52 protein-coding genes (2 of these 52 only partly in view) are annotated in these 57671 nt (G+C 44.2%); 31 read left to right on the top strand and 21 right to left on the bottom strand.

Features of this window, described 5'->3' with window-relative positions; translation table 11 throughout:
- From MHI15_RS15745 to MHI15_RS15725, 5 genes are all read left to right on the top strand, one after another.
- Positions 1-129, top strand: partial view of a hypothetical protein gene (locus MHI15_RS15745; protein ID WP_076193484.1) — the final stretch only. Its footprint begins 1155 nt before the window's first position; the window shows 129 of its 1284 coding nt (coding positions 1156-1284); its start codon lies off the left edge, out of view; it ends in the stop codon at positions 127-129.
- A 166-nt stretch (positions 130-295) separates the two neighbouring features.
- The gene (locus MHI15_RS15740) at positions 296-625 is read left to right on the top strand and encodes a PadR family transcriptional regulator (protein ID WP_036675798.1); all 330 of its coding nucleotides are present in this window, start codon (positions 296-298) and stop codon (positions 623-625) included.
- 14 nt (positions 626-639) lie between these two features.
- Positions 640-1506 (top strand): pentapeptide repeat-containing protein, encoded by an 867-nt coding sequence (locus MHI15_RS15735; RefSeq protein WP_076125280.1) that lies wholly within the window; start codon positions 640-642, stop codon positions 1504-1506.
- 76 nt (positions 1507-1582) lie between these two features.
- The gene (locus MHI15_RS15730) at positions 1583-2341 is read left to right on the top strand and encodes an ABC transporter ATP-binding protein (protein WP_036675796.1); all 759 of its coding nucleotides are present in this window, start codon (positions 1583-1585) and stop codon (positions 2339-2341) included.
- Positions 2342-3112 (top strand): ABC transporter permease, encoded by a 771-nt coding sequence (locus MHI15_RS15725; protein WP_341164588.1) that lies wholly within the window; start codon positions 2342-2344, stop codon positions 3110-3112.
- Between the two features lie 66 nt (positions 3113-3178).
- Here the strand turns inward: MHI15_RS15725 and MHI15_RS15720 are convergent, their stop codons facing one another.
- Positions 3179-5110 carry an ATP-dependent DNA helicase gene (locus MHI15_RS15720; RefSeq protein ID WP_341164587.1) on the bottom strand — a complete coding sequence of 644 codons (1932 nt, stop codon included), beginning with the start codon at positions 5108-5110 and terminating at the stop codon, positions 3179-3181.
- A 291-nt stretch (positions 5111-5401) separates the two neighbouring features.
- Between MHI15_RS15720 and MHI15_RS15715 the strand changes: the two genes are divergently transcribed.
- The 8 genes from MHI15_RS15715 to MHI15_RS15680 all read left to right on the top strand — a co-directional run bounded on the left by MHI15_RS15715 (position 5402) and on the right by MHI15_RS15680 (position 12747).
- Positions 5402-6583, top strand: a complete 1182-nt coding sequence (locus MHI15_RS15715) for a sensor histidine kinase (RefSeq protein WP_076125275.1) — start codon at positions 5402-5404, stop codon at positions 6581-6583.
- Between the two features lie 182 nt (positions 6584-6765).
- Entirely contained in the window at positions 6766-7212 is a 447-nt protein-coding gene (locus MHI15_RS15710; RefSeq protein WP_076185335.1) for a V4R domain-containing protein, read from the top strand.
- 148 nt (positions 7213-7360) lie between these two features.
- The gene (locus MHI15_RS15705) at positions 7361-8620 is read left to right on the top strand and encodes an MFS transporter (RefSeq protein WP_076098890.1); all 1260 of its coding nucleotides are present in this window, start codon (positions 7361-7363) and stop codon (positions 8618-8620) included.
- On the top strand, positions 8617-9921 hold the full coding sequence (locus MHI15_RS15700; RefSeq protein WP_076308010.1) for an alkaline phosphatase family protein: 1305 nt from the start codon (positions 8617-8619) through the stop codon (positions 9919-9921). The genes MHI15_RS15705 and MHI15_RS15700 overlap by 4 nt, the downstream gene beginning before the upstream one ends.
- A gap of 28 nt (positions 9922-9949) precedes the next feature.
- Positions 9950-10822: a YitT family protein gene (locus tag MHI15_RS15695; protein WP_339172283.1), complete on the top strand. Its 873-nt coding sequence runs from the start codon at positions 9950-9952 to the stop codon at positions 10820-10822.
- Between the two features lie 168 nt (positions 10823-10990).
- Positions 10991-12079 carry a nucleotidyltransferase domain-containing protein gene (locus MHI15_RS15690; protein WP_248547736.1) on the top strand — a complete coding sequence of 363 codons (1089 nt, stop codon included), beginning with the start codon at positions 10991-10993 and terminating at the stop codon, positions 12077-12079.
- A gap of 130 nt (positions 12080-12209) precedes the next feature.
- Positions 12210-12536, top strand: a complete 327-nt coding sequence (locus MHI15_RS15685) for a DUF6442 family protein (protein WP_076125270.1) — start codon at positions 12210-12212, stop codon at positions 12534-12536.
- Position 12537: 1 nt separating this feature from the next.
- On the top strand, positions 12538-12747 hold the full coding sequence (locus MHI15_RS15680; protein ID WP_076125269.1) for a helix-turn-helix transcriptional regulator: 210 nt from the start codon (positions 12538-12540) through the stop codon (positions 12745-12747).
- A gap of 104 nt (positions 12748-12851) precedes the next feature.
- Here MHI15_RS15680 and MHI15_RS15675 read toward each other — a convergent pair whose 3' ends face one another.
- Positions 12852-15524, bottom strand: coding sequence for a cation-translocating P-type ATPase (locus MHI15_RS15675; protein ID WP_341164586.1), 2673 nt, complete (start codon positions 15522-15524; stop codon positions 12852-12854).
- A gap of 344 nt (positions 15525-15868) precedes the next feature.
- Entirely contained in the window at positions 15869-17275 is a 1407-nt protein-coding gene (locus MHI15_RS15670; protein WP_248547734.1) for an MFS transporter, read from the bottom strand.
- 111 nt (positions 17276-17386) lie between these two features.
- On the opposite strand from MHI15_RS15670, the gene MHI15_RS15665 reads away from it, so the two are divergent.
- From MHI15_RS15665 to MHI15_RS15640, 6 genes are all read left to right on the top strand, one after another.
- Positions 17387-18274, top strand: a complete 888-nt coding sequence (locus tag MHI15_RS15665; protein ID WP_341164585.1) for a LysR family transcriptional regulator — start codon at positions 17387-17389, stop codon at positions 18272-18274.
- A gap of 406 nt (positions 18275-18680) precedes the next feature.
- Entirely contained in the window at positions 18681-23255 is a 4575-nt protein-coding gene (locus MHI15_RS15660; RefSeq protein ID WP_341164584.1) for an endo-1,4-beta-xylanase, read from the top strand.
- A gap of 245 nt (positions 23256-23500) precedes the next feature.
- Complete coding sequence (locus tag MHI15_RS15655) at positions 23501-24058, top strand: RNA polymerase sigma factor (protein WP_076193465.1); 558 nt, start codon at positions 23501-23503, stop codon at positions 24056-24058.
- Entirely contained in the window at positions 24040-25173 is a 1134-nt protein-coding gene (locus MHI15_RS15650) for a DUF4367 domain-containing protein (protein ID WP_341164583.1), read from the top strand. The genes MHI15_RS15655 and MHI15_RS15650 overlap by 19 nt, the downstream gene beginning before the upstream one ends.
- Before the next feature lie 81 nt (positions 25174-25254).
- On the top strand, positions 25255-26127 hold the full coding sequence (locus MHI15_RS15645) for a hypothetical protein (protein ID WP_076193460.1): 873 nt from the start codon (positions 25255-25257) through the stop codon (positions 26125-26127).
- Between the two features lie 287 nt (positions 26128-26414).
- Positions 26415-27401 (top strand): stalk domain-containing protein, encoded by a 987-nt coding sequence (locus MHI15_RS15640; RefSeq protein WP_341164582.1) that lies wholly within the window; start codon positions 26415-26417, stop codon positions 27399-27401.
- Between the two features lie 93 nt (positions 27402-27494).
- Here MHI15_RS15640 and MHI15_RS15635 read toward each other — a convergent pair whose 3' ends face one another.
- Positions 27495-28937, bottom strand: coding sequence for a DHA2 family efflux MFS transporter permease subunit (locus MHI15_RS15635; protein WP_254847740.1), 1443 nt, complete (start codon positions 28935-28937; stop codon positions 27495-27497).
- 294 nt (positions 28938-29231) lie between these two features.
- Here MHI15_RS15635 and MHI15_RS15630 point away from each other — a divergent pair, with 294 nt between their 5' ends.
- Positions 29232-29813, top strand: coding sequence for a TetR/AcrR family transcriptional regulator (locus tag MHI15_RS15630; protein WP_076125257.1), 582 nt, complete (start codon positions 29232-29234; stop codon positions 29811-29813).
- Positions 29814-29910: 97 nt separating this feature from the next.
- On the opposite strand, the gene MHI15_RS15625 is transcribed toward MHI15_RS15630, so the two are convergent.
- Genes MHI15_RS15625 through MHI15_RS15615 form a run of 3 tightly spaced genes read right to left on the bottom strand, consistent with a single transcriptional unit; the run spans position 29911 to position 32935 of the window.
- Positions 29911-31182 (bottom strand): ABC transporter substrate-binding protein, encoded by a 1272-nt coding sequence (locus tag MHI15_RS15625; RefSeq protein ID WP_341164581.1) that lies wholly within the window; start codon positions 31180-31182, stop codon positions 29911-29913.
- Between the two features lie 32 nt (positions 31183-31214).
- Positions 31215-32054: a carbohydrate ABC transporter permease gene (locus tag MHI15_RS15620; RefSeq protein WP_076141188.1), complete on the bottom strand. Its 840-nt coding sequence runs from the start codon at positions 32052-32054 to the stop codon at positions 31215-31217.
- Positions 32054-32935, bottom strand: a complete 882-nt coding sequence (locus MHI15_RS15615; protein ID WP_341164580.1) for a carbohydrate ABC transporter permease — start codon at positions 32933-32935, stop codon at positions 32054-32056. The genes MHI15_RS15620 and MHI15_RS15615 overlap by 1 nt, the downstream gene beginning before the upstream one ends.
- Before the next feature lie 125 nt (positions 32936-33060).
- Between MHI15_RS15615 and MHI15_RS15610 the strand changes: the two genes are divergently transcribed.
- The 3 genes from MHI15_RS15610 to MHI15_RS15600 are packed head-to-tail and all read left to right on the top strand — an operon-like array spanning position 33061 to position 34628.
- Positions 33061-33396: a hypothetical protein gene (locus tag MHI15_RS15610; protein ID WP_248547728.1), complete on the top strand. Its 336-nt coding sequence runs from the start codon at positions 33061-33063 to the stop codon at positions 33394-33396.
- Positions 33397-33453: 57 nt separating this feature from the next.
- Positions 33454-33930 (top strand): VOC family protein, encoded by a 477-nt coding sequence (locus MHI15_RS15605; protein ID WP_340395200.1) that lies wholly within the window; start codon positions 33454-33456, stop codon positions 33928-33930.
- Positions 33930-34628, top strand: coding sequence for an SDR family oxidoreductase (locus MHI15_RS15600; protein WP_339247259.1), 699 nt, complete (start codon positions 33930-33932; stop codon positions 34626-34628). Before MHI15_RS15605 ends, MHI15_RS15600 begins: the two co-directional genes overlap by 1 nt.
- Before the next feature lie 84 nt (positions 34629-34712).
- On the opposite strand, the gene MHI15_RS15595 is transcribed toward MHI15_RS15600, so the two are convergent.
- From MHI15_RS15595 to MHI15_RS15580, 4 genes are all read right to left on the bottom strand, one after another.
- Positions 34713-35720, bottom strand: a complete 1008-nt coding sequence (locus tag MHI15_RS15595) for a FecCD family ABC transporter permease (protein ID WP_076125241.1) — start codon at positions 35718-35720, stop codon at positions 34713-34715.
- Positions 35717-36724 (bottom strand): FecCD family ABC transporter permease, encoded by a 1008-nt coding sequence (locus MHI15_RS15590; protein ID WP_341164579.1) that lies wholly within the window; start codon positions 36722-36724, stop codon positions 35717-35719. The genes MHI15_RS15595 and MHI15_RS15590 overlap by 4 nt, the downstream gene beginning before the upstream one ends.
- 5 nt (positions 36725-36729) lie before the next feature.
- The gene (locus tag MHI15_RS15585) at positions 36730-37677 is read right to left on the bottom strand and encodes an iron-hydroxamate ABC transporter substrate-binding protein (protein WP_341164578.1); all 948 of its coding nucleotides are present in this window, start codon (positions 37675-37677) and stop codon (positions 36730-36732) included.
- 170 nt (positions 37678-37847) lie between these two features.
- Positions 37848-39500 carry an AraC family transcriptional regulator gene (locus MHI15_RS15580; protein ID WP_341164577.1) on the bottom strand — a complete coding sequence of 551 codons (1653 nt, stop codon included), beginning with the start codon at positions 39498-39500 and terminating at the stop codon, positions 37848-37850.
- 223 nt (positions 39501-39723) lie between these two features.
- Between MHI15_RS15580 and MHI15_RS15575 the strand changes: the two genes are divergently transcribed.
- Positions 39724-40557 (top strand): metallophosphoesterase family protein, encoded by an 834-nt coding sequence (locus MHI15_RS15575; protein ID WP_076220365.1) that lies wholly within the window; start codon positions 39724-39726, stop codon positions 40555-40557.
- A 180-nt stretch (positions 40558-40737) separates the two neighbouring features.
- A complete protein-coding gene (locus MHI15_RS15570; RefSeq protein ID WP_076193439.1) occupies positions 40738-41805 on the top strand; it encodes a serine hydrolase domain-containing protein in 1068 nt (355 codons plus the stop codon).
- A gap of 52 nt (positions 41806-41857) precedes the next feature.
- Here the strand turns inward: MHI15_RS15570 and MHI15_RS15565 are convergent, their stop codons facing one another.
- Positions 41858-43135 (bottom strand): helix-turn-helix transcriptional regulator, encoded by a 1278-nt coding sequence (locus MHI15_RS15565; RefSeq protein ID WP_076185321.1) that lies wholly within the window; start codon positions 43133-43135, stop codon positions 41858-41860.
- Positions 43136-43245: 110 nt separating this feature from the next.
- Here MHI15_RS15565 and MHI15_RS15560 point away from each other — a divergent pair, with 110 nt between their 5' ends.
- On the top strand, positions 43246-45510 hold the full coding sequence (locus tag MHI15_RS15560) for a glycoside hydrolase family 3 C-terminal domain-containing protein (protein WP_341164576.1): 2265 nt from the start codon (positions 43246-43248) through the stop codon (positions 45508-45510).
- Between the two features lie 106 nt (positions 45511-45616).
- Here the strand turns inward: MHI15_RS15560 and MHI15_RS15555 are convergent, their stop codons facing one another.
- Together MHI15_RS15555 and MHI15_RS15550 are read right to left on the bottom strand one after the other, a co-directional pair.
- Entirely contained in the window at positions 45617-46825 is a 1209-nt protein-coding gene (locus MHI15_RS15555) for an MFS transporter (protein ID WP_341164575.1), read from the bottom strand.
- A 119-nt stretch (positions 46826-46944) separates the two neighbouring features.
- Positions 46945-48120, bottom strand: a complete 1176-nt coding sequence (locus tag MHI15_RS15550) for a serine hydrolase domain-containing protein (RefSeq protein ID WP_341164574.1) — start codon at positions 48118-48120, stop codon at positions 46945-46947.
- Positions 48121-48292: 172 nt separating this feature from the next.
- Between MHI15_RS15550 and MHI15_RS15545 the strand changes: the two genes are divergently transcribed.
- Positions 48293-48751 carry an Lrp/AsnC family transcriptional regulator gene (locus MHI15_RS15545; protein ID WP_076185318.1) on the top strand — a complete coding sequence of 153 codons (459 nt, stop codon included), beginning with the start codon at positions 48293-48295 and terminating at the stop codon, positions 48749-48751.
- Positions 48752-48875: 124 nt separating this feature from the next.
- On the opposite strand, the gene MHI15_RS15540 is transcribed toward MHI15_RS15545, so the two are convergent.
- The 7 genes from MHI15_RS15540 to MHI15_RS15510 form a co-directional block, all read right to left on the bottom strand.
- Positions 48876-49070: a helix-turn-helix domain-containing protein gene (locus MHI15_RS15540; RefSeq protein ID WP_076193432.1), complete on the bottom strand. Its 195-nt coding sequence runs from the start codon at positions 49068-49070 to the stop codon at positions 48876-48878.
- Positions 49071-49297: 227 nt separating this feature from the next.
- Positions 49298-50224: a sensor histidine kinase gene (locus MHI15_RS15535; RefSeq protein ID WP_339172342.1), complete on the bottom strand. Its 927-nt coding sequence runs from the start codon at positions 50222-50224 to the stop codon at positions 49298-49300.
- Positions 50225-50244: 20 nt separating this feature from the next.
- On the bottom strand, positions 50245-51006 hold the full coding sequence (locus MHI15_RS15530) for an ABC transporter permease (RefSeq protein WP_076141190.1): 762 nt from the start codon (positions 51004-51006) through the stop codon (positions 50245-50247).
- Positions 50999-51922 carry an ABC transporter ATP-binding protein gene (locus MHI15_RS15525; RefSeq protein WP_076301939.1) on the bottom strand — a complete coding sequence of 308 codons (924 nt, stop codon included), beginning with the start codon at positions 51920-51922 and terminating at the stop codon, positions 50999-51001. The genes MHI15_RS15530 and MHI15_RS15525 overlap by 8 nt, the downstream gene beginning before the upstream one ends.
- A gap of 82 nt (positions 51923-52004) precedes the next feature.
- Complete coding sequence (locus tag MHI15_RS15520) at positions 52005-52697, bottom strand: response regulator transcription factor (protein ID WP_076125214.1); 693 nt, start codon at positions 52695-52697, stop codon at positions 52005-52007.
- Positions 52698-52906: 209 nt separating this feature from the next.
- Entirely contained in the window at positions 52907-55471 is a 2565-nt protein-coding gene (locus tag MHI15_RS15515) for an FAD-dependent oxidoreductase (protein ID WP_341164573.1), read from the bottom strand.
- Positions 55472-55477: 6 nt separating this feature from the next.
- Positions 55478-55762 (bottom strand): ArsR/SmtB family transcription factor, encoded by a 285-nt coding sequence (locus MHI15_RS15510; RefSeq protein ID WP_036675735.1) that lies wholly within the window; start codon positions 55760-55762, stop codon positions 55478-55480.
- 101 nt (positions 55763-55863) lie between these two features.
- Here MHI15_RS15510 and MHI15_RS15505 point away from each other — a divergent pair, with 101 nt between their 5' ends.
- From MHI15_RS15505 to MHI15_RS15490, 4 genes are all read left to right on the top strand, one after another.
- Positions 55864-56184, top strand: coding sequence for a rhodanese-like domain-containing protein (locus MHI15_RS15505; RefSeq protein WP_076125210.1), 321 nt, complete (start codon positions 55864-55866; stop codon positions 56182-56184).
- Between the two features lie 4 nt (positions 56185-56188).
- Positions 56189-56608 (top strand): rhodanese-like domain-containing protein, encoded by a 420-nt coding sequence (locus MHI15_RS15500; RefSeq protein ID WP_076185312.1) that lies wholly within the window; start codon positions 56189-56191, stop codon positions 56606-56608.
- A gap of 6 nt (positions 56609-56614) precedes the next feature.
- On the top strand, positions 56615-56752 hold the full coding sequence (locus tag MHI15_RS15495) for a hypothetical protein (RefSeq protein WP_341164572.1): 138 nt from the start codon (positions 56615-56617) through the stop codon (positions 56750-56752).
- Positions 56753-57566: 814 nt separating this feature from the next.
- Positions 57567-57671, top strand: the beginning of a protein-coding gene (locus MHI15_RS15490) for a hypothetical protein (protein ID WP_076282300.1). It continues 573 nt past the right edge of the window; 105 of the gene's 678 nt are visible here — the first part of the coding sequence; its start codon is at positions 57567-57569; its stop codon lies off the right edge, out of view.

Genomic DNA, 57671 nt, shown 5'->3' with positions numbered 1-57671 from the left:
TGCTGTTCGACGACGATGAAGTTTATTGCCCAAATGGACATGGAACAGGCCGAGGACAGCGAGGGGATTTATTATGCATTTTTGTGTGAGGGTTGCCGGCAGGTAGCTGTGAATTACCAGCAGACCTAATTCAACTTATTTCTGATTAGCGTAGATTGGAACTTCAGACTTAAAAGAGAAAAATGCTGCCTTAGACAACTAAGGACGGCATTTTTTTATTTTGTATAAACATGATGATCAAAGTACCTTGACTGTCACAGTAGTATGATATACAATGCGATTATGAGGTGATGAAATGAGTGAGAACAAAATCACATCCGATCTGCTACGAGGACATACCGATACGATGGTATTACGGCTCTTGTCCGAAGCCGATCGTTATGGATATGAAATCGTCAAATTGATTGCTGAGCGTTCCGGAGGCGAGTATGAATTAAAAGAAGCTACGATGTACTCCAGCGTCCGGCGGCTTGAGGCAGACGGTGACATTGAATGGTATTGGGGGGATGAGTCTCAGGGGGGACGACGGAAGTATTTTCGGATTACCGAGAAGGGGAAAGCTGTTTACGCCAATAACAAGACTAATTGGGAGTACGCAAAGCGTGTGCTTGAAAACTTATTATAAGGAGACTTGATAATATGAATGAGAAATTAAACATGTATTTAAATGGCGTATTCGCACCCTATGACGGGATAAAAAGCGTTGCTGAATTAAAGAGTGACCTCCTTTCCGATTTGCAGGAGCGGTTCAGTGAACTCAAGGCTGAAGGCAAGGATGATGAAACGGCGTTTAAGATGACGATAGACAGCATCGGCGACATTGAACAGACGGTGCAGGAGGTTGCCAATCTCTCCCGTTCACTTGAGCGGCAGGTGGTGACGAGCTTTAGGGCGAGCAACTTATCGAAGAGTGATTTTGCAGGCGTTACCGCCCATAAAGGGGATTTTAAAGTGAGCGCGTTGCGGGGTTCCGATTTTACAGGCGCTGACTTGACTGGCAGTTCTTTCGCGGGCAGTGACGTAGGCGAGGCCAAGTTCGACAGCGCTAATCTGACCGACTGCAATCTGTCCGGCATTGAACTGGCAAATGCGAGCTTTCACAAATCTATTCTTGTTCGCACCAACTTTAGCTCATCAGGACTTACAGGGGCGAAATTTATCAGCGCAAGACTGACCGACGTCAAGCTGTGTACGACTGATCTCACGAAAACAATCTTTGAGAACTGTATCTTTGACGGTGTGGAATTTAAAACCTCTGATCTGCGGGGATTATGTTTTGACGGCCAGACCTTTATCGGGGTCAAGTTTGAAAAGTCGGCGCTGAACGATATTTCGTTTAGAGGTGCGACGTTAAAAAATGTGTCATTCCTCTCCGGGTTTTCATTATCCAAGAAGTTTTATCGTGCAATCAAAACGATCAACTTTGATGGTGCAATGATGGATAAGTTGACCTTTGCTGCGCTCAAAGGCATGGAAGCTGATTTGACAAAGGTTACAGTTCTATAAGCCTGAGCTTCCGAAGTGAGTTTTGCGGGGGGAATTCCATGAAGATATGCTAACAAAACCTTGAGGAGGGAATGCAATGAACAAGTCCATTAAAGTGGTTGGGTTAGAAAAGTCCTACAGACAGCTTCAAGTTTTAAAGGGGGTGGATTTTGAAGTGGAGCAGGGCAGCGTTTTTGCTCTGCTGGGCTCCAATGGTGCAGGCAAGACCACCATTGTCAAAATCCTCACCACTTTGCTGAATCAAGATGGCGGGACTGCTGCAGTGAACGGATTTGATGTCGCCACAAAGCCTGATTATGTACGCCAGTCCATCAGCCTGACGGGTCAATTTGCTGCCGTGGATGAGATTCTGACCGGCCGGGAAAATCTGATCATGATTGCGAGGCTCCGCCATGAGAAGCATCCGCGTCAAGTTGCGGACGATCTGCTGGAACGCTTCACTTTGACCGATGCCGCGGATCGCAAGGTATCCACTTATTCAGGCGGGATGCGCCGGAGATTAGATCTCGCGATGAGTCTTGTTGGAAAGCCGCAGATTATTTTCCTCGACGAACCAACCACTGGACTTGATCCTGAGGCAAGGATTGATGTATGGAAGATGGTTAAGGAGCTTGCCGACGGCGGTACGACTGTCTTTTTGACGACGCAGTATTTGGAAGAGGCAGAGCAGCTTGCTGATCAAATCGCCATTCTACATGAAGGTAAAATTATTGCGAGCGGTACACTCGAAGAACTAAAAAAGCGTTTTCCGCCGGCAAAAGTTGAGTACATTGAAAAGCAGCCGACGCTGGAGGAAATATTCCTCGCAATCATCGGCAAAAAGGAGGGAAAGTAAATGGAAATGATTAAGAAGCACTTTTTCAGTGACATGAGTGTAATGCTCGGACGCTCTATGCGCCATATTCTCCGCAGTATGGATACCATCATCACGGTAACTATCATGCCAATTGCATTTATGCTGTTGTTTGTTTACGTGTTCGGTGGGGCCATCCAGGCGGGTACGGATAACTATGTGAATTATTTATTACCCGGGATCATACTGATCGCTATTGCAAGTGGTGTAACTTATACGGCTTACCGCCTGTTTAATGATGTGCAAAAAGGGATTTTTCAGAGATTCCATTCTATGCCGATTGCATGTTCTACCATGCTGTGGGGACATGTGCTGACCTCCCTGATATCCAATGCGATTTCAGTTAGCGTCATCATTCTTGTTGCATTGATTATGGGGTTTCGTTCATCGGCAGGAGTGCTCTCATGGCTGGCGGTTGCCGGCATCCTGATATTGTTTACGCTGGCTCTAACTTGGGTCGCAGCAATTGCTGGACTATCCGCAAAATCGGTGGACGGCGCGACTGCTTTTTCCTACCCGATTATTTTCCTTCCTTTCATCAGCTCGGCCTTTGTGCCTACCGAATCGATGCCGCCAGTCGTTCGCGCCTTTGCTGAAAACCAACCCGTTACATCTATAGTAGAGGCGGTTCGCTCCCTCCTGATGGGGCAGCCTGTCGGCAATGATATTTGGGGAGCCATCATATGGTGCATAGCCATTCTAGTAGTTGCTTATTTAATAGCGATGCGGGTATACAAACATAAAGTAGTTTAATTGCCAGATAACGTTATAGGGTTTAGAAGCGACTTGTCTGCGGATGGGTTGCTTTTTTTCATCTCTCTACGTATCACTAAGCTGTATCCCTTTTTCTTTCACAAACTTCTCCAGAACCTTGAAATCCTCAGTAACCTTTTTAAAAGGTAAGGCTTCCAGTACCTGATCCCGGTAATCCTTTTTGGCGGCAATGGACAGGCGGGAATCGAGTATGCTGAGTACACCCAGATCAGTTTCACTGCGGATCAGGCGCCCGGTTCCTTGTCTTAACCGAAGCAGCATGTCCGGTACAAAAACCTCTTTCAAGGGATTCTTTGCCATCGAAGTCTTATATTCATAGACAGGATCGGCAGGAACAGGGAAAGGCAGACGGAAAATGATTAACTGCGACAAATCGGAACCTTCGATATTCACACCTTCCCAGAATACACCGGTACTAAGTAGAACGCCTTTACTGCCCCGAAAGTCAGCGATCACCCCGTCCTGGGACGAACCTTCCCTTTGAACATGCAATGCCCATGCCAGCTTCTCAGAGTTTAATTTCTTATGAATATACTTCATATCCTCTTTAGCTGAAAAAAGAACCAATGTCCGCCCGTCTGTTAAATTACAGAGCCTCATCATTTCCTTGTATGCCGCTTCAAGATAATCTTCCCGCCGCTGATGGTTATAGTAGGGGATGTCCTTGGCAATATACAGCATGGTGTGGTTGTCATAATCAAACGGTGAAGCTTGGCGCTCCATATAATCTCCCCTGTAACCGAGGGACTCAGTGAGATAAGCGTATTGTTCCTCCAGCGTTTCTCCGTTTTGACACATCGTTGCTGACGTTAAAATAACAGAGGTTTTCCCGTTAAATAAGGTATATTTCAGAAACTGGCTTATCCCTTTAGGGCAGATACTAAGGGTACTCTCCCGCTGGGTATTGCTTGCCCAGATCAGATAGTTATCCTCTACTCCGGCGAGTACATCAAAGAGGTCGATAAGTCCGTTCATGGCTTCGAAAATATTGTCAATCTCCCGCTCATGCCGTGAAGTTAAGACGGAAAGGCTGAGATTAAAATCTTTTAAAACCTGAGCTGCTCGTCTTAAGGGGATTCCTGTGATCTGCGATATTTTTATACGGTCATTGTCCTGCTTGGCTGTTTGCAGTAAGTCTGCCTCTACTTGTTTAAAAATATGGCCAACGCATCTTTTTATAAATTTAAATTGCGGCATAAGCTCCGTATCGGCAGATTGTTTGAAGAGAATCTGTAAGGCGTCATCCAGAATACGGCAGGTTCCCCGGTTTGTAAATTCGAGCGTTCTTGCATCTCTAACCTTCGCTTCCAGATTATGAGCTTCATCAATTACGATCAGAGCCGGCCGTTCAGTGATTAACCCCTTCGTTCCTTCCTTTTTCTTAATTAAATCACGGATGAGCAGATCCTGGTTTACGATAATAAAATCCATGTCGCTCGCGTTGGCATTAATTTTAGCTCTCATCTCATAAAACGTACATGTACTTTTATAATGGCAACGTTCAAATTTGCAATCATTCACACAAACGTTAGACCATACTGCATCACTAACCCCGCCCTTAATATCCGCCCGCTCATCAATTTCATAATTCACAATCTGTTGAGCAAGCGCAGACAGAGGGGGGTTTGAATCATCCGCTTGGAACAGATCTGCTGCCCTATACCGGCAAGCATACTGCCCCATGCCTTTTCCAACTACCGAACGTACCCTTGTAAATCCGAGCCGACTTCCGATGAATCTCAGATCTTTATGTATTTGTTCTGAAAGTTGTATGGAGGATGTCGCAATAATAACCGGTTGCCTTGAGATTTGGTTAATAAGCAGGCTGGGAATGAGGTAGGCAAAGGACTTGCCGATGCCGACTCCAGCTTCAATCATCGCGTTACGACCATTAATATAGGCATCAGCGATATCTAGAGACATATCCTGCTGGCCGATCCGCTCTTTAAGTCCAATCCTGGGAAATTTATCATACATGCGAAAGATAGCATTGACTAAAGAGGGCTCGATGTCCTTCTTTAGCTCCTGCTTCTGTAATTTGTAGAGATCACTTAACCAGCTAATGACGACCGCCCCTTTTCAAAATCAATGATCTTCCTAATTATAGTTTTTTTGGTTTTTTGGTGAGGTTGTAATTATCTTCGATGCCACTCTAACAGTCAAGTCCAGAATATAATATGATGATTAAAACAAAGTGAATTACTGTGTTTTTGAAGCAGGAAAATATACACATATCTTGAATACAAACTACAAAGAAGGAGGATGACAATGTCATACAAAGAAAATGAATTGCGTTCGTCATTAATCTTAGCAGTTCCAATCATTTTAAACAGGCATTATCATTCCATGACTATGAAAAACATCGAATTCTCCTGGTTTGTAGAGACGCATAAGGAATTGTTAGATTCATCATTCAGTACGATATTAATGAGTATGGTAGAAGCCTTGTTTTTTGATTCTTTTGGTTACGATCAATACTTAAACCTGCTAGAAAAAGAGGGGGCTGAGCAAGGGGTTTATACTGCAGAAATATTCGGTGATCATTTTGATATTTTACTTGATATGAGCAAGGATTTAAATTTAACCGCTCAGAATATTATGTTTAAGATCATTGAAGAGTTTGTAGATGATTCCGCGATCCGATTGTTTTTTTATAATCGTTTAATGGAATGCAACTGGACCCGTTTTACTGGCTTTGCACAAGGTTATTTGTCTAATAAAAATCAACAGATTGACAATTTACATGAACAAAAAATTGCTGTTATGGGACAAATGGCAGCAGGAATGGCGCATGAAATAAGAAATCCGCTAGCTTCGATTAAAGGTTTTGCTCAGCTTGTAAATATCAGGCTAAATGAGCCGGAGATCAAAGCGGATGAATTGCGTGCATATCTGGATATCACCATCAAAGAGATTGATGCTCTGAATGGATTAGTAACGGACTTTCTAATACTGGCTCGAAAAGGTGACAGTACGAAAAATAACGGCGTAGTATTTAACGTTATGGAGGTTATACATAGAGTTAATAACATTGTGAATCAACTCATACTTAGTGATGATATTATACTTTCAGTAGAGTGCTCTTTAGAAAAAGTACTAACGTTTGGAAGCGCCTCTCAGCTAGAGCAGGTAATTCTTAATATTTTGAAGAATAGTATCGATTCCTTCACAGCTTTTAGAGGCAGAATAGATATTTCTGTTACCACAGCTGCTGAGACAAACGAAATTATTCTACTCTTTAAAGACAACGGAGAAGGAATTCCACAGGATAAATTAAAACGGATATTTGACCCTTTCTTTACTACCAAGCAAAAAGGGACAGGGATTGGATTATCGATTTGTAAACAATTAATTGAAATGTATGGGGGGCATATTAAGGTAGATTCAGAGGTTCAGGTTGGAACTAGCGTGAGGGTTATTTTGCCTTGGGTTTATGATTATCATATTTGAGATGCTGCTGCATCTAATGAATGAAGGAGCGACTTGCCAACAGGGAAGTTGCTTTTTTTGTTATGGTTCTACAAAAAATCAGGATGTGCGTAAGATCACAAAGCAATTATTGGATACGTTTATACTCAATATATCAATTAAATTTGAAATATAAATTACATAAGCAATTGGAGGCTACTGGCATGGATCAATTTACTTTTACAGATATGAAAAAAATAAAGAGAAAAAATTTAGGTAATGTCGTACCTTTGGAGCTTTTCAGAACGATTAGACTTATTGGTTTATATCAAGCGTTACCCATGAATGGTAAGGGTACAACGTTGACTATAGGAAGAAAAATTGGGGAAGAATTTGGTGTTACCTCGGTTAATGAACTATTCGAGTTATTCGAACAATTGAAGATAGGGATTCCTATAATAACCCATGAAGATGACAAGGGGATGACGATTGCAGTACACGATTGTTTCTGCGAAGGGTTACCTATTATGGAAGGGAAAATGGTTTGTGACCTGGAGGGAGCCATTATCGAAGGAGCACTTACTAAAATTCGTGGAAAGCGGGTTTCCGTCCGGGAAATAAAATGTAATGTTAATGGGGATGAATATTGCGAATATATCGTCAAATATTAAATTCATATATAAAAGCGAGTAAGCGACCTTTCGATTTTAAAAGGTCGTTTTTTTATGAAGAAGTTGTGATGGAATTAACATTCATTTAACATGCCTCTTATGCTGAAATGATATAACAGTTACAAATAGGTGAAAAGGTGGCTGTTAGATGAAACTTAGCAAAGAGGAAAAATCATGGATTTTATATGACTGCGGGAATTCAGCCTATTCGATGGCGGTTACAACTGCATTATTGCCTATTGTATTTGGCATGTTTTCAAATGTTAACAGCAGCATGGATTTAGGGTACTTTAACTCCATTGCTAGTATTCTTGTGGCTATCCTTAGTCCGATTTTAGGCACGATCGCAGATTACAAGGATAAGAAAAAGCGCTTTTTCTTATTTTTCTCTTTGATCGGTGTGCTGGCTACGGCTTCGTTGGCATTCGTTGCACCTGCGAGCGGGCAGTGGCAGTTATTGATTGTGTTTTACATCCTGTCTGTCATAGGTTTTGCCGGAGCCAATATTTTTTATGACTCTTTTCTTGTGGATATAACCACTGATGAAAGGATGGATAAGGTATCCACAAAAGGTTTTGCTTATGGATATATCGCCAGCGTCATTCCATTTGGCATCAGCCTGCTATTGATTCTGTTTATGGGGATGGATAAGTCGATCGGTTATCAGATTGGGTTTATCATTACTGCTCTTTGGTGGGGGCTGTTGACCATACCCATGATCAGAGATGTAAAGCAGAGATATTATATTGAGCCTGAACCAAGACCTGTAATCAACAGTTTTAAAAGACTGGGGGACACCTTTAGGAATGTTAGACAGCATAAAGTTGTATTTGTTTTCTTAATTGCGTACTTTCTTTATATTGATGGGGTAGATACGATTATTAAAATGGTGGTGCCCTATGCCACATCGGTTCTGGGTGCGGATGCTTTTGACACCTTTACCTTACTGGGGATATTATTAGTTATCCAGATCATCGCTTTTCCTTGTGCAATCCTGTATGGTAATCTCGCCAAAAAATACTCCGCCAGGACTTTGATCATCGTGGGGATTGTTACATATATCATTTCCTGCATCGCAGCTTTTTTTATCACTTCAGTGTGGCATATATTTATTCTAGGTGCGCTAATTGGTTCCGCTCAGGGAGGCATTCAGGCGCTCAGCAGGTCTTATTATGCGAAGATCATTCCAAAGGAGAATTCCAATGAATTCTTTGGTTTTTACAATATTTTTGGCAAGTTCGCGGCCATTGTTGGTCCTGCTGTAATGTCTTTAACAACAACCTTAACAGGTAATGCTAAATTTAGTATTTTAGCGATTATCCCACTTTTTATTATTGGATTATTCGTATTTATAACTTTACCTAAAGAGCAGCCTGAACATGACGAACCTAAGGGGCTTATTCTATGAAGTCAATTAAAGCACAAACGGCTATGGCCAAGCATTTGATCGTCATCTCTTACGATGCCTTTTCAGAAGACCACTGGGCATTGGCCAGCCGGCTTCCAAACTTAGCGGAATTAATTAAAAACGGAGCCCACAGCCATAAATTGAAAAGTGTGTATCCCACGCTCACATATGTAGTGCACACCACCATAGCAACCGGTGTATATCCGGATAAGCATGGCATCCATCACAACAATCCGTTTCAGCCCTTTATTAAGGAAGAGGAGCAGAATTGGTTCTGGTTTAGAAATGCGATCAAGGTGCCAACGATTTATGATGTTGCGCGCGAGCATAAGATGAGCACCGCCGGAATCCTATGGCCAGTATCGGGTAAATCCTCCATCCAATACAATATACCTGAAATCAGAGCCATCAAAAACGAAAATCAGGCACTGAAGATATTAAAAAGCGGAAGCCCCTTATACTGCGTGGATATGGAGCTGAAATATGGCCGGATCCGCAAAGGGATTGAGCAGCCCTATCTGGATGACTTCACGACCAAATGTGCTATAGACACGATTAAGCGCAAAAAACCTAATCTTCTAATGATGCATCTGATCGATCTGGATGATGCCAAACATGCTTATGGAACTGACAGTGAGGAAGTGAAGCAGGTAATCACACGTATGGATAAAAGGGTAGGCGATATTATGCAGGCAGTGGATGAAGCGGGGATAAAGGATGATACGATTTTTTTAATTTTGGGGGACCATGGCCAGTTTAATGTTAGGTACAAGGTGCATTTAAACAACCTTTTGCAGGAAAAGGGCCTGATCTATGAAGAGAACGGCGAAATGAAGTGGAGAGCTTACTTTCAGTGTGGGGGTGGAGCGGCTTACTTGCATATCCGGCAGGGCGATGAAGAAGCTGAGCAAATAGCATTAGCTGTTATTGGAGATAATATGAGAGATGAATTTTCAGGTATAGAGAAATTGTATGCTAGAGATGAACTGGATTATTTTCATGTGGGCCAAACCACAAAGTATATGCTTGAGGCTAAGAGAGGTTATTGTTTCGACGAAAGTATGGATGAACCAACGATTGTTGATTTGGACAAACAAGGCGTTAAATTTGCCACGCATGGCTATTCTCCTGATAAAGACGGCTATAGATGCAACTTGGTTGTCTCCGGGGAAAAGATTAGAAATGGGCATCATATAGGGGACATCGAAATGGTAGATATAGCCCCCACGATGGCAAAGATTTTAGGGATTGATTTTAATCCAGGTGACGGAAGACCTTTAGAGGAAATTTTTATGGACTAAATTAAGCAATGTGAAACGGAGAAATTCAATGATTGAAACGCGAAAACAGAAATCTAATAAACTCAAGATATTCACAAAAGTATTCATGATTATTATTGGGGCGCTAATAGCTGCCTATGGTCTAGAATCCGTATTGATACCCAACAACGTCTCAGATGGAGGTGTCACAGGTCTAAGCATCGTTGGCTCTGAACTGTTTGGCTTACCGCTAGGGCTGCTAATTGGCATAATTAATATCCCTTTTGTGTGGCTAGGATATAAGCAAATTGGTAAAAGCTTTGCTCTTTATTCCGTTATCGGTATTGCTTCACTGGCTGTTGGCACTAGTCTTATGCATCATGTACCGACGATTATAGAAGGTGATACCTTATTAATTACCGTTGTTGGCGGGATTATTATCGGTTTTGGTATGGGTTTAGCCTTACGTAATGGTGGAGCATTAGATGGGATAGATATGTTAGCTGTCTTACTTTCACGAAAATTACCTTTTGGGACCAGTGATTTAATCTTATTTCTAAACATGTTTGTCTTTATTGTTGTTTCAACAGTATTTGGCCTACAAGGGGCTATTCTATCAGCGCTTGCTTATTTTATTGCTTCTAAGGTCATTCATATTATTGAAGAAGGTTTGAGTGGCTCTAAAACGTTTAAAATCATCACCATTCAACCGGAAATCATGGTCGAGACTATTCGTGACCGATTGGGTCGTGGAGCAACTTATACAGATGCTTATGGCGGCTACTCCAATGAACAATTCAAAGAAATCACTTGTGTCATTAACCGTCTTGAAGAAAGTAAAATAAAAGATATTATTCGTGAAATTGACCCGAATGCTTTTGTAGTAGTCTACGATGTTGCAGAAGTTAAAGGTGGCAGTTTCAAAAAGAAAAATATTCACTAACGACTATAAAACGTGTTGGAGAGAAGCTAATTATGCTCTTGCCAGCGCGTTTTTTTGTTTTCTTTGAAGGAGAGGAAAGGCTTGGTATAGATTTAATATAATTAAAGTTGGAATACCTACTCTAACAACATGCTTATACAATAGAATTAATAAGGTTGGAGAGGGGACATGGATATGGATGCTGTTCATAAAGAAAAGATCTTAATCAAAAATGAAAAGCTTATTAGCATGGTCATTGAACGGGCTAAGAGAGATTTTTCTGATGATATTGCAATTATTGGGCTTACAGGTTCTTTTAGTACTGGGGATTTTCATGAAAAAAGCGATCTTGATCTAATCATAATTAATAACACAGAGCAAGGCTGGGGAATATCTTCGTGTTTTATTTTGGATGATATTGGATACGATCTATATTGTACGCCATGGGAAACAAGGATAGAAGATCAAGCCAATCTCGAGAGTCCAATGATTTCATGTCTGGTGGATTTACAGGTGTTATACTGTGCAAAACCCGAATATTTGGAAAAGCTAAATTTATATAAACAGAGAGCACTCGATGCTCTGGCAATGCCTATAGGGAGAGAATGTATCAGTAGAGCGAAAAAGTGTATAGACATAGCAAAACAGGAATATGCGAATACATTACTTTCTGAAGATATAGGAGCAGTAAGGTATGCTTCAAGCGAAGTTTTATACAATTTGTTAAATGCGCTAACTCATTTGAACAATACTTATTTCAAACGGGGAATGAAAAGATATTTGGAGGAAATAGCTACGTACCGTTATGTTCCTGATGATTTTGAAAAGACATATATGGCTGTGATAGAGGCGAAGACTATCGATGAAATCAGAAGTGCAGCATATAAGGCACTTAAAAACATCAATGATTTATATAATAAAATGTATAAGGATTTTGTAGTGCAGCCTGTCCCAAGCTATGATAATCTTGGCGGAACTTATGAGGAGTTATGGTGCAACTACCGCAATAAGATTATAGCAAGTGTAGAATCGGGTGATAGATCGTATGCGTATCTAGCAGCAATGGGCATACAAGGTTTTCTTGATGAAATGACAGAATGGAAGGGAACCAAAAAGTTTGATATCATGCAGTATTTTGATTCTGACCATCTTCAAGTCTTTAAGAATGAGTTTCTGAAGGTCATGGATGAATATCTGGAGGAATACAACAAGGTAGGCAGGAAAGTCGAACGATACAATACTTTCGAGCAATTATATAACGAATATATGAAGGTATAGAAAATAGCTCACTACCAATCTTTGGATTGGAGTGGGCTATTTTTTTATTTGACAAGAAAACTTGGCGTATTATAATAATGATGACAAGTTTTCTTGTCATCATCTTTTCAATCTGAAAGGAGAAATTTTTATGAAAAAGGAAGAAATATTAGAAAAAAGCCGAAATGAAAAAGGAGACGAAGGAAAAGAATTTGTTTTTGCTAAAGGCAGAAAAAGCGGATTCATTGGAATGTTAATTGTATTTTGCATTCTGAGTGTCTTCAATTTATATAATCATAGTCAGGAAACAAATTTTGCATTAAAAGCTATGATAGCTATGTTTTTTGGATATTTGGGCTGTGAAGGTCTTGGAATGTATTCTGTAACTAAGAAAAAGATGGATTTACTCAAATTCATTTTAGGATTAATTATAAGTGTTTATTTTTTGTATATTTACTTTTATGGAATGAGTGATTAGTATGAGTGAACATTTGGTTTTAAAAAATAAACTGCGCGAAGCAAGAACAGAACAAAAATTATCGCAAGCACAATTGGCAGAAATGGTGGGTGTCTCAAGAAATACTATAAGCTCGATTGAAACCGGACAGTTTAACCCTACTGCAAAATTGGCTTTGATTTTATGTATTGCGTTGGATAAAAAATTCGAAGAATTATTTTATTTTGATTAAAATCAATAGAAGCTTTTCTAGGTTTAACTCTAGATGTCAGAAAAACAGCGATACTCCATTATTGGAGAATCGCTGTTTTGTCTTTTCGGTCGATTATAGCTTACTCAGGAATTTACAGGGTTCTGTTCAACAGATTTGGGTGTAAAAGCTCTTCGAACAACCTTCGTTAATTCCATTAGGATGAGGGAGCCGAGTGCTAAGCCTGCTGCAATCAGCCACTCTGACATTCCAAATGTAGCCGGAATCGAGAAGATTTCTCTAACCCCTGGCAATACCGCAATGCCGTAAAAGGCAAAGCAGACCAGAACGGCTCCGATGACGTATTTGTTGCTGAAAAGGCCAGCTTCAATAGCAGTTTGACTGTTCGAACGGGCGGCAAAGGTCTGCAACGTACGAGACAAGATCAGGGTTGTGAATGCCATAGCTACGCCCATATCAGGTGAATCCTGAAGTCCGATATACAGGGATATGATTACAGCGATACCTATGAGTAGACCACGAGTGACAATCGCCTGCATCATTCCTCCTGCGAATATTCCTTCCTTGAGCTCTCTTGGTTTTCTGTTCATCACATTAGGTTCAGGTTTTTCCATCCCGAGAGCAATGGCGGGCAGAGAATCATTCGCCAGATTGATGAATAGAAGCTGAATCGCTGTGAAAGGATTAATCCAGTTGAAAATAAGGGCAAAGAGGATGGCGATAATTGCACCCAGGTTACCTGAAAACAAATAGGCGATCGCTTTTTTGATATTGTCAAATACCGTTCTGCCCACAGATACAGCATTGACAATAGATACAAAATTATCATCGGTCAAAATCATGGCGGCCGCATCTTTGGCAACATCGGTTCCACTGCCCATGGCAACTCCGATATCTGCTTGTTTCAAAGCAGGCGCGTCATTTACACCATCACCGGTCATGGCTGTTATTTTGCCTTTCCGCTGCCACGCGCGGACAATTCTGATCTTGTTCTCCGGGGAGACACGGGCGTACACACCAATCTGTTCGAGTTTTTGATCAAGTTCCTTGTCAGACATGGCATCGAGTTCTTGGCCGGTTACGGCAATTTCATTCTCAGTCATCAGACCGATATCGCGGCCGATCGCTTGTGCGGTTGTCTTATGATCACCGGTAATCATGATGGTTCGGATGCCAGCCTTCTGAGACTCTGCGATCGCGCCGTAGACAGCTTCCCGAGGTGGATCAATCATAGCTGTCAAACCTACGAGCACCAGATTTTGTTCATCCTCTAATCCGACTTCAGTAACCGTATTTGGTACGGTTTTGTAGGCATAGGCAAGTACACGTAGTGCTCTGCTGGAGAACTCCTCATTGGCTTCGAAGAAGCGTTCAAGAACTTCTGGTGTCATCGGTACTTCTTTTCCACTTAACAGTACATGCGAGCATAGACCAAAGAGCACATCGGGCCCACCTTTAGTAATCATTGCTTTTTGCCCGTTAAAAGTATGCAAGGTCGTCATCAGCTTGCGATCCGAGTCAAAAGGTAGCTCGGCTTCGCGCGGGAAATTATCGCGTATTTCCTTATAATCTTTATTCTTGCTGTTGCTGAAGGCAATAAGCGCTACCTCTGTAGGATCACCCAGCTCTTTACCATCCTCATTAATGTTAGAGTCGTTGCAGAGCACAGCAATATGCAGGAGCCGCCGGGCTTCTTCAGACCATTCTTCAGGCGCTTGATTGAATTGATCACGATCCCCTTCTGGCAAAAAGTAATCTACAACAGTCATTTTATTCTGGGTGAGGGTACCGGTTTTATCTGTACAGATGACACTGGTTGACCCAAGGGCTTCGACAGCGGGCAGCTTACGAATAATCGCATGTTGCTTAGCCATCTTATTAGTACCTACGGATAGGACAATGGTTACTATTGAGGAAAGAGCTTCGGGAATCGCAGCAACTGCCACAGCGACTGCAAACATTAACGCATTCAGGATAGCTTCTGTTGTATCCACAGTATCATTCGACAACCAAACACGTCCGGCCTGGATGGCAAAGATTACAATGGACAGGAGTATAATTGCTACCCCCAGCTGCTTGCTGAATGTTTCGAGCTTGCGCTGCAGCGGCGTTTGCTTGGCTTCGGCGCTTTCAATGAGTTCAGCAATTTTACCGATTTCGGTAGTGAGTGCAGTTCCCGTTACTACCAGACTTCCGCGGCCATATACAACTAGTGAGCCGCTGAACGCCATATTACGCCGGTCTCCAAGCGGAGATTCTTTCGCGATGATATTCGTATGCTTTTCCACAGCTTCGGATTCTCCGGTTAGCATACCCTCATTTATTTTTAAGCTTTCCGATTCTATAATCCGGCCATCGGCGGGTACGAAATCGCCGGCTTCCAGCCATACGATATCACCGCGAACAAGTTCCCTTGCCGGGACGGTTTTTAATTCTCCATCACGCAGCACTTTGGCCTCGGGTGCTGACATCTGCTGCAAGGCATCAAGTGAACTCTCCGCTTTACGGGTCTGGATGACACTTATAACTGCATTGAGAATCAACACGAGGAAAATAATAAGCGACTCCATAACTTGTCCCATAACAATCTGGACAATGGCGGCTATAAGCAGTACGACTACCATAGGGTCTTTGAAGTTTTCAAGAAAAAGCTTCCAAACAGGATCTTTTTTCTTTCCTTTTAATTCGTTAAAACCATAATCTTTCAGACGTTTGTCGACTTCTGCCGAAGTAAGCCCGTTAGCTGAACTCTGAACATCCTGTAAACTGTCGGCTACATTGTTGCGGTAATATTCCACTAATGATAGCTCCTCTCTGCTGTGCTGTGTCTTTGTTCTTAAAAATTACGGTTCAAGCCGGGACAAGTTTCAAAATATCGAGCTGCCGAAACTGTTTTCACATTATAAATGTGTCTTTTGAGCTTGAAATTGGACGGAAAAATATATGTAAATCTGGTTTCTTCATTATGTTTTTGGCTCACCGAGCACAAGTTTACTATGGGCGCTTTATTTATTATCCTATTTATGAATCGAGTTTATCCCCACCTTGAAGAGTTAAATAAAACTCATAAAGAGCTGAGGCTACGCATTAAAATAACAAAACAAGACCCGTCTGATGACAGGTCTTATTTGTCTGCACTTTCCTATTTGTTAGCGCCCGAATTAGCCGATTCCTGCAATTGCCCTGACTCACGGTGCTTCCGACTCATGAATACCAAAGACAATGCAATTACCGTGAGGATAACCCCAAGGACTTGAAATCCCTCGAAGCTAAACTTACCTCCCATTATGATACCTATTAACAACGAAGAGAGAATGGTTCCCAGGTATCTCGATGTATTAAATAATCCGGAGGCTACACCGATTATTTCTTTTGGAGAACTTTGGAACAAGGCTGCTTGCAGGCCGACATTGTTCAATCCGTTGCTAATACCGAATGCAGCTAAAGCCACACATACACTGATAACTGGTGAAGTCTGATTTAAGGTCACAAGCCACACTGATCCCAATGTCATCAGGACCCCGGACACTAGCAATGCTGGCCGGGGTCCTGATCTATCGATCCAGCGTCCTGCTATTGGAGCAGTAATCAGTGAGCATAATCCCAGCGTTAGCATGAGAATTCCTGTTTGGAATTCACTGACATGACGTACCATTTGCAAGTAGGATGGGATCCCGAAAAAGAGTGAGTAAAAAAGTACATTAACGAGCATGAATTCAACATTAACCCAAGTCATTGCCGGGTATTTGGCAAATGTACGTAAAGGAATAAAGGGTGATGCCGCTGTTAGCTCATGCCGGACGAATACTCCTAGCAGAACGAGTCCTGTTAGCCAGGTAATGACATGTATTAATGAGATATGTCCGGATGATTTTGCTGAAAGCAATCCAAGGAGCACGGCAATCAGCCCCACAGTGAAGAGCAGGATTCCTGACGCATCAATCAAATCAAACCATTTGCGCAGGGACATTCCCCGGGTAACGGTTGTTGACGGTTCGTCCTTGGGGATATGCCTCCAAGATAATAGAAAGCTAGCGACCACGAATGGAATATTGACGAAAAAGATAGCTGGCCAGTCCCACCAGTGAATAATAACCCCGCCAATAAAGGGACCAATTGCTGCCGCGCCGGATAGGAAGATGGATAAAACAGATAGTGCGGTCGCTTGTTTCTCCGTAATATGAATCCGCACAATGGCCATTCCAACGGCAACCATCATGCTAGTTCCAATGGCTTGCACAATACGGAACACGATGAGACAGCCAAAGTTTGGGGAGAAAGGAGCTAATAAACCTGCAATGAAGGATACGACAAGCCCGGTAAGAAATATTTTCCTCCGGCCGAATAAATCGCTGGCCTTTCCCATGACAGGTTGAGCGATGCTACTTGCAATGTAAAAAGAAAAAATAATCCAGGAAACACCTGTATAGTCAAGCTGGAATACATTTTGCAGCCTTGGAATAGCCACAGATACCATCGAAGAATTTAAAGGGTTCAATAAAATCCCCAGACCTACTGAAATCATTAACCACCTGTTGCGAACACTCATTTTAAATCCCCCTAAAGCTTATTAATGTCATCGTACTTGAAATCGATTATTCATTCCAACGCATTTTATGTTATGATCTCATTGACTTGAGGGAATGAACGGAGGTGCGAATTGGAACTTTTGCAACTGCAATATTTTCTCGCGGTAGCTCGGTTGGAACATATGACTGAAGCTGCACGAAATCTACACGTTACTCAATCTTCACTAAGCAAAACGATTCAGCGTTTGGAGGAGGATCTGGGGGTACCTTTATTCGATCGGGTAGGAAGAAAGCTGCGACTGAATGAGTCCGGAAGCCGGTTCCTTCGCCGAGCTGAAAGGGCATTGTTTGAATTGGAGCAGGGAAAACAGGAGCTTAGCGATTTATCCAGTCCTGAACATGGCACACTCGAATTAGCGGTGACGACCGCAAGCACATTACCCAATATCCTGCGAGAGTTTCGGAAAAAGCGGCCTGATATTCAATACCATGTGCAAATGCTAACCACGCAGGAAATGGTTACACTTCTTAATAGAGGAGAAGTTGATTATTGCTTATCCTCACCTCCAATAAAAGGGGATGACATCGAATGTCAAATCGTCTTTATCGATCCAATTCTTGTGGCTGTTCCAAAGGGGCATCGGCTGGCCAATCGAAACAGCGTAACTTTGATAGAGCTAAGGGATGAGTGGTTTGTTGGTGTAAAGAGTGGCTATGGTACTCGCGATTTAATAGACTCTGTATGCAAATCAGTTGGATTTGTGCCTAAATATGTGTATGAGGGAGATGAACCCGCAAGGCTTAGCACTCTTGTGGAAGCTGAAATTGGCTTAGCTTTCATACCAAGCACGGCACGGAATTCACGGGAAGATATCCAATACCTCCAAGTAGAGAATCACGAATTGGAAAGGGAGATAGCTTTATTGTGGCACAGGAGTCGGTACATTTCTCAGGCCGCTTTGGAATTTCGGGAGGTAGTTGTAGAATATTTTGGAGCGTTATCCAAACAGACCATTTAATTATGCGGCAGAACAACTAACAAACCAATTCCCCGTTACCTTCCGTTACGTTCAACGGTCCGTAAGTGGGGTTTTCTTTTTGGGTTAAATTTGTAGAATCTTTAATCATAGCTATGTTTTCCTATAATTATGGGGGGTAACACCTTTAATATTAGCGTAGTAGTGCGTAGCAGCGAGGCTGTAAAATAGTGTGAGTAGACATGAAAGCGTTTACATATAAGGAGGGGATCTGTAAGTAAAAAGATTCATTTGTGATGATGTTCTACTGCTCTTCGGGATGATTGTACCACTGTTGAAATTAAGGATTTAGCAGGTAAGGAAATTAGCGTGGGAATATAGGGCTGGTGCTAATAAGGTAGGTCATTAACTGATTTTTATGAAAATCACTAGAGGAGGAATGCATTAAATGAGTAGAATGCTTAAACAAGTAATCTCGATCTTACTCGCAGCTGCCTTGCTTATTCCGACAAGCTGGATCGCTCCGGTTACTGAAGCTGCGGCGCAGGATACGACAGTATCATCAGATAGGGTAACGGTATATCATGAAACTTTTGCGAGTGGCAAGGGGATTGCAGCTCAAGCAGGCAGTGCTAGCCTTACACCTGTGAATGATAAAGTTTTTACTGGCAATGCTGACGGCGCAGCTTTATATGTAAGCAACAGAGCGAATAACTGGGACGCGGCTGATTTTAAATTCAGCGATATGGGCCTAGAGAACGGCAAAACCTACACGGTGACTGCATCAGTCTATGTGGATGCTAATGCGACTATACCTAGCGGTGCCCAAGCTTATCTTCAAGCGATAGGCAGCTATGCCCTTTTGGCAAATGTGAATTATGAAGCAGGCAAAGCAATCACCTTGACGAAAGAATTTACCGTGGATACGGACAAAGATACGACACTGCGCGTTCAATCCAACGATGACGGGAAAACGGTTCCGTTCTACATTGGGGAGCTTCTCATTACAGCAAAAAAAGCAGTGACGGAAACGGATAAAGAAATCTATCACGAAACTTTTGCGAGTGGCAAAGGTTTAGCCTCACAATCAGGCAGCGCTAACCTAACCCCTGTCACCGGAAAGGTTTTTGCGGGCAATGCTGACGGGGCAGCTTTATATGTAAGCAATAGAGCGAATAACTGGGACGCGGCTGATTTTAAATTCAGCGACATGGGCCTAGAGAACGGCAAAACCTATACGGTAACTGCATCCGTGTATGTAGACGCTGATGTGATTGTCCCCAGCGGTGCCCAAGCTTATCTTCAAGCGATAGGCAGCTACGCTCTTTTGGCAAATGCGAATTATGAAGCAGGCCAAGCGGTCATATTGACGAAAGAATTTACCGTGGATACGGACAAAGATACGACACTGCGCGTTCAATCCAATGATGACGGGAAAACGGTTCCGTTCTACATTGGGGATGTACTGGTCACAGAAAAGGTGGCTACCGTAGAGCCAACTCCAACACCAGAAACACCTAGAGACCCAGCTTTACCTTTTGCCACTGTTACTTTTGAGGATCAAACGGCAGGTGGTTTTGAAGGCAGAGCAGGTACAGAAACGCTTACGGTTACTAATGAAGCGAATCATACGGATGATGGTTCATACGCTTTGAAGGTTGAGGGAAGAACCAGTACATGGCATGGGCCGACATTACGTGTGGAGAAGTATGTGGACAAAGGCTACGAATATAAAATTTCGTTATGGGTCAAGCTGATCCAGCCTGCAAGCTCGCAGCTCCAGCTGTCCACGCAGGTTGGCAATGGCAGCAGCGCCAATTATGTGCAGCTCGCACCTAAAACCATCAGTGCAAGCGATGGCTGGATTCAGTTTGAGGGATCCTACCGTTATAACAATGTAAGCAGTGAGTATTTGACCATTTATGTGGAAAGCTCCAGTAATAGCACGGCCTCTTTTTATATTGATGATATTAATTTTGAAAAGGTAGGCTCTGGCCCGGTAGATATCGAAAAAGATCTTATACCGATTAAGGATGCTTATCAGAATGATTTTCTGATCGGAAATGCGATAACCGCTGAGGATCTGGAAGGTGTCAGACTTGAGCTTTTGAAAATGCATCACAATGTTGCTACGGCAGGTAATGCCATGAAGCCGGACGCGTTGCAGCCTACTAAGGACAACTTCACGTTTACCGCGGCAGATACAATTGTAGATAAAGTACTGGCTGAGGGCATGCAGATGCATGGACATGTGTTGGTATGGCATCAACAATCGCCTGCATGGCTGAATACAACAACAGACGCAGCTAACAACACAATCCCCTTGGGACGGGATGAAGCTCTTGTGAATTTGCAGACCCATATCCAAACCGTTATGGAGCATTTTGGTGACAACGTGATCTCTTGGGATGTTGTAAACGAGGCGATGAGCGATAATCCATCCAACCCAACAGATTGGAAAACAGCGCTGCGATCCGCCCCATGGAAAAGTGCCATTGGAGCAGATTACGTAGAGCAAGCCTTCCTGGCGGCAAGAGAAGTATTGGACGCGCATCCAGATTGGGATATTAAGCTCTATTACAACGATTATAACGAAGATAATCAGAATAAAGCGCAAGCCATCTACAGTATGGTCAAAGAAATCAATGATAGGTACGCGCTGACTCACCCTGGCAAATTGCTTATCGACGGTGTTGGTATGCAGGGGCACTACAGCATTAATACGAACCCAGAGAATGTGAAGCTTTCCTTGGAAAAGTTCATTTCCTTGGGTGTCGAAGTAAGCATAACTGAGCTGGACATTCAGGCCGGAACCAACTATCAGCTCTCTGAAAAGCTTGCTAATGCGCAGGGCTATCTATATGCGCAGTTGTTAAATATCTTCAGGGATCACGCTGATTCTATCAAACGTGTTACCTTCTGGGGAATGGATGATAACACAAGCTGGAGAGCTTCATCCAATCCGTTGTTATTCGATAAAAATCTGCAAGCCAAGCCAGCTTACTATGGCGTTATCGATCCTGATACCTTCATTGAAGAGCATGAGCCTGAAACAGTAGAAGCCAATCAATCTACCGCTAAATTTGCTGCACCTGTTATAGACGGAACAGTCGACGAGATCTGGAGCCAGACCGCTGAGATTCCGGTCAATCGGTATCAAACCGCTTGGCAAGGAGCGAGTGGAGTGGCAAAAGCACTCTGGGATGATCAAAATTTATATGTCCTGATCCAGGTGAGTGATACACAGCTTGATAAGAGCAGTGTGAATGCACATGAACAGGATTCGGTCGAAATCTTCATGGACCAAAATAATGGGAAAACGACGTTCTATCAAGATGATGACGGCCAGTACAGAATCAATTTTGACAACGAAACTTCATTTAATCCTTTAAGTATCGCAGCCGGCTTTGAATCGGCAACCCAGATTTCCGGAACCAACTATACGGTTGAAGTGAAGATTCCACTTCAAGGGATCACTCCGGACAACGATAAAAAGCTTGGTTTCGATGTACAGATCAACGACGCTAAAGAGGGCTCACGTCAAAGTGTCGCGGCGTGGAACGATACGAGCGGAACTGGATATATGGACACATCCGTTTATGGTGTGCTTACTCTAAAGGGTAAATCTACGGGGCCGGAACCGACTCCAACGCCGACAACAGCACCGACACCGACACCAACGAGCCCAACCGATCCAACTGACCCAACCGATCCAACCGATCCAACAAACCCAACGGAACCATCGGCAACCCCGACACCTGTTCCAACAGCGACGCCAGCACCAACAAATGCGCCAACGGGTAGCAGTAACTCGGGTAATGTTGTAGCAACTCCACAGCCTGGAGCCATTACAAACAAAGATGGTGTTGTTACGATTAAACTGGAGGTAAAGTCCGATAACGGGCGGGTTATAGGTACGATCTCCAGCGACAACATGAAAAAAGCGCTTGAGCAGGCTACTGTAGCGGCAAACGGCAAGAAACAAATTATCATTGAAGTGCCAAAGCAAACGGACGGGAAAGGGTATGATATACAATTACCGACCCAAAGCCTAACGGGGAAAGAAAACTTTGAACTATGGCTTAAGACGGAAAATGCCACAATTCAAATTCCAAGCAATATGCTGTCCAACATAACAGATAATGCTGAGCAAGTATCTATACGAATAAGTAAAGTCACCACGGACAGCTTGGAAGCAGCTACCCGCAATATGATTGGCAACCGTCCAATTATCGGTCTAAGTGTAGTAGCAGGTGACAAAGTTATTCCTTGGAATAACCCTAAAGCACCTGTAACGGTAGCCATTCCTTACGTGCCGACAGCGGAGGAGCTAAGCCATCCGGAGCTTATCGTCGTTTGGTACATCGATGGCAAAGGCAACGTACTGCCGGTTTCGAATGGCCGATATGATGCTGCAACCCAAACGGTTGTCTTTCAAACAACCCACTTCAGCACTTATGCAGTAACCTTCGTAAAGAAAAACTTCGGAGATCTGCAGAATCTTTCTTGGGCCAAACAAGCTATAGACGTTATGGCGGCTCGCGATATCATCAAAGGAACGTCCACGAACAGCTTTTCACCTGCAGATTCAATCAAACGAGCGGATTTCATTACTCTCCTCGTAAGAGCGCTTGAACTGAAGAGAACGGGCAAAAGTGCAATATTGTTCAATGATGTCCAAAAGACAGACTACTATTATGATGAACTGGTCATCGCGAAGGAATTGGGAATTGCTACAGGTTTTAAAGATGATACGTTTAGACCCAATAGCAATATCTCCAGACAAGATATGATGGTGCTGACAGCACGAGCGCTGGCGGCAGCCGGTAAGCAAGTTAAGGCGAGCGGCGTTGTAGCTGCTGCTTATCTTGATGAAGCAAGTATTTCCAGCTACGCAAAAGACAGCGCATCATTGTTGATCCAATCCGGAGTCGTAAACGGAAAGAATAATAGAATTGCGCCGAACGATACGCTTACCCGTGCTGAAGCGGCAGTCATTCTGTACCGTATCTGGAAGCTGTAGTCCCGGCATCACAGAAAAAAAGTCTGAATTGTCTCAAGGTCATATTTAGTCTGAAGAGTGGAAATACGTGTGCAACCATCCCTTGCGTTCTTCTGTTTTAAGCATCGCTGCTCACCTCCCTGCGGAGAGGAGCAGCGATTTTTTTGTGTGTATGTTCCGTTAAGTTGAAACTGAAACGGAAAAAAATGTCACGAAACAGACCGCTCAAGTGTTATAACTGTACTGATAGTAGAAAGGAGACAGTCGTGGACTCTATTGAAGAGAAGATAAAGCGGGTACAAGCGGGAGAAGTCTACCTTTTTTCAGATATTATCAGACTCTACCAACAACGGATCTACCTCTACTGCTTTCGCTTGTTGAACAATAAGGAAGAAGCTGAGGATGCGGTTCAGGACATATTTATTAAGGCTTACCAGAACATCGGCCATTTTGAGTCTCAGGTAAGTTTTAACTCGTGGCTCTACAGGGTTTCCTATAATCATTGCCTGAATCAATTGCGCCGGAAGAAATTTCAAAATCAGCTGCGAAAATTACTCAGACAGGATGTAACCACTAAAAGCGCTGAACAAATGGTGGAAAATCAGTTGTTCAGTGAATCCGTGGCCTCTGCCCTGGCAAAGCTTAGCGTGGAGGAACGTAATCTGTTGATTTTACGCATTTTTGAAGATAAATCATTTGCAGAAATTGGTGAAATTCTGGGTAAAAGTACGGTCACTGTTAGGAAACGATACGAGCGGACAAGGTGCAAGCTCAGAGAAGTCATTGAAAGAAAGGAGAAACAACTATGCGCAAGGACGAATTGACTTCCGAAGAGTTGTTTCTGAAGGAGGGGGATAATTCTGCCAAACTTCCGCTGGTTGATGTTCATGATTCTGTAATGCAAGCCATCGGGCTAGGTAATGGTCGCCTTGCTGTTAAGCCTGTACCTCACCAGCAGGAGGGGGACATCCCAGATATTATGCATAGAGTGGAGCCAGCAACCTATGCCAAACGATGCCGTAAGCGCATGTGGAGCAGGTCTGTAAGGAGATGGGCAGCGGTGCTGATCCTGGTTGTCTTGGTAGGAGGAAGCTATTCCTTGTTTAAGGAGAGTCCCTGGCAAGCTGCCAAATTTCAATATGAAGTGCTGCCATACGAGCCGCTTCTTGCAACGAAGGAAGGGGGGACGATTGAAGTATCTAGGAATCCGTTAGTTCCTTCAAAGGTAAAAATTCCTCAGAGAGTGGCGACCAAAGAAGAAGAGCTGCTGAGTGAAAAAAATTTAGAGGCATATAGAGTTGTAGAGAAATTATTACTACCGGGAGAGGGCGCTTCTTACGTGTTAAAAAAGGAAGGTGCTGGAGATGAACGTCCTCAGCTTGGCAGAGTTATTCCTGCGATGCTATTTAATGATTATTCTAGTTATTTAGCCAAAGCAGAGGAGTATAAGGCGCCATATTTGCCACGCCCGGAGTATCTGCCAGAAGGGTATGTTTTTGATCAAGCATGGATACAACCTGATTTTGAGGTCAACGAGAATGAACTGCTTGCCCTGACTGATGGTATAAAGCTGGAAGGCGGTTACCGGGTTATGTGGAAAAAAGAACCTACGGCCAGAATTAATTATGAATATTCGTCGATGAGATACAAAAAAGGAGAGAGTATGGTAAGAATTAATGCCAAACACATCAAGGCAAAGACCGGAACGGTGGAAAGCTTATTAAGGACTAACACTACAAACGTAGAGAATATTCTTGTTAACGGAACCCAACTGATCTATACGGAAACTACAAACATTGAAATAAAGTTGGGGTATAGATACAGACTTGTCTGGACGGATCCAGAACAAAATGTAGTATACGATATGACTGCTGCACCGGAGTCTTCTGCTTTAACCAAAGAGGAGGTTATCCGAATTGCTGCCGACATGATGAAATAAGTATAGAAATTTGATGTCACAAATCCGGTAACGTAAGTGTTATGTAAGAGTACTACATATACAGGAAGGTGAGGTATTTTAATGAATAATAGAAAAACACTCATTGCCATGACCAGTATGACCCTAATGTTGGGTTTAGGTTATGGCTTCAAAGGAGAAGCTTACGCCGAGAAGTCTGTTGCTCAGTCTGTGGAAGAAACCGCCATTAAGGCGGAAGTCAAATATATAGCTCAGGGCATCGATGAAGCTGCCAAAGCGAAAACAGATCAGGAACAAAAAAAATTCAAAAATCTCAAAGATCTGCAGCAGAAAGCATTAAGTGAAGAGCTTAAACCTGGAGAAATCAGATATGTGTATATTAATGACAAGGAATATCAAGCCTATGCTAAGGGATCACCCACTGCGGGTGCATATTATTCCCTTTCGTTTAATACGTATAATGAATATGTGGAAAGGTATGCTGCCGGCAATACCTCCATACCACTGCAATTGCAAGAGCCTCCGGAAGGCTACAATTTTTTCAGGGCAATTGTTTCTCCATATATGACGAAAAAAGAACAGGATAAGATATACTATCAAGTGATCGCCGAGGGTAAGGCGTCCGATAAGAAAATCTATGTAAAGAAATTGCAGGAGAAGCGTACGGCTATCAACATCATCTATAATATGACCACAGAGAAAAATGGTAAAAGAGGAGTTCTTGCCATCGCTGCCGAACCTGCAGGACCTAAGGATACGACTGTTGAATCCGAACCAGCAAATGCACAGTCGCAGAAGCTAAAAGTGAGTGGCCAAGAGGTGGTATACACACCTATTGATAAGATGGAGTACAAGTCAGTTGCATGGATGAATCCAAAGACCCGTGTCAATTATATTATTCGGGAAACCGGTGGACATCTGACCAAGGAGGATTTGATTGCTTTGGCAGGACAGATCATTGAAGCTTCGGCGTAGAATGATTCTAAGAGACTTACTAATACATTTGATCAAGGCAGCCCCCAGGGCTGCTTTTTGATTTGAGTATAAAGATTTATAGTATTCATGCTATTTAGGAGATTAGAAGTGAAATGTGGCGTTGGGCAATGGAAATGTGTCTTTTTTAAGTATTCACAAATAAAGAACGAATATCCTATCATTCCAATATTTACAAAATTCGATATAAAGTGATATAATTTTCGAGATTCATATACATAAACATGAAAGAAGAGTGTAAGATGCTAAAGGTAACAAGCAAAAAAGTCATGTCAATTATTACAGTTAGCTCAATGCTGTTGGCTGTGGGTGCAGTCGCTTATGCAGACACGACATTGAAGAAGATTTCTGCATATCAGAATGCGGCCATCAGCATTGAAGTGGATAATCAGAAAGTGAACCTGTCAAGTAGTGAAGGAACAATGTACCCAATTATCTATGAGGGACATAGCTATGTATCCGCCAAGGCTGTATCTGAAGCACTGGGGGCAACCGTGAAATGGGATAACAGTCGTCAAGCTGTTGTGATCACATCGGCGAACGGCGGAACATCTACATCCGTTGTCCCGGATAAGGACAATACTGTTGCACAAGCTACTGCGAAGCCTGCAACCGTATCTACTCCGCCTGCAACCGAGCCCACTCCGCAAGCAACACCAAAGCCTGCTGCATCATCTTCCGCTACGACTTCCAGTAACAGCGGCGCTTCGTTTGCAGATGCAGTGAAGTTGGGTACTTCTTTTACTTATACGGACCTTGATAACAATTATAGCCCTAAGGGTGATTCAACATCTGCTCAATATACTTTCACTATCAATAAGGTTACGTCGACTACTCTCGGACAATTACATGCTCTTGGGTTTGAGGAACATGTCACTGATCCCGATGTAGCTGTAGATTATGTCCTGCTTGATGTAACGCTTAAGGTGAAAAACGCCACTCTTGTAAAAGGTAGTGAGGACCAAGGGCGGAAGTTCCTTTCAAGTTTTACACCTACCATTTGGGGGGTAGAAACATCCAGTGGACAATACTATATTGGTGGCTCTAGTGATTATTTTGAGGGATCCCTCGGAGAAAATATCGAAAAGCTGTTGGCTGATTTTCCTGAAGTCACCCCAAGTAAACCGGGTTCTTTTGAAGCTTCGGGTAAAGTTGTTCTGCCAATAATCAAAGGCAAGGAGAACACCCTTATTCTTTATAGAAACGATAGTAAGCTTGAGTCCGACAAAAGATCCATATATTTTAAACTGAAATAGTTATGCAAGTTAGCAGAAAAAGAGATCAACGATGTTATTCATCGTTGATCTCTTTTTTTATGAGGCTTACACAGTGCTGATAACTTCTATATATCAAGCTTCTTTGGCAATGATTTTTTTGAGCTTCACCTTGGGTTCTTGCTCAGGGTCAGGCGCTTGCCCAACACGTTTAATAAAGAAAGATAGCAGCAGACCGAGGATACCAATTCCCACAATCACTAGATAGGAATCATTGATCCCTTGAATGGATGCTTCCATAATCATATGTTCCTGTGTTCCGTTCTGTGTACTGCCAGAGGCCAGCATATCCTTCATATGCGTTGTAGTACGGCTTGTCATTACGGTGACGAGCAGGGAAGTCCCAACGGCGCCAGCTACTTGTCGAATGGTATTCGAAATCGCTGTACCATGCGCACTAAGCTTGGCGGGGAGTTGATTTAGACCCAGAGTTTGTATAGGCATGAGGAGCAAAGCCATCCCGATCCGGCGGCCTGTTGACATGTATACCAGATACATGTAACTGGTTGAGTCTGTTAAATTTACAAAGCTTAGAGTCGTTGCAATTGTAATCAGTAGACCGATAATAGCGAGCCATTTTGCCCCGAACCGGTCGAACAGCTTGCCGGTTACCGGCATCAACAATCCCATTACGAGTGCACCAGGAAGTAGCAACAAGCCGGACTCCATCGCTGTAAAACCGCGGGCATTCTGCAGGTACAAAGGTAGCAGCATCATATCCGCATACATCACGATTGTAACTGCGATACTGATGACAGTTGTTAAGGAGAACATATTGTATTTAAAGGCCCGGAGATCAAGTAGTGGATTTTGGGAAGCCAACTGTCTCCAAGTAAACAAGCCAAGGGAAAGCACACCTGCTGCTAAAGACAATAACACTTCTGCGCTCGACCAACCCGCACTGGCAGCGCGGCTGAAGCCATACAGCAAGGTTCCAAAACCGATGGTAGAAAGAGTAACGCTAACAATGTCCAACTTGGGAAAGATGCGTTCCGATACATTTTTTAAATAAATAAATCCGCATATGATTACAATGACGGTCAAAGGAATCATGCCATAAAACATAATCTCCCAAGAATAATGTTCCAAAATATATCCAGCCAGAGTAGGTCCAATCGCAGGTGCGAAAATAATGGCCAACCCTACCATCCCCATAGCAGCCCCTCTCTTTTCAGGAGGGAACAGGGTCAAGATGACATTCGTGAGCAGTGGCATGATAATCCCGGCACCAGCTGCCTGAATCATACGCCCGGTCAACAGAACAGGGAAGTTTGTCGCGACGGCCGATACGATCGTTCCAGCCAAAAATATAAACATAGAAGCTTGAAAAAGCTCCCGCGTCGTAAATCGTTGCATTAGATAAGCTGTAATCGGAATTAGAACACCATTAACCAGCATATACCCCGTTGTCAGCCACTGAGCTGTAGCCGCTGAGATATTAAAATCATGCATTAACTCCGGAACGGCAACGCTCATTACCGTTTGATTCAGTGTCGCAAGAAAGGCGCCCAAAATCATAATGAATAAGATGGGGCCCTTTTTCACGGAACTGCTTGCTACTTCTCTCTTTGTACTCACTCCACTCCATCCTTTCAACTCGTCGATCATGGACTAAATTTACAGTGTGTTGTATAGTTTACAATGCATGAATTAGATTATAAATGAAATTTTCATGTAATCAAGCAACAATTTGCGAAAAAATGTAAAGTAGTTTACATTCTTTGTGAAAATGTAGTTTTTTCTTTTTAAAAAACAACAATTATTTAAAATATGTAGCTTACAATATGAAAGTAAAAGATTGGAGAGTAGAAGATGAATAACACAACGCAACGTACAGATCCCCGGGTACTTCGGACACGTCAATTGCTTAGAGATGCTGTAATTGAATTGCTTGAGGAAATGGATATTGAGAAAATATCAGTAAACCGTATTGCAGAGCGGGCAAAAATCAATCGTGTTACTTTTTATCTACACTATCGGGATCTCCCGGATATGTTAGAAAAGATGGCGGATGAGATGGTGGAGGACATTCTACAAGTGGTGAACAACGATGGCAACCATGATGAATCGGTTGATGAAGAGAATCTGAGGATATTAGAGAGTCTGCTTAAGCATATTGCGGAAAATGCAAAATTCTACAAAGTCATACTCACATCGAAACGAAGCCCGATTTTTACAGATCGCCTGTTTAATCTGATGGCGGAAATCATTTCTGCACACCAGAAGAAAAAGGAGGGGGCCGTTGATCATTCAAAGGTACCGATACAAAAGGACATTGCCGTTTGGTACGGTTCAGCAGCTCTAATTGGCACGGTTATTTCTTGGCTCCGAGATGACATGCCCTATACGCCTGTGTATCTTGCCAGACAAATTAGCATGCTGCGTGCGAACTAACAACGGGTTCCGACTAATGAACGGAGAGGAATTAAATGAACACGCAAACAGCCACGCATCGTTGCGCGGCTGTTTGCCCGTGTTTAGAGCAGGTAAATCACTGCACACTGAGATTATCCCAGTTGATTTGGAATTCCTTCAACATCCCTTCTTTGGTCAGCTTGCCGCCGAGACACCCTTGAATGCTGCTGGATAATTCCTGTGGCATCCCGTTCGGCAGGCGGGTCCAGTTCCAAGTCAGCGCTTGATCTTTATCGGTATAAGCCAGCACCTCAGCACCTAGTGCTCCAAGATCTTCTTCGGTTCCCTTAATGTTGTCGAGTGCAGGGATGAATTGGAATTCTTTAGTGATATATTTTTTTCCGGTCTCGGAGGTGACGAGCCAATTCAGGAAGACCTTGGCCTCCTCCTTAACGGGAGAGTTTTTATTGATAACCCAATTGCTGGGTACGCCTACATAAAGCTTGTCGTTGTCTTCGGGAGTGTCGTCAATGGGCATGGGCAGGATGCCAAGGTTTAGATTGGGATCGATGCCGTCGATCTGCCCTTGTGTCCAGTTACCCTGCTGCATCATCGCAGCTTCGCCGCTCGCTAGCATAGTGACTTGTGTATTATAGTCGGTTGAGAGCGGGTTCTTATTGCCGTACTCAACAGTAAGGTCAAGTAGATCGATCCACTTGGAGAAAATAGGGTCTCCGGCGAAGGTTTTGGAACCGTCTGTAAGTCCGGCGATGAATGCCTCTGGATCAGGCTGCTGGGCGAAAGGCACGTTTACATTATGATTGCCAAGCACGAACCATTCTTGGTAACCATTCGCAAAAGGTGTGATGCCTGCCGCTTTTAACTTCTCGGAGGCTTCGCGTAGAGCGGTTAGCGTCAATGGCTTCTCAGTGATTCCGGCTTTTTTAAATAGATCCTTATTATAGATAAAGCCGTATCCTTCCAGATTCATCGGCATCCCATACAGCTTGCCATCTATAGTCATTTGTTCTGCTGCGAGTGGCTTTACATCCTTGGCCCAAGCTTCGCCGCTCAGATCCTCCAGATATTCCAGCCACATATCACGTTCATTGTTGCCGCCGATGGTAAAGATATCCGGTTCATCTCCGGAAGAGAATTTGGCACGCAGCGAGGCGCCATAATCGGTCCCGCCACCCACGCTTTGCACCTCAAGCTTAATATCGGGATGTTCTTTCTCGAATTCGGTCTTGAGCGAAGCCAGCGCTTCAGATATTTCAACCTTGAACTGGTAGATGTGTACGGTTTTGACTCCATCTGCATTGTCGCTGCTGCGTCCGCAACCGGCTGTCAGGGCAGCCAGCAGCAGGGAGCATGCGAGGAGAATTCCACGTTTTGTTCTCATATTCATTCATCCTCTCTGGCTGAAAGTCACGTGTATCATTAGCCCTTCACGGAGCCTTGGGCAATACCTTCGATAATATATTTTTGCATCACTAGGAAAAAGATGACCACCGGCGTAATCCCGAGCACAAGTCCTGGAAGCGCCAAATCCCACTGCTTCGTATATTGTCCGAAAAAGCTATAAGTGGCGATGGGAATGGTGCGAAGCACCGGATCCTGCAGAATAAGCGATGGCATCAAGTAATCATTCCAGATCCACAGGGTATTCAGTATGATGACGGTGACGATAATCGGCTGCATAAGCGGAAGTACAATCCGGAAAAAGGTACCATAAGGACTGCTTCCATCTACTCTTGAGGCCTCCTCGATATCGAGAGGTACCGATTTAACGAAGCCGTGGAATAGAAAAACAGTCATCGGGGCGCCAAACCCAAGATATGCTAAAATCAAACCGGCGGTTGAATCCATGACGCCCAAACCGCTGACGACCTGCACCAGCGGAATCATAATAGATTGAAATGGAATAACCATGGCGGCTACTAATGCAATATAGAGCACACGGTTATACAAGCTGTTGTTGCGGACCATTTTGTAAGCACACATAGAGCAGAGGAACGCTAGCAGAACATTACTAATCACCGTGATGATAAAAGAGTTCAGGAAGGCGCGAGGGAAATTGGTAGCTTTCCAAGCTTCCGCGTAGTTGCTCCACTGGAGTGCTGAAGGCAGCGCAGCAGAGTCAGAAAGTATTTCACTATAGCTTTTCACTGAATTAGCCAGCAAAAAGTAAAAGGGCACTAAAAATAGAAGTCCCAGCAGGATTACAATCACTTCGATGAGAAGCAGGGGGACATTAAATTTCTTGGCGGTAGTCTCCATTACAGCTCCACCTCTCTTTTCTTGGTTGCTCTAACCTGTAGTAGGGAGATCACGGCCACGATGACGAAGAAAACCATCGCTTTAGCCGAGCCCATTCCGAACCGGCTGATGGTATAGGCTTCATTGTAAATATTCAAGGCTACAGATTCGGTAGCTTTAAAGGGTCCACCCTTGGTCAGCGACAGGTTGAGGTCAAACAGCTTAAAGGACCAGGAGATAGATAGAAATAGACAAACAGTTACAGCAGGCATGACCAGTGGAAGAGTGACATGGCGCAAGGCCTGAAAACGTCCGGCTCCATCCACTTTGGACGCTTCAATTAGGCTTTGGGGAACATTGTTGATAGCAGAGATGTAAATCACCATCAGATATCCCGCATTTTGCCAGACAAATACGATAACAATCGCCCAGAATGCTGTCCCTCCGGTGCCTAGCCAGGCAAGATTAAAGAAGGACCAGCCCGTGGCCTGCCCGATAGAGGAGAATCCTCTGACAAAAATAAACTGCCAAATAAACCCGAGCAATAGTCCGCCAATGACATGCGGTACAAAAAATACAGTTCTCAGGACATTACGTGTGAACAGTTTGCGCGTCAGCACATAAGCGAGTGCGAAGCCAAGCAGATTGGTCAGCACTAGACCGAAGAAAGTGAACTTCGCCGTGAACCAGAATGAATTAAGAAAGGAAGGATCCTTGGTGAAAATATGTAGATAGTTCCGTAGTCCGGTCCACTCGACATGCCGCGAGATTCCGTTCCAGCTGGTAAATGAATAATAGAGTCCCAAAAAGAAAGGAATCAGCACAATAATAAAGAAAAACAAGGAAGTTGGCCCGACAAAAATAAACTGCTGCATCAGGCGTGATCTTTTTCTATGGTCCATCGTTCCTCACCCCTTTTGTTAATTTAAACTTTTCATTCTATAACCGAATTGGTGATTAACCGAAACAAAAAGTAATATTACTAACCGAGTATTCTTAACCAGTTGCGGCATCGGGAGAGGCAAAAATGCCTTTGATAGCGCCGAAAGTGTGCGATTTGGAGAAAAGAGAGGTAAAAATGCCTTTGATAGCGCCGAAAGTGTGCGATTTGGAGAAAAGAGAGGTAAAAATGCCTTTGATAGCGCCGAAAGTGTGCGGTTTGGAGAAAAGAGAGGTAAAAATGCCTTTGATAGCGCCGAAAGTGTGTGAGTTGGAGAAAAGAGAGGCAAAAATGCCTTTGATAGCGCCGAAAGTGTGCGATTTGGAGGAAAGAGAGGCAAAAATGCCTTTGATAGCGCCGAAGTCGGCTGGACTTTCTCTGGATAATTTTCACTGGCTCGGAACGATTTCTTTTCAGGCTTGACAGCCTTTTCAAAGAATCGGTATGGTGGACTTGTCAGACAAATGGGAGGTAGGGTACATGTCAGGATGGCTGGGGAATCATTTTGTTACGCAGATTGGAATTTTGGTGAATGATGTTGAAAAGGTAAGCACGGCTTATGCGGAGTTTTTTGGACTGGAAAAGCCGGAAATTATCGTTACAGATACAGAAGATCAGGCGCAGACTCGGTATAATGGCGAGGCGACGGTGGCGCGGGGGAAGTTGGCTTTTTTTGATATGGGCTCCCTGCAGCTTGAACTGATTGAGCCAGACCAGCAGCCCAGTACATGGCGTGATTATTTGAATGAACATGGTGAGGGACCTCATCATATTGCTTTTGTGGTTGAAGGAATGAAGGAGAAGATTATGCTGCTCGAAGGCAAAGGGTTCCCACTCCAGCAAAAGGGCGAGTATACCGGGGGGCGTTATGCTTATATGGACACGTTCAAGGAGTTAAAGGTGATTGTGGAGCTGCTGGAGAACGATAAAGATAAAGATAAAGGAGAGGATGTATAGTGAATATTCTAATTACTGGTGCCGGACGTGGACTAGGTTATGAGCTGGCGGCTGAGGCATTGAAGCGGGGGCATGGAGTCATTGCCGGGGTTCGCCGTCCCGATCAGGAACAAACAGCACTATCTCAGCTCGCTGCGACCTACGGGGAGAAGCTGACTGTGGCCCAGCTGGACGTGACGGATGAAGAAGGAATCGCGGCACTTGCTGCAAATCTGCAAGGACAAGGCCGGACGCTTGGTGCTATTATCAATAATGCGGCCGTACTGACTGCAAGGGACACACAGATTGAAGAGCTGGATTTCCAAGATATGCTTACCACGATGGATATTAATCTTTATGGACCGATGCGAGTGGTTAAGCATTTCTTGCCGCTACTCACTGAACCCGAGCTTTCGATCATCAACATATCGTCGGAAGCAGGCAGCATTTCTAATGCTTATTCCGGAGACTATCCTTATTCCATCTCCAAAACGGCACTTAATATGTTCTCACAGCAGCTGCATGTATATTTAAAAGAACGCGGGGTACAAGTACTCGGCGTACATCCCGGCTGGATGCATACGGATATGGGCGGGGCAGAGGCGCCAACGAATCCAACCCAAAGTGCTGAGGGCATCATGGACTTGATCGAGAAGCGGACTATACCGGAAGGTCAATTCATGTTTGTAGACTATACGGGTAAGGATATGAAGATTTAATAATGAGTGTTCTAACTAAAAGAGGTAACTCAATAGCCATTCATGGCTTCTGAGTTACCTCTTTTGATTTTTCTATATGCTTATTTATTTCTTAATCAATAAATAAGCGAAATAAGGTACGCCGATCAACGCTACCATGATCCCAGCCGGGATGCCATCAGGGGAGACGAGATTGCGGCCAACGGTGTCCGCGATCAGAAGCAACCAGCCACCCAGCAATACTGCGACGGGAATAAACATCTGATTGCGCGGACCGACCAACGATTTCGCAATATGTGGTGCCATCAATCCGATAAAAGCGATTCCACCTGTTACGGATACCGCGGAGGCGGCAGCTGCGACGGCGACAAGAATCAGGACGATACGTTCGCGCTCCAGATTCAGACCGACACCAATGGCTGATACCTCACTTAGACTGAGCAGATTGAGTCGCAGCGATTTGTACAGGGTAAAGGGAACTAGCAGCAATAACCAAGGCAGTAAAGCCCAGATGAAGGGCCAATCTGTACCCCAAATATTCCCGGCAATCCATTTTGCGATAAAATCAACTTTGGCACGATCTGCGGATGAAATGATTACGATCATAACTCCCGACAGCGCTAGGGAAAATCCGACCCCGACCAAAACTAGCCGAATAGGATCAAGCCCTCTAGTCCGACTATATGAAAAAAGATAAATTAATGCTGCCGTAATTATAGCCCCTATAAAAGCAACCAGCGGCAACGCATAAATGAAGGTTCCAACGCTAACCGGGAAGTAGAGAAAAAATACAGCGACAGCCACACCTGCCCCGGAGTTAATCCCAATAATACCGGGGTCTGCTAGATCGTTTCGGGTAACACTTTGCAGAATCGACCCAGATAAGGCCAAGGCCATTCCTGCCAGTAGCGTAATTAGAATACGTGGCAGTCTCACAGAAAATAATACAAAGTCCTCTTTAAAGGTTCCATGACCGAAGAGAACGGGAAGCAGCCTGTCAAAAGACAGGGAAGAGTAGCCGATTCCCATACTGGCAATAGCCGTAAGCAGGATCAGTCCGGTGCATACCCACAGGATAAGACGTTGTTTTCGTACTGGAGCAGAGGAAATCATGAGAGTGTTTGACCTCCTTTACGAACAACGAACAAAAAGAAAGGCAGTCCTAGCATAGCCACGACAGCAACTATCGGCGTTTCATAAGGGGCATGGATTGTACGTCCAATGGTATCTGCAAGTAGCATGAAGGATGCCCCAGTGAATACTGAAATCGGCAGAATATAGCGGTAGTCGGTGCCGACTATTTTGCGGACAATATGCGGAATCATTAGCCCTACAAAAGCCATGTCCCCAATTAGAGCGACCGATGCGCCAGTCAGCAGAATAATGAGCGTGAACAGAATCCCTTTAACCAAAACAAGGTTTTGTCCTAATCCGATCGCTACCTCGTCACTCAAGCTAAGAATAGTCAGCTGGTTAGAAAATATTAATGCCACCACGATCCCGATGAGGATCACAGGTGCAATGGCCTGAAGCTGGCCCCAAGTTGTGCCGATAAGCCCACCGGCAGTCCACATGGATACATCTTTGGATATCTTGAAGGCAATGCTGACACCACTTGCGATAGCATATAGGAATGCAGATACCGCAGCACCAGCGAGTACGATACGGATCGGAGACAAGCCACCTTGGCGCACGGAGCCGAGAATAAGAACCAGAACGGCTCCCAGAGCAGCGCCGAAGAAGCAAGCAATCGTGGTGCCAAAATAGTTCAGCCCCGGCATAAATACGAAGGTAAGCGCCAGTGCCATATTAGCTCCTGAAGTTAACCCCAGCAGGCCGGGATCGGCTAACGGATTGCGCGTAACTCCTTGCATAATAGCACCGGATACGGCAAAGGCGGCGCCGATCAGCATGGCGGCCAGTTCACGCGGCAGCCTGATCTCACGGAGAATGAGGACATTGTCTGCCGTTGAACTTGAAGTGATGGCAAGCCACAGATCATGGAGGGTGGTTTCTTTAGCCCCGAATAACATCGCGATCACGAGGCAAATAACCATTACCAGCACGCTACCAAGCAGCTTATAAAAGAATGGAATGGAAGTTTGCTTCGTAGTCATCTTTATTATTTTCCTAGAAAGCTTTTTTCAAAGAATTCCAGTTGATATTCTAAGCTAAGCGGATCGTTAAAATAGAATGCTTTGGCATCAGCTTCGTAAACATGATTATTTTTGACAGCAGGGATGCTTTTGTAGATTTCTGTATCCTGGAAGGAATTATCTTCATCCGCATTTTTACTAAAAATAACGTAATCGCCTAGATAATCCTTCAGCACTTCTGTTGAGAGGGCCACGTAACCATCTGTTTTGGTGCCTTCCTTTACTGTCTCCGGCATACCGAGCTTGAAGTCCCCATAGAGGAGTTCAGTTCCGCGGCCAAAGTTATACCCGTATACATACAATTGCTTATTGAAGGTTTCAATGACAGAGACAGTTGCATCCTCGCCGATCTTCGCTCTGATTTCCTCACCCGCTTTTTTGGTGCGGGCACTAAAGTCATCTACCCAAGCTTGGGCTTCTTTTTCTTTGTTCACCAATTTGCCGACTTCCAGCTGTTGGGTTAAGTAATCAACTTTATTATAAGTATAAGTAACCGTTGGTGCGATTTGCTTGAATTTATCGATGTTCTTAATATCGGAGAGACCGATAATCAGATCAGGCTGCAGCTCAATAATCTTCTCCAGACTTTCATCACTTACAGCTTCTACATCTTTCAATTGCTCTTCAAAGCGCGGATTGGTTTTGGACATTTCATCTACGCCTACAACAGGTACACCTAGTGCCATAACATTACCTGTTAAAAATCGAGTGAGGACAACGACACGCTGAGGATGTGTCGGAACTTCAACAGTTCCATTTTCCGATTCATAAGTAAAAGTCGCACTTTCTGACTCCGCAGCAGGAGCCGAGGATGGGCTGTTTGTAGGACTAACCTCATTCTTCGCCTGATTTCCCCCACAAGCACTAAGGGCAAGCCCTAAAATAAGTACAAACGGAATAAATATCTTTCTCATTTAAATAATTCTCCCCTTTTAATGACTATGTTTCCGTGAATAATTCCATTATTTAATGAATCCCAGGCTGCGCCATAGATTGATTATGAGAATCATTCGCATTTGTAATCATTATAGGGATCACTTATGTGCCTAACCATGCCTTTTTGTTGGAAAAAAGACTTGGACTATTATTGGCCTTCGAATAATGCAACCGCACGTCCAAGCTGCAAACGAATGGAAACTGGATTATAAGGCACCCATTCATCCAGATTGAGCAGATGGATCTTCTTGTTCTGTACAGCAGAAAGCTGGTTCCAATAAGAGGAGTGGAAGATTTCTTCACTGTGTGCAGTGGAGCCTTTTGCGTCTGGAAATACAGTGACTAACAATCGGTCACCGGCATAAGCCTCCAGCTCAGAGACGTCAATCACAAGGGAATGAAACTGGTCGCCGAGTTTATTTATTTGATCCTCAATCAAGGCAGGAGCCTTGAGACCTAGCGATTGATAGATCACATACCCAACATTTCTTGCCCCGTATACGAGTAGTCCATCTGGTTTAATGACCAGAAGGGTTACAATCTCGTTAGCCACCGCGCTTTGCTGCACCACGGCTCGAGCTTCCAGCTCCTCTTGTTCAAAATCGTCCAGCCACTGCTCAGCACGTTCGCTACGGTGAATGGCACGGCCGATCAAGCGCAAGTGGTCTTTCCATCCTAGTTCCTGCCAAGAGATTTCAACAATAGGAGCGACCGCCCGCAGCTGCTCAGCGTTCAAGCCGAATTCTTCCAGATGTTGTGTGGCTGCAATAAGCAATTCAATGTTTGCTTCCAGTAATAACGCTTTTATCTGCTCAGCCGAGCTGTTCGTATGGATGAATTTCATAGACTGTGGTGGTTCCTGGTCAGAAAGATTTAAATACTCGCTGCCCTCTGAAATGGTAACTGCAGGTTCCAGGCCAAGCAGCAGCAAATGACTGGCATAGGGAGTGAGCATCACCGCTACACGTTGGAAAGGGATAAGATTATAGCCTGAAGGAGATGCGCCGGTCTGCTGCTTAAAGCGTCGACTAAGATAGAACTCATCCTTGTAGCCCACCTTTAAAGCAATTTCTCTTAGTGTGCTTGAACTATTAAGCAGTAGTTCCTTCGCTCTGTGAACTCTCAACCTGGACAGATATTCATTAGGGGTAAAGCCCGTAAATTGTTTAAATAGCGTTGAATAATGTGAACCGCTCACACCCGCAATTGCAGCTAATTGCTCACGTGATATTTTTTCACTGAAGTGATTCTCTAAGTATGTGATACTGCGTTCCATTGAGGGCTGCTCACTCACTTCAAATCTTGTTTCCTGCTGCTCCAGCAATTGAAGAAGGATCTGATGGAACAGGATCTGGTTCTGCACATGACGTATTTCACGATCTGGCAACCGGTGAAGATACAATTCCTTCATATTAGATACAATGGCTGGTTCATGAGGAAACAACAGCATATTTGAATTGGATGTCAGTTGGCTTGTCCGCGTCATAGCACTGGAGGGCAGTGCTCGTGTCTGTTCTTGAATCCGGATTGAAAGCTTATAAGCATGAAGCGGCTGCTGGCGATTTGTAATTAGAGAGGCGTAAGTATTCTCGGGGAGAAGGACGACAATGCCTTCCATTAGCTCATAAGTCTGATGATTGACCTCAAGCATACCCTTGCCAGCAGCAATAGCTAGTAGGACGGTTGAATGCTCATGAATCTGAAGTCTTGGCAGATTTGAGGTTCCATACATCGACTGAATACTATCAGCGGTATATAAAGGGAAATGGGACTCCGCCCATTCTGGGACTACGTTATTCAAATCTTAAGCCTCCGTTACCTATAATTCTATGAATGGTATTATATTCTTCACTTCTATGGGACTAATTATAACATCTCTCGTTTGGGACAAGCCGCATAAATGACCACAAAGTATAAGAGAAACTAATCTCCTAGATGAATCCATTGGTCCAAGAGTCCCTAAGGTCAAGCGAATATAAATACTACTATGATCCTTCATCCATTTTAAAAGAGGTGAATCTAAGATGAAAAGACAGGTGAAACCTAGTAGGAAAAGAAGACCTGCCTCCAGACTGCAGCCTAAACGTAGTTTAATTCTTAAAGCAAAAGCGCAAATCATTAACTTTGCGGTTATTGGTGATAGTCATGTGGGGTATGGAAACAGCTCAAGCATTTTTAGTAATCTTTTGCCTAAAGCTGTGAATAACGGGAATAAGAGATTTGTTATTTTTGGAGGAGATAATACGCAAGCGGGAGCTAATCATGGAAATAATGCGAATGCTTACTACAAGGATTTCAAGGATACGGTAACAAGCACGCTTGGGAGTATTCCTTATAAAGCATCTATAGGAAATTGGGAGGCAAGCACACAGTCCTTATTCACACAATATTTAGGTGCTGTTGAAGGTCAAATGAATTTTCCGGGTACGCAGGGGAAGGTCAAGTATGTATGGCTTAATTGTGCGCTTGGACGGTTTACTCCGGGTAGTATAAATTTGTTGAGAAATTTAGATGATAGTTTTTATTATATTATTGATTTTCATTGGCCTCTCAAAGTAAGTGGGATTACGGTGGACCCAACCCATGTATTAAGCGCATCGGAGACGAATAAGTTTTTTTCATCCATTCCTACAAAAGTGAGAGATAAGGTGTTAGCTATTTTTACGCATCATGGACATCTGTTTTACCGAAAGCTTAGTAATATATATCCCGGTTACAACAAAACTAAATTTTTCGTATGCGGATGTTCGGGGGAATATAAATGCAAAACAAATGGTGATCGGGGTTATTACAATGCCACATTATCCATCAACGGGACAACATTTAATGTGGATGCTTTTAAGGTAGCGGTAACTTAGCAAAAACTAAGCTGAAGCTGATTTTCGGGAGAAACCGGGGTCAGCTTTAGTTTTTTTAGCAAATAGCTAATAGAAACTCAACAATTCAGTCACAGGATAATAGTAAACTAGCAGGATTATTTAATATATTTGTATAATAGTTTATATATGTATTAAATGAATCATATTGGAGGGCTACCGATGAGAGGGTTAGTATTTAATTCTTTAGAACAGGCGGGTGTCTCGGCTTTTGGTGTGGAGCGCATTCGTACAGCCGCCGCACAAATGGTTGAAGACAATATCACACCTGCGCAAGTTATTGTTGCTGCGAGAAAGGGGACGCTGCTGGTCCATCAAGCGAATGGGAAATTCGGACCTGAAGCAGACGCAGCAGATTTAACAGCGGATGCTATATTTCCACTCTGTTCCATCACAAAACTATTTACTGCAACCGCTATTATGATGTTAGTGGAACAAGGGAAAGTGGGCCTAAACAGGCCGGTTTCTGATTACATCCCCGAATTTACAGGGGAGAACAAAACAAAGGTATGCGTACATCATTTGTTGACACATACCTCTGGAATTGAGGTTAATGGCGGTTATGATGCACCACTTAGCCATGAGCCAGGTACTGTGATGTCTTACTGTGGATATGGTTATGAGCTATTGGGTGAAATTATACGGCGTGTTAGTGGACAAGCTTATGATGTATTCGTAAAGGAAACTATTTTTAAACCGCTTGGAATGGAAAATACATATTATCGTGTGCCAATGGAAGTGCGGAACAGAGTAGTTAGACGTGCCCCTGAGGCAGCATGCGCGGAATGGGTAGACAGTGAATACAATTTGAATTCTGTATCTGCGGGGGGTGGCGCTTACTCAACGGCTATGGATTTGGCTGTTTTTGGCCAGATGTTCCTTAACGGCGGAATTTATAACGGAGTACGATTGCTTAGTCCGGTAACAGTAAAAGAAATGACCCGCAATCAAATTCCGGGCGTATCCTCACAATATAGAGACGAAGTTTTCCCTGAAGCGTACTGGGGGTACGGATGGGCGATTAATGGCACGAAGCGTGACGGCGGAGATCTGCTCTCTGCAGATGCCTATTCACACTGGGGGGCGGCAGGTCCTTTCCTCTGCGTGGATCCGATTTATCAGACAGTGACGGTTCATTTATCCGTAGAGCTGGATCACCAGAAGCCATTTAAAAATATGTATGTTGATTACTTCAACAATACTGTTCTTGCAGCAATCACAGAGCTGTGATGTCAGCTGCTATTTTCATATCCATTTTGAATTTTTGTTGTGTCTACTTTTCTTAAAGTGTGTTTTCCCTATTTGTTCTAAATTGTTTAGGGGTGATTCCGGTATATTTCTTAAACACTTTGGTAAAGTAGCTCTGATCATTAAAATGTAGGCGTGAGGCGATGTCCGATAAGCTTATCTCTGGTACTTCTATTAATCGTTTTGCCTCTTCAATCCGCTCCAATTGAATAAAATCGCTGATGGTGATGCCGGTCTCCTTCTTAAATAATAGGGAGAGATAACTTCTATTTAATCCTGCAACCTCAGCCAGTCTATCTAAGGAAAGTTCCTCATATAGGTGATTGAAAATATAGTTCTGACAGAGAGCCACGGTGCGCGACAGTTTCGCCATCCGGCTCTCTTTGACATGGTCTGCGAAATCGCAAAGGGCATAAAGAACGGCATGATCTACAGCGGGAATATCTTTTAGTTCTTCGATATGCTGGATATGAAAGTCGCTTAGGGTATAAGAAATTTCCCAGTACAGCCCTCCATCTATAGCTGCACGTGTAGCGAGTGTAATACAAGAGATTGCCAGATTCTTTTTGTTACGTAATTGGCTCCTTTTAGAGAGAAGCCCGTAACTCTCTTCGGAGAACGAAGCTTGAACGCGTAGCAGCTCAGTTTTATTGCCTTTTTTGACATAGTGAAAGAGATTTTTTTCTAGCATGGGCTCGTGGTGCAGCCACGTATTCTCACGGCGATAAGAAATATCCAAATCCAAACTGCCTGAGGGCAGTTGTTTATAGGCAAGAATGCGGGAGTCCAGCAGCAGTTCGCTAAGGGTCAAGGTTTTTCCAGTAACGAGCGAGTATAGCAGCATAGCGGTATGGTATAGTCTCATTTTATTTAACACGGTCAGGCTGCGGTAATAGTTAAGCCATTGCTCCTGAAACTTAAGCGGAACTTCATGATCACGCATCAGACTTACCACACTATCCTCCGTAGGTTGAGCATACAATGAAGGGCCAATCACAATGCTTCCCTCGTTACTGTTGTCTGAGGGTAAATGGAGAATGATGTAATTCTCTAGAAAATTTGTGGTACGAACGATGGGTATGGTAGAAGTCCGTCCATTGCCATTAGAGTTGTTTTCACGGTTAAAAGATTTAGTAATTTCAGAAAGTGGCTCATTAAGGTTATGAACCCAAGGGGCGCACTCGAAGGAGGAAGGCATAGCAAATTCAATTTCCCGATTGGCGTCGAGCAGGAACACGGGAATTTGCTGTGACTCATACATCACTTTACAGATATATTGGACTCTTTCCTTATCCTCCAAATGATCTAACATGTTATGACCTCCTCGCCTAACAAGAATACCAAAAACACAATAATAATGCCATAAATCAAGCATGAAGTATATTAAAATGGGGATAGTATACATTCAGAGGAGGCATTTTTATGAAAACCAAAATTCATGAACTCATATCACAATTGACCCTTGAGGAGAAAGCGGGACTCTGTTCAGGGCTTGATTTCTGGCATACCAAGGGGATTGAACGACTCGGAATCCCTTCTTTGATGGTAACGGACGGACCCCATGGTTTACGCAAGCAAAAAGAGAGTGCCGATCACCTCGGGCTTCATAACAGTGTTCCCGCAACTTGTTTTCCTTCAGCAGCAGGGTTGGCTTCTTCGTGGGATCGGGCACTAATTGAGCGAGTGGGGAAGGCGCTTGGTAAGGAGTGCCAGGCAGAAAACGTTGCTGTTCTGTTGGGACCGGGGACGAATATTAAACGCTCTCCACTGAACGGTCGTAACTTTGAATATTTCTCGGAAGACCCGTATCTTTCTGCCGAGATGGGGGGGAACCATATCAAAGGTGTGCAAAGCGAAGGAGTAGGAACCTCGCTTAAGCATTTTGCCGCCAATAATCAGGAACACCGGAGAATGTCGGTAGATGCGGTTATTGATGAACGGACGCTGCGGGAGATTTATTTGGCTAGCTTTGAAGGTGCAGTTAAGAACAGTCAACCTTGGAGCGTAATGTGTTCTTACAACCGGGTTAACGGTGAATACGCTTCTGAGAGTGAAACGCTTCTAACGCGGATTCTTAGAGATGAATGGGGTTTCGAAGGATTTGTAGTCTCGGATTGGGGTGCGGTCAATGAGCGAGTGAAGGCGCTGCAAGCAGGGCTGGAGCTGGAAATGCCGTCAACGGGAGGACTTGGCGATGCCAAGATTGTCGCAGCGGTGCAAAGTGGGGAACTAGCTGAAGAAACGTTAGACCTTGCGGTGGAGCGGCTGCTCACTTTTATTTTTAAGGCGGTAGACAATCGTAAAGATAATACTTCATTTAATGCTGAAGAGCATCACCAACTGGCACGGAAAGTGGCGAGGGAAAGCATGGTGCTTCTTAGAAATGAGGAGGAAGTTCTACCCTTATCTAAACAAGGTACTATTGCGATCATTGGGGAATTTGCTAAAAATCCGCGTTATCAAGGTGGGGGAAGCTCGCATGTGAATCCAACTCAATTGGATGATGCTTTTGAAGAGATGAGAGGTCTTGCGGGGTCTGCTGAGCTGCTATATGCCCAAGGATATGAACTGGAGCATGATGAGATTAATGAGGTTTTGCTGCAAGAGGCAAGAGAAACAGCGGCAAAAGGTGATGTAGCGGTGTTGTTCCTTGGACTGCCGGATAATTATGAGTCAGAGGGTTATGATCGCAGCCACTTGTCTCTTCCAGAGAGCCATAAAGCGCTGATCGATGTGGTAGCTGAGGTGCAGAGTAATATCGTTGTTGTACTCAGTAATGGCTCACCTGTAGAGATGCCTTGGATTGATAAAACAAAAGGAGTCCTTGAGGGTTATCTAGGTGGGCAGGCGTTTGGGGGTGCCGTAGCAGATTTATTGTTTGGAGAGGTCAGCCCAAGCGGTAAACTGGCAGAGACATTCCCCATGAAGCTGAGCGACAATCCATCCTTTCTTAATTTCCCGGGGGAAGGGGACAAGGTAGAGTATAAGGAAGGTTTGTTCGTAGGTTATCGTTATTATGATAAAAAAGAGATAAAACCGCTGTTTCCTTTCGGCTTTGGTCTCAGCTACACAGAGTTTCAATACAGTCATTTAACAATTTCCAAGAGTAGCATAAAGGACACCGAGACTATTCAGGTTAAGGCTACTGTTAAAAATACGGGCACTCGCGCAGGAAAAGAAATCGTTCAGCTCTATGTTAGTGATGTGGAGAGCAGCGTGATCCGTCCACTGAAGGAACTAAAAGGCTTCCAGAAGCTAGAGCTTCAGCCTGAAGAAGAGCAGGAGGTAACCTTTGAGTTAGATAAACGCTCCTTTGCTTATTACAACGTTAACATTGGTGATTGGCATGTGGAAAGTGGAGATTTTGAAATTGCTATTGGCTCATCATCGCGGGATATTCGTCTGACAACTTGTATCGGAGTAGAATCGACCAATCCGCTTACGATGCGTTATCATCGGAATAGTACTATTGGTGATTTGCTGGATAATCCACGGACAGCGGAAAAAGTGAAGAAATTCAGCAGTGTTTTTGGCTTAGAAGGTGCGATGGATGATAACCCGGAAATGTACATGGCGATGATGAAATATATGCCGCTGCGGGCAATGATCGGTTTCGGCCAAGGGAAATACACGGAAGAAGATTTAGCCAAGGATCTGCAAGAATTTAATACATTGGCTACTAAGTAGAAGTAAGCCAGTGGCACATATTAGTCCTATCTAATATGCACCACTGGCCTTATTTGTGTAAATTTCTTGTCTGGATACCGTTACCCATTAACTCGATAGGTGTGCCTCAACGTTTCCTTGAAGGAAATCCGTAATCTTTAGCGCGCCACGCTACTAGCAGCGCAAGAATCAATAGTATAAACATTACCCACGGGAAGGAGCGGACACCAAGTGTTTCAATAAGAATTCCGCCTATCACTCCGCCACCGCCAATAGCTAGGTTCCATGCCGTCACCAGCATCGATTGGGCCACATCTGCACTTTCGCCAGCGGTTTCGGCAACGGCTGTCTGTAGCAAAGTAGCTGCTCCTCCGAACGTCAACCCCCATACACCAACCACTAAATAGATCACTATGGGCTGGCTGCTACTAATGCCTAGTACAATGGATGACAAGGCAAAAGCAGCTAGGCTGATCAGAACCAATGGACGTAGTTTGCGGTCGATCAAAATACCGATGACCCAGATGCCAACAAGCGCTGTAATGCCGAAAACAAGCAACACCAAGTCAATCCGCTGGGTTAGCCCGGCCTGAGTAAGATAGGGGGCAATATAGGTATACAAGATGTTGTGTGCTAGTACCCATACCAGAACGACAAACAATACCGGCCGTACCCCCGGAATAACAAAAACCTTGTAGAGAGGGAGCCGTTTATGAGGGGCTTCTCCTGGATAGTCCGGTAGCTTCCAAAATACCCAAGCGATCAGCATGAGAGCTAATAGCGACATGAACCCGAAGATAGAGCGCCAGCCTACAAGGGTGCCAAGAAGGGTTCCAGCAGGGACACCGAGTGCCAGAGCGAGAGGTGTGCCAACCATCGCTACCGCCATTGCTCGTCCCTTGAGTGACTCCGGCACCATGCGCCGGGCGTAACCTGCTATCATCCCCCATAAGACTCCAGCGGATACGCCGGCGAAGAACCGAGCTGTTAGCGTAAGTATATAATTGGAAGAAAAAGTGGTGACGGTGTTGAATATGAGAAAACCAAGGATGCACATTAGTAGCAGTGGTCGCCGCCGCCATCCACGCGTCACGGTAGTTAAGGGAATCGCGGCCAACAGGGAACCAAGAGCATACAAAGTGACAAGTTGACCGGCAAGGGCCTCGGAGACACCAAGCCCCTCACCTATTTGGAGCAACAAGCCTGCCGGAATCGTTTCGGTAAGAATACAGATAAACCCCGTCATAGCTAAGGCGAGTAATCCAGCCCATGGCAGACGTTCAGAAGAGGGAGTGCTGGGTGCACTTTGTGTGGCAGAAGATGTGTTTTGGCTCATAGAGAAGCCCCTCTCTTATATAATTTTAGCAAACTCAATGATATAGACGACGAATAGGGTCTACTGGACAGAGAGCCTAGGCTGGTTCATTCCGGACCCAGGCTTCTTGTGTTCATGCTCTATTTATTACGTCTATCATAAATGGCATCACAAAGGTCTACAGTAAACTGACCGGACATGCCTTCCAATGCGGTATTAGTGAAAGCGACGACACTGAGGCGTTGCTTGGGATCTACGAACCACGAATGACCATAAGTACCCCCCATGCGCCAAGTACCCGGAGATTCTGGAGTGTCTGCGGCGACAGGATCCTTTAGTACCGTGATGCCTAGGCCAAAGCCTCGTCCTGGCCAGAAGGCCATTGGCAGATCACCGATCTGGTTGGTCGTCATATCGTGAACCAGTGACTCCGGTAGCAGCGGCGCTCCGCCCTTACGTAATGTTTCCAGCAGTTGCAAAAAATCTCCGGCGCTGCCGACCATGCCAGCTCCTCCAGAAGGATAGGCAGTAGTGTCAAGTGCTCGGCTAGGGGCAAGCAGGAACCCAGCCGTTCCCTCCACAAAGGCAATACTGTCAGGATCAAGTAAGGGCCGTGGCTCTGGAGTATCATTGGCATAGGAAGTGGCCAGCCGTTCTCGATCGACTGCAATAAAACCCGTGTCGCTCATGCCAAGCGGCTTGGTCACGAGTGAATGTACAGCCTCACTGAGCGGTGTTTCTGTGACCTTTGCAATTACTGCTCCCAGCACATCTGTCGCGATGGAATATTTCCACTCGGTACCTGGCGTATAAAGGAGGGGGACAGAGGCAAGACGGCGCAGGTTCTCTTCCAATGTGATGCCGGACTGATCCATACCATCTGATACCCCTGCTGACTGATAGGAACCCTTCTCTTCTTGGAAAAATCGGTAAGACAGGCCCGCGGTGTGCGTCATCAAATGACGAATCGTCAAGAAAGCGAACTCGCCATTCTGCAAACGCGGCTGAAACTCTGGAAGCCAACGATCAACGCGGTCGTCCAGTTGTAGACGACCTTGCGCAACTAATACTAGGGCTGCCGTTGAAACGATAGGTTTAGTAACTGAAGCGAGCCGGAATAAGGCATCTTCTCGCATAAGTCGGCCTAGCTCGCGGTCGGCAAAACCGGCAGCACGGCTATAAACCAGTTCCCCATCTATCGCCACTTTAATGACAGCACCGACCAAGCGCTTGTCAGCGAGGGTTCGATCAATTACTCTATCGATGCGACCTGATAAACATTCTGTAATTATTTTATTTGAATCCAATATACTCAACGGTCTTCATCCCTTCGGAATAGTTAAAGTCAAGAACACTTTACTATTGTAGGGTTATTATATATAACAAGTTATCTTGATTACATAAGGCAACTAAGCTAAATTAGCTTTATAACGGTTAATTACAATCTAGTTAATATAGAAAACCTTAAATTTAAAGGAGGCGATTTTGATGGACCATGTTGATAAGCAAATTCTTTTCCATCTTCAAAATCAAGCAAGAATTTCTATGACAGAGCTGGGCAAATGTGTCGGTTTATCGCAACCTGCGGTTACGGAGAGAGTTAGGCGTATGGAGGAAAAAGGCATCATCAGCGAATATCGCACCATAATTTCTCCTGAAAAGATTGGGAAACAAGCAGCTGCCTACATGTTATTTCATTCTAGGGATTGTAATGCATTCCTTGATTTCTGCCGCTCAAGTCCTGATGTCGTCGAATGTTACCGTATAAGTGGGGAACACAACTACTTATTGAAGGTAGTAACCGACTCTACACGAGCCCTCGAGGAGTTCGGAAATCAATGTGACAAATACGGTACTTACACGATTCTGATCGTGATGTCATCACCAATCGATCATAAATTTCTTATACCCTCGCTTGAAGAAGCAAGCCTAAACTTGCTGAGTTAGATTTTAAACATAATCCGTTAGCCTGTCGTAACAAAAAAAAGACTCTTCTATATAAATAGAGGAGTCTTTTTGGTTTAGATATTTTAATAAAAATGATTGCAGCTGCTCCTTTTTCGTAGATACATCATGGACTTTCTATCTTATAAGTCTGGCGGTATTTTAGTGGAGAAAGCCCGGTGATTTCCTTAAATACCCGACCAAAGTGAGTCATATTATCAAATCCAACATTTTCAGCTATCTTGGCTACTTTAAAGGCAGTATTGATTAACAAGGCACGAGCTTCCTGGTGGCGATAAATATAAATAAGCAGCTCAAACATAAGTGTTTTTATATATAATTCATAGCCGGGAGGTTGCTTCGTAAATTCAGAGACCCTTTTATTGAATAATTTCTCGATAAAGTTTTGTTCAGAACCATTAACCTGAACGGGTGGGAGATCAGTTCGAAGAAGTCCGGAAAAACCTGCAGGCCATTGGCTATCGGGAATGGGCTACCTTCAATAAACGGGTTAGAACAATGGTTAGTCTAGACCAACTATAAAATGAATTAAGTAGCTAAGCTAATGCCAGCATCGCCTAGTTTCCAACGGCAGGTCATTATCAGCTTCTCACCCTCCAGTTCGGCTGTCAGCGTGCCACCCATTTTATTCATTAGACTTTTGGCGATGGAGAGACCCAGCCCGGAAGCTTGAGAAGATCGGGTACGGTCTGCGGTATAGAATCGGTCAAATAAGAGGTTAATATCGCTTCCGACTAGTTCCTTCGCATCGTTTACTATTGTTAAGTCAGCTGTTTCCTGCTGTCGTTCGAAATGGATTTCTACATACCCGGTCGCATGTTTGACCGTATTGACAAGTAAATTTTCGACAACTCTCCGCACAGCGGATTCATCGGCGTATACGGATACATTTTCCTCAGGTAGCCGTATATCCGGTGTAATATTGCGTTCGTTGAAAGAATCGTAAAATCCGACCAGTATTTCCGAGAGTAGAGCCCTCATCCCAAGCTTTTCCGTATGTAGAGGATAATCTAGCGATTCGATCAAGGAAAGCTCAAAAAAATCATTCAGCAGCGCCTGCAGCCGTTTCGTCCGATTTTTAACGATGGCAACATATTCAAGTTTTTCATCAGGGGTAATTGACTCATCCTCCAACAGTTGAATATAACCGAAGATGGAGGTGAGGGGTGTACGGATATCATGTGAAATATTCGCCACAGCCTGACGGAATTCTTGTTCGACACGTTTTCGCTGGGCTTCCGCTTCGACGATTAAATCAGATTGACGATTGATTTGTCCCGCAAGCGCCTCAAGCTTCTGGTCGAATAGAGCCACATCAATTTTTTTACCGGATGCTCGCTCGTTGTAGGTATGCAATTGCTCTGTTATCCGCCCTAGTTCTCGCCTTAACATTAAGAAACGGAAAAGCAGGAGAGCTCCTGCCGCAAACAATATGATTGTCAGAATAAGCAACACTCTCCTGCACCCCCCATTTGTTATTTGATCTCTTTTCGGTGGAATACGAGAATACCGAGTACCCCGGAAACGGCTATTGTCAACAACGGCACGAGTAGAAGCGCTGGCCAATCTCCGCTGTCGATACTGGGCTTACCGATATCGCTCACCCGTTTGAAGATGGAATAATCGTACAAATTACTAAAGAAAGAGATCTTCGAACCTATACTAGCCAAAACCGTATCGATCATAAGGAAGAAAATCATTGAGAAGCCGATAGTTTTTCCGCTGTCGGTTAGGATTACGGTGAACAGCGCCCCGATGGCTGCGTAACCAGCCGTGTACAATAACGTTAGCCCGAGAGCTCGCGGTATGAAAAGTGTAGTGCTTCCTTCCGGCAGATGACCGAAGCCCGAAAGCAGCGTGACTTCGACTGTGCTGACAATAGGAAAGACGAGCGAAATCGCCATGGCTCCAACTGCGAATACGATTAGTTTTGCTGCGAACAGCCGCCCTCTGGTGTTGCCCGAAGAGGCGATCGTCTTCATGACCCCTGTGGAATATTCGTTAGAGATAAAGAATCCAGCCAGAATGGCTACGCCGAATTTAATAATGTAGGCATTGCTTGAAATAAAGGTAGTCAGAAATTCAGCGCCGGTGATCTGAGGTTCCCCATTGGAGCGATGATCAAAATAATATAGCAATGGGTAAGCAAGCGAGAGAACGGAAAGTGCCAATAGAAAAGTCCAAAATGATCTATTCTTACGGAGCTTGAAAAACTCCACTCTGATCAGATTATACATTTGGGTTCCCCCCAATCCGCTTTGTAAAATAACTTTCCAAGTCTTCACCCATAGGCATAAACTTCTCGATCTCGAGGCCGGCATTGAATAACGCTGTTGATACTTTGCCTGGCTGCTCAATACGGCTATACAACTTGATGGTTCCATCCTGCATCACTTCGAAATCGGCCGTACCCAGCTCGTTCTGAATGACGGCTGTTGCCTTGCCCGGATCATCCACTTTGATAAATAAATACTGCTGACATTTCTCGTTTAATTCCTCCGCAGTGAGTTGTTCAAGCAACTGACCGTGATGAATAATGCCATAATGACTTGCCATTAAATGCAGCTCACTTAGAATATGACTTGAGATCATTATCGTAATGCCTAGCTCACGGTTTAGTCGCTTGAGCAGTTCGCGCATTTCGACGACACCCATCGGATCCAACCCATTAGTTGGCTCGTCCAGAATCAGAAATTCTGGATCTCCCAGTAAGGCGATGGCAAGACCTAACCGCTGCTTCATTCCAAGTGAGAAATTTTTGGCTTTCTTCTTTCCGGCGCCCTGCAGTCCAACTTGCTCTAGCATTCTAGGAACACAATCTTTGCCGGGAATACCACGTAGAATCCGGTTTGCTTCTAAATTTTCACTCGCTGTCATATGGGGGAATAAAGCGGGACTCTCGATAATCGAGCCGATTCGCTTACGAGCCTGGATCAGGGCTTGCTCTTCACTGGCTCCGAACAGCTCGATCGTCCCCTGAGTCGGAAAAGCAAGTCCGGTCACAATCCGGATTAATGTTGATTTTCCGGCTCCATTTTGTCCAATAAAACCATAAATAGAGCCTTTACGGATTGACAAATTGACTTTGTCCAGCGCTGTATGGCCCTTGAACTTTTTGGATAGCTGATTTGTTTTTAATACATACTCGTACATCTCGTCTTGGCCTCCTTTTCGTGATAGACCAAGTATAGAATTGAAAACATAAGAAGAGCTAAAGCCAAATCTTAAGAATGTCTTAAGGCTTGAGCCGATAACCTATGCCCCATACCGTCTCGATAAATTCGCTTCCTGGTGCGGCCTTGGTTAGCTTGCTGCGCAAATTGCTCATATGGACATTGACCGTATTATCGTCCCCGTAATATGGCTCGTGCCAGACTCTTTCATACAAATTCGCTTTCGTAAACACCTTTTTGGGGGCTGACAAAAGTAACGAGAGAATTTCAAACTCTAGAGCTGTGAGCGTCAGTTCCACACCATTTGCCGTAATCGACATCGCCTCTCGATGAAGTACAAGACCCTGATGCTGGAGCACGTTAGGCAAAGCCGATTGCGTAATCCGCGAATACAAACGCAGATGAGAATCGATCCGTGCAGAGACTTCCTCAACGTCGAAGGGTTTCGTAATGAAATCATCCGCCCCCGCCCGCAGGGCAGACACCTTGGTCTGGGGCTCACCCTTGGCAGAAATGATAATTACCGACATATCATCCCGCCCGGCAATCTTCTCAAGTAGTTCCTCACCCGACATGCCTGGCAGCATCAGATCCAGTAGCAGCATGCTCCATTGACGTTGCTCCAGATAGAGAAGTGCCTCCGTTCCCGAGTAAGCAGGTTGGGGAATATAGCCGCTTTTCTTGATAATGTTGCACAGCAATCGGTTGATGTCGCTGTCGTCCTCAGCAACAAGAATATGTATCGGGTTATTCATTTAATCTCCTTTTTTTACCTGAAATAGGTCGTTGTTCGGATGAATGCCTATTAAATAGGATAGCAGGTTTTAGATTCTGTATCCAGATCCAGCCAATTTCTGCATTTTAGTTATTCAAATCTATATCACCGATTCTCGTGAGTTCATTTTTATATACGAAAGAGACTCTTCTATTTAAATAGAGGAGTCTCTTTGCGGTGTTAAGGTATTTAGATAAATAGATTATGACCCGACTGATCGGCTTGGCCGAGGTAATAACCAACGCCGCCGATTCCGACACCGTCAATCAGTTCTTCACGAGTGATGCCCATAAGATCCATGGACATTTGGCAGGCGACGATTTCCACACCTTGGTCGATAGCCATCTGAATCAATTCCTCCAAGGAAGAGATATTTTTGCTCTTCATTAGAGAGCGGATCATCTTCGAGCCCATGCCCATCATGTTCATATTTGAAAGCGTCAGCTTCCGGCTGCCGCGTGGCATCATGGCACCGAACATTTTACCGATGAAGTTCTTGTTCACAGGCACCTTTTCATCCTTGCGGATAATATTGAGGCCCCAGAAGGTAAAGAACATTGTGACTTTTTTGCCGCTGGATGCTGCTCCGTTGGCAATGATGAAGGAAGCGATCGCTTTATCCAAATCCCCGCTAAAAACAACCATTGTGCTTGCATTACTAGTTTGAATTACTTGTGCGCCTGCTCCGGTTGGTGCTGATGCTGAAGTCTCGATAACTCCTTTGCGCAGATAAGCTTCGATCATGCCAGTAGGCAGCTTTGTGAGCTGCAAAAGCGTATTGTTGGACATACGAGCCCAAGCCTTGATATCCTCATAAAATCCGGGATCGGAAGCAGTGACCTTCAGGACTTGCCCGTCCAAGAGCGGGTCCATGCTCATTTTAACTTGGATCAGCGGCCCTGGGCAGCACAGTCCGCAGGCATCAAGCACGGAATCAGGTGCTGTGAAAGCTGCAGCGTTAACGGTTGGTGTAACTGTGCCAGTTCCAGTCTCTGTCCCAGTTCCAATCCTAGTTTCAGTCTCAGTCTCCGTCATTGCTCCCGTTGCTGCGATTTCTTTACTGGCTGCTGGTGTACCAACGTTTGGCGTCAAGTTATCTTTTTTTTTAGGCGTAAATTGGATCATCTGATAGGTTTTATAACCGCCGGTCAGGTTTTTCACACGGTAACCTTTTTGCTGTAAAATCCGGGAAGCGGTGTAGCCTCTGAGTCCAACTTGGCAATACACCCAAATTTCTTTACTAGAGTCAAGCTTGCTTAGCCGACCACGCAGATCATCCACAGGGATGTTAATGGACCCTTCAATATGACCATTAGCATGTTCGATTTCCGAACGTACGTCAACTAAAATGGTATTGTTTTTGTCACGACCTTCTAAATCCTTAGGGACGAATACCGTAGTCAAACCATGCAAAATATTTTCAGCGGCAAAGCCAGCCATATTCACCGGATCTTTAGCGGAAGAATAAGGAGGGGCATAAGATAGCTCCAACTCCGTCAAATCAGTGACCGTACCTCTAAAACGAATAACTGTAGCGATATCGTCGATACGTTTGTCTACACCACTGTAACCTACAGCTTGTGCTCCTAGCACCGTACCTTTTGGATCAAAAATCAGCTTCATAGATATCGGGGTTGCCCCCGGATAATAGGTTGCGTGTGAGCTTGGATGTATATAAATCACGTGATACGGCAGACCCAAACGTTGTAATGTTTTTTCATTATTACCTGTAGAAGCACCTGTGACTCCAAAAACCTTTATTATAGAAGTCCCTTGTGATCCTTTGTAAGTTGTGCCGAGACCACTGACGTTGTCCGCAGCAATCCGCCCTTGTTTATTGGCAGGACCAGCTAGTGGAATGGCGGTTTTTGTTCCGTTTACGAAATCAACCACCTCAACCGCGTCACCTACAGCGAACACTTGATCCAGATTGGTCTCCATCCGCTCATTGACTAAAATATGGCCACGGGGACCGAATTCTAAGCCACTGTCCTTCAGAAAAGAGGTATCCGGAGAAACGCCGATAGCCAGCAGAACCATATCACTTTGCAGTACAGTGCCACTTGCTAATTGCACCTGTATTTGTTCTCCCACCTCAGCAAACCCTTGGACCATATCGGAAAAAATAAGATTAACGCCATGCTCGTCGAGTTCTTTTGCCAAAATAGAAGACATTTCAGTATCGAATGGAGCTAATATTTGTGGTCCTGCTTCAATTAAGGAAACTTCCAGACCAGCTTCTCTAAGGTTCTCAGCCATTTCCACACCGATAAATCCACCACCGATCACCACGGCCGAACGTGTGCCTTCCGCAGCGACTTTAGCTTTGACTTTGTCAGTGTCGGGAATGTTACGCAACATGTGTATTTGGGAACTCTCGATACCGGGCAGATTCGGACGAATCGGTTTAGCACCTGGCGATAAAATAAGCGCATCATAGCTCTCTTCATAGGAGCCTTTTTCTATGCTTTCTACTCGCACTTTTTTGTTCACGGGGTCGATAGACACGACTTCACTTTGAATCCGAACATCGATGTTAAAACGTTTGTGCATCGCCTCCGGTGTCTGCACCAGCAGCTTGGAGCGGTCCTGAATGGACCCACCGATATAATAAGGAAGTCCGCAATTGGCAAAAGAAATGTACGGATCACGCTCAAACATTACAATATGCGCATCTTCATCTAATCTCCGAAGTCGGGCGGCTGCTGACGCGCCTCCTGCAACTCCACCAACAATCAATACTTTTTTACTCATGATGACTTATTCCTCCCCTAAAAATAACTGAATCAGATGTTTGATTTTTTCGTCTTTAACAGAATAGTTAATCTCCAGCCCATTACGTTCGGTTTCAACGATGCCTAGTGATCTAAGCTTCTGTAAATGCTGGGACACCGTAGATTGTGGAAGATCGAGGCAGTCCTGCATGAAGCTCACGTTGCAGCTGCCCTTTTCCAGAAGTCCTTTAATGATGCACAAGCGCACGGGATGAGCTATAGCCTTTAAGGTTTCGGCGGTTTGGTTATAGGCTTTGAAATTTTTGTCCATGGTAACGAACACCTCGCTTTACAATATCCTTATATCGTAATATTATGATATAGTGATATGAAAATCAAGTTATTTTTATAAAGGTGAAGGAGAGATGCTCGATGTCTTTTGAAATTTCAAAGGAAATTACCCCACAGCAAGTGGCGGAACGCTTGAAGAATGGCGAAACTCTTACCATGTTGGATATACGCGAACCCGCCGAATGGGTGGAGGGACATGTAATGGGTGCTAAACATATTCCGCTTGGACAGCTATTGATGCGCACAGATGAACTGGATTCTCATGGCGAGATAATTGTGATGTGCTTAAGTGGTGGCCGTAGTGGACTGGCTTGTGAGCTGCTGAGTGAAAAGGGGTATAACGTTGTGAACATGACGGGTGGATTAGGCGCTTGGACGGATGATTTTTTGGTACGGGAGTAATGATATGAGCATGATGGTTCGGATCCTACTGAGTATTTTAATTGTCTTTAGTATTGTGAGGTTTTTGCGTTATGCTTGGCCTGTTCGTTCACTTACTTATATAGAAGTACGTGAGGTTCGCGAATTAGCGGATCAATCATTGGCTATGAAAATGCTCGATGTCAGGGATGCCGTTGATTACCAGAAGGACAGTATCCGTGGTTCGATAAATATTTCGCTGGGGCGATTACCCTATGTCTGGCAGCACTGTCTATCTCCGGGCGACTCGGTTCTAATTCTTGCAGGAAGTTACTACAAAAGAAATAAAGCCGCGCGAATTCTTTATAAGCAGGGATTTCGTAAGCTATATGCGGTAAATGGTGATTTGTTAGGGAACAAAAGAACGCTCTCCGACATTTCTGTGAAAGGTTGTTGTGAAGGATAATGGATAATGGATTTAAAGTCAATGATTTGCCGTCTCGGGTTGAAGCTGGGGTGTCGAAGTCAGGGTGACGATGGAATGATCTCTTTTGATGCCTATGGGCAAGGCGCTCGGGCTGCACATTTGCTAGGTGAGGGAAGGCAGTGAAGAGGGAGCAATATGTCACTCTAGTTGAGCCGCTATATTAATGTTGCTAAGTCGCAATCCAGTCAGCCTCATCTCGAACTCAGTTTTAATTGCATTTTGTGCAGTTAAACTTCAGTAGTTTTAGGAAAAGTAACAATTAACTGCACTTTGTACATCTAAATTTGATCATTTACGCTTAACTACCTAATGTTTCCTTTTTTAGTTGTAGAAAGTACAACTAAATGGACTTTTAGGGGGATAAGAGTTAAATAGTTGCAGGAAATACAATTAAATAGAAAAAGCATAGGTCGATAGCCAGTGAATAGTGGAGAATGGAAAACGGTTTCGGACAATTTCAAAAAGGTAGGACGAATAATATTATTCTAGCGGAACTTAGTCAAACCGAGATTACTTTAACTGAACCTACTATACAAAACCTACCTATATTGAGCTAAATCTAGTCGTCTAACTCAAATGTAGTTTACTTAACCAAGATTGCTCTTGCTGAGTTAATTCTAACTGAACAGCAGTGATCTAACTCTAACTGGACTTACTGTAGTGATCTAACTCTAGCTGGACTTACTGTAGTGATCTGACTCTAGCTGAACTTACTGTAGTGATCTGACTCTAGCTGAACTTACTTTAATGCAATATACTTTAACTAATGTGATTTTTTATTAGGTAAGCAAATTTATCTCGAGTGCTAACGTTGAATGTAGAGTGTCATTGACAGCATAAGAAGGCGAATACTATACTTTTGAGTAATAGGACGAAGCACGTCCCGCATCCATAATTGGGTGCGGGATTTTTTTATGCCAAGGAGGAGGAAGACGTTATGGGGTTTACGGAAGAACATCGTAAGTGGGTGGAAGATCATATTAGTCGAAGAACGGGAGAAAGACGGGGGAGATTGGAGCGGGGACATGGGCATGGTGAGCGA

Source organism: Paenibacillus sp. FSL H7-0918 (genome assembly GCF_038007025.1).
GTDB lineage: Bacteria > Bacillota > Bacilli > Paenibacillales > Paenibacillaceae > Paenibacillus_AQ > Paenibacillus_AQ odorifer.
The sequence above is the reverse complement of the archived record's forward strand: the minus strand, read 5'-3'. Positions and strand labels throughout refer to the sequence as shown.

Bases quoted from the DNA above. Each gene is read 5' to 3' on its own strand.
- MHI15_RS15570 (WP_076193439.1), top strand. From the start codon at position 40,738: ATGAGAGGGTTAGTATTTAATTCTTTAGAACAGGCGGGTGTCTCGGCT.
- MHI15_RS15710 (WP_076185335.1), top strand. From the start codon at position 6,766: ATGGATCAATTTACTTTTACAGATATGAAAAAAATAAAGAGAAAAAAT.
- MHI15_RS15680 (WP_076125269.1), top strand. From the start codon at position 12,538: ATGAGTGAACATTTGGTTTTAAAAAATAAACTGCGCGAAGCAAGAACA.
- MHI15_RS15660 (WP_341164584.1), top strand. From the start codon at position 18,681: ATGAGTAGAATGCTTAAACAAGTAATCTCGATCTTACTCGCAGCTGCC.
- MHI15_RS15575 (WP_076220365.1), top strand. From the start codon at position 39,724: ATGAAAAGACAGGTGAAACCTAGTAGGAAAAGAAGACCTGCCTCCAGA.
- MHI15_RS15715 (WP_076125275.1), top strand. From the start codon at position 5,402: ATGTCATACAAAGAAAATGAATTGCGTTCGTCATTAATCTTAGCAGTT.
- MHI15_RS15635 (WP_254847740.1), bottom strand. From the start codon at position 28,937: ATGATTTTGGGCGCCTTTCTTGCGACACTGAATCAAACGGTAATGAGC.
- MHI15_RS15595 (WP_076125241.1), bottom strand. From the start codon at position 35,720: ATGATTTCCTCTGCTCCAGTACGAAAACAACGTCTTATCCTGTGGGTA.
- MHI15_RS15545 (WP_076185318.1), top strand. From the start codon at position 48,293: ATGGACCATGTTGATAAGCAAATTCTTTTCCATCTTCAAAATCAAGCA.
- MHI15_RS15500 (WP_076185312.1), top strand. From the start codon at position 56,189: ATGAGCATGATGGTTCGGATCCTACTGAGTATTTTAATTGTCTTTAGT.
- MHI15_RS15700 (WP_076308010.1), top strand. From the start codon at position 8,617: ATGAAGTCAATTAAAGCACAAACGGCTATGGCCAAGCATTTGATCGTC.
- MHI15_RS15605 (WP_340395200.1), top strand. From the start codon at position 33,454: ATGTCAGGATGGCTGGGGAATCATTTTGTTACGCAGATTGGAATTTTG.
- MHI15_RS15640 (WP_341164582.1), top strand. From the start codon at position 26,415: ATGTCAATTATTACAGTTAGCTCAATGCTGTTGGCTGTGGGTGCAGTC.
- MHI15_RS15615 (WP_341164580.1), bottom strand. From the start codon at position 32,935: ATGGACCATAGAAAAAGATCACGCCTGATGCAGCAGTTTATTTTTGTC.
- MHI15_RS15735 (WP_076125280.1), top strand. From the start codon at position 640: ATGAATGAGAAATTAAACATGTATTTAAATGGCGTATTCGCACCCTAT.
- MHI15_RS15585 (WP_341164578.1), bottom strand. From the start codon at position 37,677: ATGAGAAAGATATTTATTCCGTTTGTACTTATTTTAGGGCTTGCCCTT.
- MHI15_RS15625 (WP_341164581.1), bottom strand. From the start codon at position 31,182: ATGAATATGAGAACAAAACGTGGAATTCTCCTCGCATGCTCCCTGCTG.
- MHI15_RS15685 (WP_076125270.1), top strand. From the start codon at position 12,210: ATGAAAAAGGAAGAAATATTAGAAAAAAGCCGAAATGAAAAAGGAGAC.
- MHI15_RS15495 (WP_341164572.1), top strand. From the start codon at position 56,615: ATGGATTTAAAGTCAATGATTTGCCGTCTCGGGTTGAAGCTGGGGTGT.
- MHI15_RS15730 (WP_036675796.1), top strand. From the start codon at position 1,583: ATGAACAAGTCCATTAAAGTGGTTGGGTTAGAAAAGTCCTACAGACAG.
- MHI15_RS15705 (WP_076098890.1), top strand. From the start codon at position 7,361: ATGAAACTTAGCAAAGAGGAAAAATCATGGATTTTATATGACTGCGGG.
- MHI15_RS15540 (WP_076193432.1), bottom strand. From the start codon at position 49,070: ATGTTTGAGCTGCTTATTTATATTTATCGCCACCAGGAAGCTCGTGCC.
- MHI15_RS15620 (WP_076141188.1), bottom strand. From the start codon at position 32,054: ATGGAGACTACCGCCAAGAAATTTAATGTCCCCCTGCTTCTCATCGAA.
- MHI15_RS15690 (WP_248547736.1), top strand. From the start codon at position 10,991: ATGGATATGGATGCTGTTCATAAAGAAAAGATCTTAATCAAAAATGAA.
- MHI15_RS15725 (WP_341164588.1), top strand. From the start codon at position 2,342: ATGGAAATGATTAAGAAGCACTTTTTCAGTGACATGAGTGTAATGCTC.
- MHI15_RS15695 (WP_339172283.1), top strand. From the start codon at position 9,950: ATGATTGAAACGCGAAAACAGAAATCTAATAAACTCAAGATATTCACA.
- MHI15_RS15740 (WP_036675798.1), top strand. From the start codon at position 296: ATGAGTGAGAACAAAATCACATCCGATCTGCTACGAGGACATACCGAT.
- MHI15_RS15555 (WP_341164575.1), bottom strand. From the start codon at position 46,825: ATGAGCCAAAACACATCTTCTGCCACACAAAGTGCACCCAGCACTCCC.
- MHI15_RS15560 (WP_341164576.1), top strand. From the start codon at position 43,246: ATGAAAACCAAAATTCATGAACTCATATCACAATTGACCCTTGAGGAG.
- MHI15_RS15530 (WP_076141190.1), bottom strand. From the start codon at position 51,006: ATGTATAATCTGATCAGAGTGGAGTTTTTCAAGCTCCGTAAGAATAGA.
- MHI15_RS15630 (WP_076125257.1), top strand. From the start codon at position 29,232: ATGAATAACACAACGCAACGTACAGATCCCCGGGTACTTCGGACACGT.
- MHI15_RS15515 (WP_341164573.1), bottom strand. From the start codon at position 55,471: ATGAGTAAAAAAGTATTGATTGTTGGTGGAGTTGCAGGAGGCGCGTCA.
- MHI15_RS15590 (WP_341164579.1), bottom strand. From the start codon at position 36,724: ATGACTACGAAGCAAACTTCCATTCCATTCTTTTATAAGCTGCTTGGT.
- MHI15_RS15525 (WP_076301939.1), bottom strand. From the start codon at position 51,922: ATGTACGAGTATGTATTAAAAACAAATCAGCTATCCAAAAAGTTCAAG.
- MHI15_RS15510 (WP_036675735.1), bottom strand. From the start codon at position 55,762: ATGGACAAAAATTTCAAAGCCTATAACCAAACCGCCGAAACCTTAAAG.
- MHI15_RS15565 (WP_076185321.1), bottom strand. From the start codon at position 43,135: ATGTTAGATCATTTGGAGGATAAGGAAAGAGTCCAATATATCTGTAAA.
- MHI15_RS15670 (WP_248547734.1), bottom strand. From the start codon at position 17,275: ATGAGTGTTCGCAACAGGTGGTTAATGATTTCAGTAGGTCTGGGGATT.
- MHI15_RS15650 (WP_341164583.1), top strand. From the start codon at position 24,040: ATGCGCAAGGACGAATTGACTTCCGAAGAGTTGTTTCTGAAGGAGGGG.
- MHI15_RS15645 (WP_076193460.1), top strand. From the start codon at position 25,255: ATGAATAATAGAAAAACACTCATTGCCATGACCAGTATGACCCTAATG.
- MHI15_RS15520 (WP_076125214.1), bottom strand. From the start codon at position 52,697: ATGAATAACCCGATACATATTCTTGTTGCTGAGGACGACAGCGACATC.
- MHI15_RS15505 (WP_076125210.1), top strand. From the start codon at position 55,864: ATGTCTTTTGAAATTTCAAAGGAAATTACCCCACAGCAAGTGGCGGAA.
- MHI15_RS15720 (WP_341164587.1), bottom strand. From the start codon at position 5,110: ATGTATGATAAATTTCCCAGGATTGGACTTAAAGAGCGGATCGGCCAG.
- MHI15_RS15610 (WP_248547728.1), top strand. From the start codon at position 33,061: ATGCCTTTGATAGCGCCGAAAGTGTGCGATTTGGAGAAAAGAGAGGTA.